This window comes from Haloarcula hispanica ATCC 33960 (genome assembly GCF_000223905.1).
GTDB lineage: Archaea > Halobacteriota > Halobacteria > Halobacteriales > Haloarculaceae > Haloarcula > Haloarcula hispanica.
This window is the reverse complement of the sequence record NC_015948.1, coordinates 1,673,685-1,728,150: the sequence shown is the minus strand read 5'-3', so window position 1 is coordinate 1,728,150 and position 54,466 is coordinate 1,673,685. Positions and strand designations below refer to the sequence as shown.

At 64.1% G+C, this 54,466-nt stretch carries 60 protein-coding genes (2 of these 60 only partly in view); 36 read left to right on the top strand and 24 right to left on the bottom strand.

Annotated elements, in window-relative coordinates:
- A protein-coding gene (locus tag HAH_RS08655) for a hypothetical protein (RefSeq protein WP_014040585.1) crosses the window boundary here: on the top strand, positions 1 to 103 show its final stretch. 722 nt of this gene lie to the left of the window's left edge; only the last 103 of its 825 coding nucleotides appear in the window; its start codon lies off the left edge, out of view; its stop codon occupies positions 101 to 103.
- A 19-nt stretch (positions 104 to 122) separates the two neighbouring features.
- Here HAH_RS08655 and HAH_RS08650 read toward each other — a convergent pair whose 3' ends face one another.
- Entirely contained in the window at positions 123 to 692 is a 570-nt protein-coding gene (locus tag HAH_RS08650; RefSeq protein ID WP_044951872.1) for an NUDIX hydrolase, read from the bottom strand.
- Positions 693 to 1,335: 643 nt separating this feature from the next.
- Here HAH_RS08650 and HAH_RS08645 point away from each other — a divergent pair.
- The 4 genes from HAH_RS08645 (at position 1,336) to HAH_RS20295 (ending at position 2,987) form a co-directional block, all read left to right on the top strand.
- The gene (locus HAH_RS08645) at positions 1,336 to 1,521 is read left to right on the top strand and encodes a hypothetical protein (RefSeq protein ID WP_004515500.1); all 186 of its coding nucleotides are present in this window, start codon (positions 1,336 to 1,338) and stop codon (positions 1,519 to 1,521) included.
- Between the two features lie 7 nt (positions 1,522 to 1,528).
- Entirely contained in the window at positions 1,529 to 1,954 is a 426-nt protein-coding gene (locus tag HAH_RS08640) for an RNA-binding protein (protein WP_014040583.1), read from the top strand.
- Positions 1,954 to 2,667 (top strand): RNase P subunit p30 family protein, encoded by a 714-nt coding sequence (locus tag HAH_RS08635; protein ID WP_014040582.1) that lies wholly within the window; start codon positions 1,954 to 1,956, stop codon positions 2,665 to 2,667. Before HAH_RS08640 ends, HAH_RS08635 begins: the two co-directional genes overlap by 1 nt.
- A gap of 194 nt (positions 2,668 to 2,861) precedes the next feature.
- Positions 2,862 to 2,987, top strand: coding sequence for a hypothetical protein (locus tag HAH_RS20295; protein WP_023843303.1), 126 nt, complete (start codon positions 2,862 to 2,864; stop codon positions 2,985 to 2,987).
- A 68-nt stretch (positions 2,988 to 3,055) separates the two neighbouring features.
- Here the strand turns inward: HAH_RS20295 and HAH_RS08630 are convergent, their stop codons facing one another.
- On the bottom strand, positions 3,056 to 3,418 hold the full coding sequence (locus tag HAH_RS08630; protein WP_144443758.1) for a hypothetical protein: 363 nt from the start codon (positions 3,416 to 3,418) through the stop codon (positions 3,056 to 3,058).
- A 275-nt stretch (positions 3,419 to 3,693) separates the two neighbouring features.
- Between HAH_RS08630 and HAH_RS08625 the strand changes: the two genes are divergently transcribed.
- From HAH_RS08625 to HAH_RS08615, 3 genes are all read left to right on the top strand, one after another.
- Positions 3,694 to 4,179: an Rpp14/Pop5 family protein gene (locus HAH_RS08625; protein WP_014040580.1), complete on the top strand. Its 486-nt coding sequence runs from the start codon at positions 3,694 to 3,696 to the stop codon at positions 4,177 to 4,179.
- Between the two features lie 2 nt (positions 4,180 to 4,181).
- Entirely contained in the window at positions 4,182 to 4,958 is a 777-nt protein-coding gene (gene psmA / locus HAH_RS08620) for an archaeal proteasome endopeptidase complex subunit alpha (RefSeq protein WP_014040579.1), read from the top strand.
- Between the two features lie 87 nt (positions 4,959 to 5,045).
- Positions 5,046 to 5,771, top strand: coding sequence for a ribosome assembly factor SBDS (locus HAH_RS08615; protein ID WP_014040578.1), 726 nt, complete (start codon positions 5,046 to 5,048; stop codon positions 5,769 to 5,771).
- Between the two features lie 15 nt (positions 5,772 to 5,786).
- On the opposite strand, the gene HAH_RS08610 is transcribed toward HAH_RS08615, so the two are convergent.
- Entirely contained in the window at positions 5,787 to 6,134 is a 348-nt protein-coding gene (locus HAH_RS08610) for an FUN14 domain-containing protein (RefSeq protein WP_008308823.1), read from the bottom strand.
- A 201-nt stretch (positions 6,135 to 6,335) separates the two neighbouring features.
- On the opposite strand from HAH_RS08610, the gene katG reads away from it, so the two are divergent.
- Positions 6,336 to 8,531 (top strand): catalase/peroxidase HPI, encoded by a 2,196-nt coding sequence (gene katG, locus HAH_RS08605; protein WP_014040576.1) that lies wholly within the window; start codon positions 6,336 to 6,338, stop codon positions 8,529 to 8,531.
- A gap of 190 nt (positions 8,532 to 8,721) precedes the next feature.
- Entirely contained in the window at positions 8,722 to 10,032 is a 1,311-nt protein-coding gene (gene hflX, locus HAH_RS08600; RefSeq protein WP_014040575.1) for a GTPase HflX, read from the top strand.
- 9 nt (positions 10,033 to 10,041) lie between these two features.
- Here hflX and HAH_RS08595 read toward each other — a convergent pair whose 3' ends face one another.
- Genes HAH_RS08595 through HAH_RS08585 form a run of 3 tightly spaced genes read right to left on the bottom strand, consistent with a single transcriptional unit; the run spans position 10,042 to position 12,768 of the window.
- Complete coding sequence (locus tag HAH_RS08595; protein ID WP_023843302.1) at positions 10,042 to 11,484, bottom strand: bifunctional ADP-dependent NAD(P)H-hydrate dehydratase/NAD(P)H-hydrate epimerase; 1,443 nt, start codon at positions 11,482 to 11,484, stop codon at positions 10,042 to 10,044.
- A 46-nt stretch (positions 11,485 to 11,530) separates the two neighbouring features.
- Positions 11,531 to 11,806, bottom strand: coding sequence for an acylphosphatase (locus HAH_RS08590; RefSeq protein WP_165353752.1), 276 nt, complete (start codon positions 11,804 to 11,806; stop codon positions 11,531 to 11,533).
- 53 nt (positions 11,807 to 11,859) lie between these two features.
- On the bottom strand, positions 11,860 to 12,768 hold the full coding sequence (locus HAH_RS08585; protein ID WP_014040572.1) for a DNA-3-methyladenine glycosylase family protein: 909 nt from the start codon (positions 12,766 to 12,768) through the stop codon (positions 11,860 to 11,862).
- 251 nt (positions 12,769 to 13,019) lie between these two features.
- On the opposite strand from HAH_RS08585, the gene HAH_RS08580 reads away from it, so the two are divergent.
- A complete protein-coding gene (locus HAH_RS08580; protein WP_014040571.1) occupies positions 13,020 to 13,493 on the top strand; it encodes a DUF555 domain-containing protein in 474 nt (157 codons plus the stop codon).
- 137 nt (positions 13,494 to 13,630) lie between these two features.
- On the opposite strand, the gene HAH_RS08575 is transcribed toward HAH_RS08580, so the two are convergent.
- Complete coding sequence (locus HAH_RS08575) at positions 13,631 to 13,867, bottom strand: UPF0058 family protein (protein WP_004592453.1); 237 nt, start codon at positions 13,865 to 13,867, stop codon at positions 13,631 to 13,633.
- Between the two features lie 285 nt (positions 13,868 to 14,152).
- Here HAH_RS08575 and HAH_RS08570 point away from each other — a divergent pair, with 285 nt between their 5' ends.
- From HAH_RS08570 to HAH_RS08530, 9 genes are all read left to right on the top strand, one after another.
- On the top strand, positions 14,153 to 14,986 hold the full coding sequence (locus tag HAH_RS08570) for a VOC family protein (protein WP_044952237.1): 834 nt from the start codon (positions 14,153 to 14,155) through the stop codon (positions 14,984 to 14,986).
- Positions 14,987 to 15,152: 166 nt separating this feature from the next.
- Positions 15,153 to 15,791 (top strand): alpha/beta hydrolase, encoded by a 639-nt coding sequence (locus tag HAH_RS08565; RefSeq protein ID WP_014040569.1) that lies wholly within the window; start codon positions 15,153 to 15,155, stop codon positions 15,789 to 15,791.
- A 108-nt stretch (positions 15,792 to 15,899) separates the two neighbouring features.
- Complete coding sequence (locus HAH_RS08560) at positions 15,900 to 17,015, top strand: DUF3179 domain-containing protein (protein WP_023843300.1); 1,116 nt, start codon at positions 15,900 to 15,902, stop codon at positions 17,013 to 17,015.
- A complete protein-coding gene (locus tag HAH_RS08555; protein WP_014040567.1) occupies positions 17,005 to 17,607 on the top strand; it encodes a hypothetical protein in 603 nt (200 codons plus the stop codon). The genes HAH_RS08560 and HAH_RS08555 overlap by 11 nt, the downstream gene beginning before the upstream one ends.
- Before the next feature lie 133 nt (positions 17,608 to 17,740).
- Positions 17,741 to 18,925, top strand: coding sequence for a vWA domain-containing protein (locus HAH_RS08550; protein ID WP_023843299.1), 1,185 nt, complete (start codon positions 17,741 to 17,743; stop codon positions 18,923 to 18,925).
- 56 nt (positions 18,926 to 18,981) lie between these two features.
- On the top strand, positions 18,982 to 20,220 hold the full coding sequence (locus tag HAH_RS08545) for a serine/threonine protein kinase (protein ID WP_014040565.1): 1,239 nt from the start codon (positions 18,982 to 18,984) through the stop codon (positions 20,218 to 20,220).
- On the top strand, positions 20,217 to 21,425 hold the full coding sequence (locus HAH_RS08540; protein WP_014040564.1) for a PP2C family protein-serine/threonine phosphatase: 1,209 nt from the start codon (positions 20,217 to 20,219) through the stop codon (positions 21,423 to 21,425). The genes HAH_RS08545 and HAH_RS08540 overlap by 4 nt, the downstream gene beginning before the upstream one ends.
- A 60-nt stretch (positions 21,426 to 21,485) precedes the next feature.
- A complete protein-coding gene (locus HAH_RS08535) occupies positions 21,486 to 22,628 on the top strand; it encodes a double zinc ribbon domain-containing protein (protein ID WP_023843298.1) in 1,143 nt (380 codons plus the stop codon).
- Between the two features lie 40 nt (positions 22,629 to 22,668).
- Positions 22,669 to 23,940 carry a hypothetical protein gene (locus tag HAH_RS08530; protein WP_014040562.1) on the top strand — a complete coding sequence of 424 codons (1,272 nt, stop codon included), beginning with the start codon at positions 22,669 to 22,671 and terminating at the stop codon, positions 23,938 to 23,940.
- 5 nt (positions 23,941 to 23,945) lie between these two features.
- Here HAH_RS08530 and HAH_RS08525 read toward each other — a convergent pair whose 3' ends face one another.
- Genes HAH_RS08525 through HAH_RS08510 form a run of 4 tightly spaced genes read right to left on the bottom strand, consistent with a single transcriptional unit; the run spans position 23,946 to position 28,012 of the window.
- Positions 23,946 to 24,494 (bottom strand): hypothetical protein, encoded by a 549-nt coding sequence (locus HAH_RS08525; RefSeq protein WP_014040561.1) that lies wholly within the window; start codon positions 24,492 to 24,494, stop codon positions 23,946 to 23,948.
- Between the two features lie 23 nt (positions 24,495 to 24,517).
- Complete coding sequence (locus HAH_RS08520) at positions 24,518 to 26,206, bottom strand: b(o/a)3-type cytochrome-c oxidase subunit 1 (protein WP_014040560.1); 1,689 nt, start codon at positions 26,204 to 26,206, stop codon at positions 24,518 to 24,520.
- Positions 26,206 to 26,775: a cytochrome c oxidase subunit II gene (locus tag HAH_RS08515; RefSeq protein ID WP_014040559.1), complete on the bottom strand. Its 570-nt coding sequence runs from the start codon at positions 26,773 to 26,775 to the stop codon at positions 26,206 to 26,208. Before HAH_RS08515 ends, HAH_RS08520 begins: the two co-directional genes overlap by 1 nt.
- 4 nt (positions 26,776 to 26,779) lie before the next feature.
- The gene (locus HAH_RS08510; protein WP_014040558.1) at positions 26,780 to 28,012 is read right to left on the bottom strand and encodes a halocyanin domain-containing protein; all 1,233 of its coding nucleotides are present in this window, start codon (positions 28,010 to 28,012) and stop codon (positions 26,780 to 26,782) included.
- 167 nt (positions 28,013 to 28,179) lie between these two features.
- Here HAH_RS08510 and HAH_RS19695 point away from each other — a divergent pair, with 167 nt between their 5' ends.
- The 5 genes from HAH_RS19695 (at position 28,180) to HAH_RS08490 (ending at position 33,193) form a co-directional block, all read left to right on the top strand.
- On the top strand, positions 28,180 to 28,356 hold the full coding sequence (locus tag HAH_RS19695) for a hypothetical protein (RefSeq protein WP_023843297.1): 177 nt from the start codon (positions 28,180 to 28,182) through the stop codon (positions 28,354 to 28,356).
- Between the two features lies 1 nt (position 28,357).
- Entirely contained in the window at positions 28,358 to 29,131 is a 774-nt protein-coding gene (locus HAH_RS08505; protein WP_014040556.1) for a sulfite exporter TauE/SafE family protein, read from the top strand.
- Positions 29,128 to 31,509: a heavy metal translocating P-type ATPase gene (locus tag HAH_RS08500; RefSeq protein ID WP_014040555.1), complete on the top strand. Its 2,382-nt coding sequence runs from the start codon at positions 29,128 to 29,130 to the stop codon at positions 31,507 to 31,509. The genes HAH_RS08505 and HAH_RS08500 overlap by 4 nt, the downstream gene beginning before the upstream one ends.
- A 645-nt stretch (positions 31,510 to 32,154) precedes the next feature.
- A complete protein-coding gene (locus tag HAH_RS08495) occupies positions 32,155 to 32,466 on the top strand; it encodes a hypothetical protein (RefSeq protein ID WP_014040554.1) in 312 nt (103 codons plus the stop codon).
- A 286-nt stretch (positions 32,467 to 32,752) separates the two neighbouring features.
- Positions 32,753 to 33,193, top strand: a complete 441-nt coding sequence (locus tag HAH_RS08490; RefSeq protein WP_014040553.1) for an SRPBCC family protein — start codon at positions 32,753 to 32,755, stop codon at positions 33,191 to 33,193.
- 29 nt (positions 33,194 to 33,222) lie between these two features.
- Here HAH_RS08490 and HAH_RS08485 read toward each other — a convergent pair whose 3' ends face one another.
- Together HAH_RS08485 and HAH_RS08480 are read right to left on the bottom strand one after the other, a co-directional pair.
- Complete coding sequence (locus tag HAH_RS08485) at positions 33,223 to 34,980, bottom strand: MutS-related protein (protein ID WP_014040552.1); 1,758 nt, start codon at positions 34,978 to 34,980, stop codon at positions 33,223 to 33,225.
- A gap of 35 nt (positions 34,981 to 35,015) precedes the next feature.
- The gene (locus tag HAH_RS08480) at positions 35,016 to 35,633 is read right to left on the bottom strand and encodes a zinc ribbon domain-containing protein (RefSeq protein ID WP_023843296.1); all 618 of its coding nucleotides are present in this window, start codon (positions 35,631 to 35,633) and stop codon (positions 35,016 to 35,018) included.
- A 194-nt stretch (positions 35,634 to 35,827) separates the two neighbouring features.
- Between HAH_RS08480 and HAH_RS08475 the strand changes: the two genes are divergently transcribed.
- Entirely contained in the window at positions 35,828 to 36,964 is a 1,137-nt protein-coding gene (locus HAH_RS08475) for a PAS domain-containing response regulator (RefSeq protein WP_044951868.1), read from the top strand.
- A gap of 176 nt (positions 36,965 to 37,140) precedes the next feature.
- Entirely contained in the window at positions 37,141 to 37,878 is a 738-nt protein-coding gene (locus HAH_RS08470; protein ID WP_014040549.1) for a sporulation protein, read from the top strand.
- A gap of 23 nt (positions 37,879 to 37,901) precedes the next feature.
- Here the strand turns inward: HAH_RS08470 and HAH_RS08465 are convergent, their stop codons facing one another.
- Complete coding sequence (locus tag HAH_RS08465; RefSeq protein ID WP_014040548.1) at positions 37,902 to 40,736, bottom strand: DEAD/DEAH box helicase; 2,835 nt, start codon at positions 40,734 to 40,736, stop codon at positions 37,902 to 37,904.
- Positions 40,737 to 40,912: 176 nt separating this feature from the next.
- Here HAH_RS08465 and HAH_RS08460 point away from each other — a divergent pair, with 176 nt between their 5' ends.
- Complete coding sequence (locus HAH_RS08460; RefSeq protein ID WP_014040547.1) at positions 40,913 to 41,761, top strand: class 1 fructose-bisphosphatase; 849 nt, start codon at positions 40,913 to 40,915, stop codon at positions 41,759 to 41,761.
- 19 nt (positions 41,762 to 41,780) lie between these two features.
- Here the strand turns inward: HAH_RS08460 and HAH_RS08455 are convergent, their stop codons facing one another.
- From HAH_RS08455 to HAH_RS08445, 3 genes are read right to left on the bottom strand one after another with little or no spacing between them, the layout of a single operon-like run.
- Complete coding sequence (locus HAH_RS08455) at positions 41,781 to 42,530, bottom strand: metallophosphoesterase (protein WP_014040546.1); 750 nt, start codon at positions 42,528 to 42,530, stop codon at positions 41,781 to 41,783.
- A 48-nt stretch (positions 42,531 to 42,578) separates the two neighbouring features.
- Positions 42,579 to 44,300, bottom strand: coding sequence for a hypothetical protein (locus HAH_RS08450; RefSeq protein WP_014040545.1), 1,722 nt, complete (start codon positions 44,298 to 44,300; stop codon positions 42,579 to 42,581).
- The gene (locus HAH_RS08445) at positions 44,297 to 45,577 is read right to left on the bottom strand and encodes a Single-stranded DNA binding protein (RefSeq protein ID WP_044951866.1); all 1,281 of its coding nucleotides are present in this window, start codon (positions 45,575 to 45,577) and stop codon (positions 44,297 to 44,299) included. Before HAH_RS08445 ends, HAH_RS08450 begins: the two co-directional genes overlap by 4 nt.
- Positions 45,578 to 45,820: 243 nt before the next feature.
- On the opposite strand from HAH_RS08445, the gene HAH_RS08440 reads away from it, so the two are divergent.
- A complete protein-coding gene (locus HAH_RS08440; RefSeq protein WP_023843295.1) occupies positions 45,821 to 46,279 on the top strand; it encodes a hypothetical protein in 459 nt (152 codons plus the stop codon).
- A 44-nt stretch (positions 46,280 to 46,323) separates the two neighbouring features.
- Positions 46,324 to 46,983 carry a 2,5-diamino-6-(ribosylamino)-4(3H)-pyrimidinone 5'-phosphate reductase gene (locus tag HAH_RS08435; protein WP_014040542.1) on the top strand — a complete coding sequence of 220 codons (660 nt, stop codon included), beginning with the start codon at positions 46,324 to 46,326 and terminating at the stop codon, positions 46,981 to 46,983.
- 17 nt (positions 46,984 to 47,000) lie between these two features.
- Here the strand turns inward: HAH_RS08435 and HAH_RS08430 are convergent, their stop codons facing one another.
- Entirely contained in the window at positions 47,001 to 47,288 is a 288-nt protein-coding gene (locus HAH_RS08430; RefSeq protein WP_014040541.1) for a DUF7545 family protein, read from the bottom strand.
- Between the two features lie 66 nt (positions 47,289 to 47,354).
- Positions 47,355 to 48,404, bottom strand: coding sequence for an NAD(P)/FAD-dependent oxidoreductase (locus HAH_RS08425; protein WP_014040540.1), 1,050 nt, complete (start codon positions 48,402 to 48,404; stop codon positions 47,355 to 47,357).
- A gap of 101 nt (positions 48,405 to 48,505) precedes the next feature.
- Here HAH_RS08425 and HAH_RS08420 point away from each other — a divergent pair, with 101 nt between their 5' ends.
- From HAH_RS08420 to HAH_RS08395, 6 genes are all read left to right on the top strand, one after another.
- Positions 48,506 to 48,790, top strand: a complete 285-nt coding sequence (locus HAH_RS08420; RefSeq protein ID WP_014040539.1) for a DUF357 domain-containing protein — start codon at positions 48,506 to 48,508, stop codon at positions 48,788 to 48,790.
- Positions 48,791 to 48,864: 74 nt separating this feature from the next.
- On the top strand, positions 48,865 to 49,359 hold the full coding sequence (locus HAH_RS08415; protein WP_023843294.1) for a fasciclin domain-containing protein: 495 nt from the start codon (positions 48,865 to 48,867) through the stop codon (positions 49,357 to 49,359).
- A gap of 179 nt (positions 49,360 to 49,538) precedes the next feature.
- Positions 49,539 to 49,814 (top strand): ArsR/SmtB family transcription factor, encoded by a 276-nt coding sequence (locus tag HAH_RS08410; protein ID WP_014040537.1) that lies wholly within the window; start codon positions 49,539 to 49,541, stop codon positions 49,812 to 49,814.
- A 55-nt stretch (positions 49,815 to 49,869) separates the two neighbouring features.
- Positions 49,870 to 50,172 (top strand): hypothetical protein, encoded by a 303-nt coding sequence (locus HAH_RS08405; RefSeq protein ID WP_023843293.1) that lies wholly within the window; start codon positions 49,870 to 49,872, stop codon positions 50,170 to 50,172.
- A 478-nt stretch (positions 50,173 to 50,650) separates the two neighbouring features.
- The gene (locus tag HAH_RS08400; RefSeq protein ID WP_014040535.1) at positions 50,651 to 51,619 is read left to right on the top strand and encodes a transcription initiation factor IIB; all 969 of its coding nucleotides are present in this window, start codon (positions 50,651 to 50,653) and stop codon (positions 51,617 to 51,619) included.
- 73 nt (positions 51,620 to 51,692) lie between these two features.
- Complete coding sequence (locus HAH_RS08395; RefSeq protein ID WP_004515550.1) at positions 51,693 to 51,872, top strand: DUF7836 family putative zinc-binding protein; 180 nt, start codon at positions 51,693 to 51,695, stop codon at positions 51,870 to 51,872.
- Here HAH_RS08395 and HAH_RS08390 read toward each other — a convergent pair whose 3' ends face one another.
- The 5 genes from HAH_RS08390 to HAH_RS08375 all read right to left on the bottom strand — a co-directional run.
- Positions 51,873 to 52,277: a translation initiation factor IF-2 subunit beta gene (locus HAH_RS08390; RefSeq protein WP_014040534.1), complete on the bottom strand. Its 405-nt coding sequence runs from the start codon at positions 52,275 to 52,277 to the stop codon at positions 51,873 to 51,875.
- Between the two features lie 134 nt (positions 52,278 to 52,411).
- Positions 52,412 to 52,585: a DUF7556 family protein gene (locus tag HAH_RS19690; RefSeq protein ID WP_155120743.1), complete on the bottom strand. Its 174-nt coding sequence runs from the start codon at positions 52,583 to 52,585 to the stop codon at positions 52,412 to 52,414.
- Positions 52,586 to 52,782: 197 nt separating this feature from the next.
- Positions 52,783 to 53,526 (bottom strand): FAD-dependent thymidylate synthase, encoded by a 744-nt coding sequence (gene thyX, locus HAH_RS08385; RefSeq protein ID WP_014040533.1) that lies wholly within the window; start codon positions 53,524 to 53,526, stop codon positions 52,783 to 52,785.
- A gap of 82 nt (positions 53,527 to 53,608) precedes the next feature.
- On the bottom strand, positions 53,609 to 54,268 hold the full coding sequence (locus HAH_RS08380) for an RAD55 family ATPase (protein WP_044951863.1): 660 nt from the start codon (positions 54,266 to 54,268) through the stop codon (positions 53,609 to 53,611).
- A gap of 10 nt (positions 54,269 to 54,278) precedes the next feature.
- Positions 54,279 to 54,466: the 3' end of a response regulator transcription factor gene (locus HAH_RS08375; protein WP_023843291.1), read on the bottom strand. Its footprint extends 397 nt past the window's final position; 188 of the gene's 585 nt are visible here — the last part of the coding sequence; its start codon lies off the right edge, out of view; it ends in the stop codon at positions 54,279 to 54,281.

The window sequence follows — 54,466 nt, the reverse complement described above, 5'->3', positions numbered from 1 at the left end:
CGCCGAAACCGTGCTGTTCGGCTACGACGCCAGCAACGCTCGCGCGACCATCCGGCGGATGAACGCCGACGCTCGCGAAGGCCAGTCGTTCGGCCCGGAGTAACCCGTGCAGTTTCAGCGGATTACGCCCCGCCGCCGAACCGCCGCCCGCGCCACTGCAGAATCTCTTCGCGGTCGCGCGTATCGGCCGGCAGTTCGTCGAACCACCGGGCTTCACTGATTTCATGATCTGGGTCATTGACTGCGATGTCGGTCGTCTCCGCTCGCGCCTCGTACACCGGCAGCACGCCCCAGGCCATGTTCCCGTCACAGTAGAACTCGACCCGTCCGAGCAGCCCCAGTCCCTCGATGGCCGCTTCGATGCCGCTTTCCTCGCCTAACTCCCGCAGTGCGGCCTCCTGCAGGGATTCACCGGCATCGAGTTCGCCGCCGGGCAGTACCCACATGTCGACGCCCTCGTGGCGGACGAGCAGGAGTTCACCGGTGGGCCGGTAGGCGAGCGTGTGCGCCCCGTACGGTGCGCCGTGGTCCCGAGCGACAGCGGCCACGTCCCGGAACCGATTCCGCGGGACGTTACGGTGGCGCGTGAACTCGATGTAGCCGCTGTACTGCTCCCGGAGCTGGTGATACGTCTGCTCGGCGGTCTGACACGCCCCGTCGGAGAGGTACCACAGGTCGTCGACGCTCGTCATCTGTGTCCTATCTGTGTCTGACACCTCGACGAAACAACCGTCTTGACGGGGGAGAGCGGTGGACTGATCATGTCGATGGTTAGTCGAGAGAGTCCCATAACAGTTGTTGTGACGTATCGGCTGCCGTGGCGTATCTCAGGGGGGTTTCGAAACCGAATCCGTTGTGCCACTGACACTGGTGGAGAGCTTGCAAACGCGGATACATGTCTGGTCCGGCTCATTCGAAGCGAAACACGGGAAGAGGCCCGAACAAGGATAGCCACGCTCCCGTGTAGCAGGAACTCATTGGCTGTTTCGACGACCTGACGGATTGTTCTACCCACTCGATCTGTACGCCTTTGCGTTCCGTGGTTGATGGAACGCATGTGACTGTAGAATGATCTGACACTTAATTCTATCTATCTAAGAAAATATTTAGACAAGTCTAATCATGGCCATGCCTTTCGCAACGGAAGCGACAGGGAACACCAAGATCGGTCAGCCCTGATCAGCGTACCCCTGGCTTTGGGCTGATCGAGGTTTGTCGCGGTCCTGATTGTCAGATCTGGGCCGTGTCACAGGGACATTTTCCCACCACGTCCGCGACTGGGCCGAGCAAACCTGAATCAGTCCCTTTTTGACGAGCCACCGAGTACCGCCCAGTATGGCATTCGAAGAGGACGACAGCGTTATTCTCCACGACGAGCACAGCGACTACGACGGCGAGGAAGGCACCATCACGCAGGTCGTCGAGACGATGTTCGGCGACGCCAACTACACGGTCTCCTTCGAGGACGGACAGGAGCAGGGCGTCCCCGAAGACAACCTCGAAGCCGCCGAGGACGAGTAGGGCTTCAATGTCGTCGGTTCCGTTCCACTACGTCGACCTCCGGACATTCTGTTATGCGACAGAGGACGACAAGCGTGTCGAGGGAGCGCTCCGAACGTTCCTGCCTGAGGACTACCCTATCGAGCGCGCACAAAGCGAGGGGCACTACGGCGACCGGATCGTCGTCCTCTCGGCTCGCGTCGAGAACGCCGACGACATCCGGCACGTACTCACGCAGGTCGCGTCAGCGCCGGATATCGACGCAGTGCGTGCGGAACTGGACGACCGGGTCGACGACAACTGCTCGTTTTTCCTCACCTTCGACAAACAGGCCGCGTTCGGCGGGAGCGTCGAACGCGGCGACGGTATCACGCTCCGGGCGAAAGTCGAGGCCTACCCCGCAAAGCGGGAGAAGGCCGTCGCTAACGCCCGCGAACTCCTTGAGGAGTTGTGATGTACGAGGCCGTCTACGCTCACCCCGACGGCGACAGCACCGTCGCCCGGCACGCGCTGACGGCCGCCGACTCGGGGTACGACGGCATCGTCGTCAGGAACCACGGCGACGCGCAGGCGGACTACGACGCCGACGCTATCAGCGATGCGTACGACATCGACGTCGCCGCCGGCGTCGAGGTCCGGGCGGACGACCCCTCGCGAGCGAGCGGTTTCGTCGGGAACTACCGGAGCGACCGGACGGTCGTCGTCGTCCACGGCGGCGACCGCCGCATCAACCGGTTCGCGGTCGAGCAACCGACCGTCGACGTGCTCGCCCACCCGATGCGCGAGGACGGCGATTTCAACCACGTTTTGGCGAACGCGGCGGCCGACAACGGCGTCCGCGTCGAGTTCGACTTCGGCCCGGTGCTCCGGGCCTCCGGCGGCACTCGCGTCCGAGCCATCAAAGAACTGCGGAAGCTCAAGGAACTGGTTGAGGACGCTGGCGCACCGTTCGTCGTCTCGGCGTCGCCGAGTAACCATCTCCAGATTCGCGCACCGCGGGATCTCATCGCGGTCGGGGAGACCATCGGCTTCGACGCTGATACCCTCCGAAAGGGCCTGGCAGAGTGGGAGCGGGTCGCGGAGCGCAACCGCGAGCGCCAGAGCGACGCCGTCATCGAACCGGGCGTCCGACTGGAAGACGGTGATCAACAGGGCGACGACGCGTAGCGGTGCTGTTGCGATCCACAGCAACCCAGCTCCCTTAGTTCTGTAGCGACCCGGACAGCTGCCAGACACATTGAGCCGACAAACCACTCCGATAGCCCCACCCCGGAACTGACGGGGGGACGTATCACCAAAGGCGTTTCCCGGAGTGTGTTTTTCGAGCGACATCGATCCCGCAGTAGCTGCGTGCCTATTGGGTGGACGCCGCGCTCCTGAATGCCGACACCTCGCCGGAGACGGCGATCCGCTGTTGCTCGTCGATGTCCAGCTGGAGCGTCAGCGTCGCCGACCGAACTGGCTCGGGCGTTTCGACGATGTCTTGATGTCGATACGTCCCTGCAGGGAGACACGCCTCGGCCGCGGCAGCCGTATAAATATCGTACTCTCCGGATCACTCGTCGTTTGGCGTCAGCTCCCGGTATTGTATCGAACTCTGGATCCCTTCTCTCCCGTCCGCTTGGTACCGCCAGCACCCTGCTGATGTCTGTACGGGGTCGGCTCGCAGTACGCCCCGACTCTTCGGATCAAACACGAGGGTGTCGGTCCGGGTCACGTCCTCACTTGGACCCGTATCGGTAAACAGCAGCGTCGGACCGTACCCGAGACGGACCGTTTCGCTCCCGACGTTTGTCAGCGTCGCTGCCACTCGTGCAGGGGCCGCGGCTGCTGCTTGGCGTTTAACCTCTCCGGTGAGTTCCAGTGCTGGCTGAGCCACAGTTTTCGGTGACTGCGTTGTGGGTGGCTCTGTACCCATTGACGAGCATCCCGTGACGAGTCCACCGAGTGTAACACCAGCCAGCCGAAGCACTGACCGTCGGAACAAATCCACAGTGAATTATGATTTCTGGTCGCTAAGTGTTTTGTGGATTGGTCAAAAGACGAATACAACGGCCCTGTGTGCGAGAAATACTACCGGGTAAGGACCCACACCGGTACAAAGAACGCCAGCGCGTGACTGACGAGTCGTACCTCCTTCAAAGTCAGTAGCTACACCACACTGCTCATTGTCCTCCGCCCCAACGCTGGCGTATGAAACACCTCCCGAAGCATCTCCGGCCCCGGTGGCGCTATCTGGCCGTCGGTATCGAGACGTGGCCGACAGCGTCGCTGGACCGTCGGGCGTTCCAGCGGGCGGTGTGGTACGCCGCCCAGAACCTGCTGGGCGACACCGGCAGCGCCGAGACGGACATGACCGTCCTCCAGTTCCACGACTACGACGGCACGGCCGAGGCCATCGTCCGGACCAGACGCGGCCAGACAGACCCAGCGCGGGCCGCACTGACCTGTCTGGACAGCGTCGACGGCGATGAGGTTCGGGTCCGTGTCCGGGGGATTAGCGGCACTGTGCGTGCCTGTGAAGAAAAGTATATACGCGGGCCGCCGGAAGCCACTGAACAGAGACACGTCGTGTTCGAGAACGCAGACCGGAGCGCTACTGTTCGGCCTCCGCGCTACGATGTCGAAGCGGCCTCCGGCGGCGCGTTCGTCGGCGCGACAGCACTCGATTTCCGATAACTATGCAGGGACAAAATCAACAGCAGGCCTACGACCGCGGGATTACTATCTTCTCGCCGGACGGACGCCTCTACCAGGTCGAGTACGCCCGCGAAGCGGTCAAACGCGGCACAGCAAGCATCGGCGTCAGAACGAGCGACGGCGTCGTTCTCGCCGTGGACAAGCGCATCCGGTCGCCGCTGATGGAGCGCTCCTCGGTCGAGAAGATCCACAAGGCCGACGACCACATCGGCATCGCCTCGGCCGGCCACGTCGCCGACGCCCGACAGCTCATCGACTTCGCCCGCCGCCAGGCGCAGGTGAACCAGCTGCGCTACGGCGAGCCGGTCGGCGTCGAGACCCTCACGAAGGAAATCACCGACTACATCCAGCAGTACACGCAGGTCGGCGGCGCGCGCCCGTTCGGCGTTGCGCTCATCATCGGTGGCATCGTCAACGGCGAGCCGCGTCTGTTCGAGACCGATCCCTCCGGGACGCCCTACGAATGGAAGGCCCTCGCTGTCGGAGCCGACCGCGGCGACATCCGGGATTACCTCGAAGAGCACTACGACGAGGGGATGGACCTCGACGAGGGCGTCGACCTCGCGCTGGCCGCTCTCGCGTCGGTCAACGAGGACGGGCTCACGCCGGAAGGCATCGGCGTCGCCACGGTCGACGTGGAGACGGAGACGTTCGGCCAGCTGACCGACGAGGAGAAGGAGACTCACCTCGCGGAGGCCGACCTCCTTGATACCGGTGAAGACGCGGACGACGAAGGCGAAGACGCCACCGAAGAATAACCCTTCCGACAGCCCTCGCGGGCGACTGGACTTTTTCTGTCCGACCACGCAGTAAGGCCTTTAACTGGCCCACTGCTACCGACGGGTATGATATCGCTTGACGAGGCGGTGACGGCGCGCCTCGAATCCCACGGCCAGCGGTTCGAGGTACTGGTGGATCCGGACGCGGCGCTAGCGATAAAACGTGATGACTTCGACGGCGACCTCGAGGACGTTATCGCCGCGGAGGACGTGTTCGAGGACGCCTCGCGGGGGGACCGACCGCCCGAGAATATGCTCGAAGAGGTGTTTGACACCACTGATCCGATGGCCATCATCCCCGAAGTCATCAAGCGGGGGGAGATACAGATCACGGCCGACCAGCGCCGCGAGATGCAGGAACAAAAGCACAAACAGCTCATCCAGCGGATCACGCGCAACGCGGTCAACCCACAGATGGACGACGCGCCGCACCCGCCGGAGCGCATCGAATCCGCGCTCGAAGAGACGGACTTCAGAGTCGACCCGATGGAACCCGTCGAGGCGCAGGTCGACGACGCCCTCGATGCGCTCCGGCCGGTCATCCCGATCCGGTTCGACGAGGTCACCGTCGCCGTGCAGGTCCCCGCGGACTACGCTGGGAGCGCCCAGGCACAGATCCGACAGTTCGGCGACCTCGAACGCGAGGAGTGGCAGTCCGACGGCTCGTGGGTCGGCGTCATGACGTTCCCGGCCGGCCTACAGAACGACTTCTACGACGTGGTGAACGAACACACCAGCGGCGAGGCAGAAACCCAGATAATCAAAGACGAAGACGACATCAGTACGCGCTAACGCCACGGCGTCGCGTTACCCTTTCTTGAAGCCGACCAAGAACCCGGCAGTGAAACCAGCGCTGACCGGCAGCGCCGAGAGCAGCGACGTGACCCAGGACGGCGGTTGCGCCGACGCCGCGTTCCCGGCGGTGCCGGTCGCGTTCTGTGCGGCCCCACCTATCGCGTCCCAGTTCACCTGGAGGATGCCACGCGTCTCGAGGAACTTGAACAGTGCCAGCTCGATGCCGATGATGACGGCAATGAGCTTTGCGACCTTCTTGGCGGCGAACCCGATGATCCCGCCGATAAGGCCGCCGCCACCGAATTCGAGGCCCATCTGCTGGAGGCCCAACCCATCTAGTTGGAGTACGAACTCACCCATACAGCGTACCTGACCGCCTGTTTTTAAATCCTTTGTGCTCCCTCTGGTGCTTTCCCTTTTACACAGCCTCCGCCACAGGAACGGGGGTCGTTGCTACCGGGGTGTCCCAAAGAATTCGGGGCGATATTTTTCACACGATGCCATTTCTTTACTCATATCCAAAGATTTGTATGCTACCGACGAATCTTACTTACTGTTAAGATGGCAGAAACACCGAATTCCGATATGAGCGGTGCCGCAGGTGGACATTCGAAGCGACCGAAATCTAATCAGGACTGGTGGCCAAACAAGCTGAATCTGGAGATCCTCGACCAGAACGCCCGTGATGTCGGTCCGATGGAGGACGACTTTGATTATGCGGAGGAGTTCCAGAAACTCGACCTCGAAGCGGTGAAGTCGGATCTCGAAGAGCTGATGACGTCGTCGCAGGACTGGTGGCCAGCCGACTACGGCCACTACGGCCCGCTGTTCATCCGGATGGCTTGGCACAGCGCCGGGACGTACCGGACCGCCGACGGCCGCGGTGGCGCGGCTGGCGGCCGACAGCGCTTTGCACCTATCAACAGCTGGCCGGACAACGCGAACCTCGACAAGGCGCGACGGCTGCTCCTGCCGATCAAGCAGAAGTACGGCAAAAAGATCTCATGGGCCGACCTGATGATCCTCGCAGGGAACGTCGCCATCGAGTCGATGGGATTCAAGACGTTCGGCTACGCCGGCGGCCGCGAGGACGCCTTTGAGGAGGACAAGGCTGTCAACTGGGGGCCGGAAGACGAGATGGAAACCCAGGAGCGCTTCGACGAGCCAGGCGAAATCGAAGAAGGGCTCGGTGCCTCCGTGATGGGCCTCATCTACGTGAATCCGGAAGGACCGGACGGCAACCCTGATCCGGAAGCGTCGGCGAAGAATATCCGGCAGACGTTCGACCGGATGGCGATGAACGACAAGGAGACGGCCGCGCTCATCGCCGGCGGACACACGTTCGGCAAAGTCCACGGCGCTGACGACCCCGAGGAGAACCTCGGTCCCGAGCCCGAAGCGGCCCCCATCGAGCAGCAGGGCCTCGGCTGGCAAAACGAGAACGGGAACAGCAAAGGCGGCGAGATGATCACGAGCGGTATCGAAGGGCCGTGGACCCAGTCGCCGACCGAGTGGGATATGGGATACATCAACAACCTGCTCGACTACGAGTGGGAGCCGGAGAAGGGTCCCGGCGGCGCGTGGCAGTGGGCACCCAAGAGCGAGGAGCTGAAAAACAGCGTGCCGGACGCACACGACCCGGACGAAAAGCAGACGCCGATGATGCTCACGACGGACATCGCCCTGAAGCGAGACCCGGACTACCGAGAGGTCATGGAAACCTTCCAGGAGAACCCGATGGAGTTCGGGATGAACTTCGCGAAGGCCTGGTACAAGCTGACCCACCGCGACATGGGGCCGCCTGAGCGGTTCCTCGGTCCGGAGGTTCCTGACGAAGAGATGATCTGGCAGGACCCGCTCCCGGACGCCGACTACGAACTGATCGGGGACGAGGAGGTCACCGAGCTCAAGGAAAAGATCCTCGATTCGGACCTCTCTGTCTCCCAGCTCGTCAAGACCGCGTGGGCGTCGGCATCGACCTACCGCGACAGCGACAAGCGCGGCGGCGCTAATGGCGCTCGTCTCCGACTCGAACCCCAGAAAAACTGGGAAGTCAACGAGCCCGAGCAGCTAGAGACGGTCCTGGGGACACTCGAAAACATCCAGACGGAGTTCAACGACTCGCGATCCGACGGGACGCAGGTCTCGCTTGCTGACCTGATCGTGCTGGGCGGCAACGCGGCCGTCGAGCAGGCGGCAGCGAACGCGGGCTACGACGTCGAGATTCCGTTCGAACCCGGCCGAGTGGATGCCGGGCCGGAACACACCGACGCCGCCTCCTTCGACGCTCTCAAGCCGAAGGTCGACGGGGCTCGAAACTACATCCAGGACGACATCACGCGACCGGCCGAGGAAGTGCTGGTCGACAACGCGGACCTGCTGAACCTGACAGCGTCGGAACTGACCGCCCTGATCGGCGGGATGCGCTCGATCGGTGCGAACTACGGGGACACCGACCTCGGCGTCTTCACCGACGAACCGGGGACGCTGACCAACGACTTCTTCGTGAACCTGCTCGACATGGGAACGGAGTGGGAGCCGGCGTCGGACTCAGAACACGTCTACAAAGGTCTCGACCGTGATACCGGCGAGGTCAAGTGGGAAGCCACACGCATCGACCTCGTCTTCGGCTCGAACGACCGGCTCCGGGCCATCTCGGAAGTCTACGGCTCTGCCGACGCGGAGGAGAAGCTCGTCCACGACTTCGTGGACACATGGAACAAGGTCATGAAGCTCGACCGCTTCGACCTCGAATAAGCCGGACTGACCGCTACCGCTTTGCTGGCTGCATTTCAGCCTTCGAGCGGGTATCGAAGTCGTTAGTTTCGCCAGCCGGCTGCAGGAATCGCTCAGTATCTGCCATTTTACCGTCCAACCGCCGACCCCCGGAAGAGTGTGAGTCCCCTCCCGGGGGGTTAAATAATCGGACGCCGTAGTTTTCCAACGAGTGACGGCGACACACACCACGAAACGAGCGGTTATCGCGAAGCGCGTCGACAGTGGCACCGCCGACACGACGGAAATCCGGGACCTTGCCCGGGCGGCCGGCTACGAGGTTGTCGACGAGATCACACAGACCAGAACGGAGGACCCGGCGTACCACCTCGGCGAGGGGAAGGTAACGCGATTGAGCAACGCGGTCGCTCGCGAAGGGGCCGCCGTCGTGATCTTCGACAATCAACTCGGCCCGTACCAGACGTACAACATCGGGAACGAACTCCCCGAGCGGGTGCGCGTCATCGACCGCTTCCGACTCATCCTCGAAATCTTCGGCCAGCGGGCCCAGACACGGAAAGCCCAGCTCCAGGTCGAACTCGCGGAACTGCGCTACGAACTCCCGCGCGCCGAGGCCAAGGCGAGCCTGGCCAAACGCGACGAGCGGCCGGGGTTCATGGGGCTCGGCGAGTACGACGAATCCCGCGAAGAAGACATCAAAAAGCAGATCGCCAACATCCGGGACGAACTGGAATCCATCGAGGAGACCGAGCGACACCGCCGGGAGCAGCGCCGCGAGTCCGGCTTCGACCTCGTCGCGCTGGCCGGCTACACCAACGCCGGGAAGTCGACGCTCCTGCGCCGCCTCGCCGACGACCTCGACGTCGATGAGAACGACGACTTGCATCCCGACCTCGATACCACGGCCGAGAGCGAGGACCGTCTGTTCACGACGCTTGGCACGACCACCCGCCGCGCGGCGGTCGGCAAGCGCGAGGTGCTGGTCACCGACACCGTCGGGTTCATTCAGGACCTCCCGCACTGGCTCGTCGAATCGTTCAAATCGACGCTCGGGTCGGTGTATCACGCCGATCTGGTCTTGCTCGTCGTCGATGTCTCCGAGTCGGTCGAGGAAATCCGGGAGAAACTGGTGACGAGCCACGACACGCTGTACGAGCGCAACGAAGCGCCCATCGTCACAGTCCTCAACAAGACCGACATGGTCGACGACGAGGAGGTCCGCCGCAAGAAAGACGCGCTCTCGTCGCTGGCTCCGAACCCCGTCGCCGTCAGCGCCAAGCAGGGGCTCAACATCGACGACCTGGCGGACCGCATCGACCACGAACTGCCGGACTACGAACGCGAGCGACTCGTGCTCCCGATGACCGACGACACGATGAGCCTCGTCTCGTGGATTCACGACCACGCCAGCGTGGAGACGGTCGACTACGGCGACCAGGTGGTTATCGAGTTCGAGGCGCGGCCCGCGATCATCGAGCAGTCCCGAGCGAAAGCCGGGGAGCTGGTCGGTGCGTCGGCCTGACTGCGGACGCTACGCTTCTGCTTCCCGCTGCCACAGTACGCTCGGTATCTCGTCTAGCAGGTCCGTTGCGACCAATCCGTAGCCGCGGTCGTCGACGACCTGGTCGCCGACCGTGCCGACGGTGTAGGCGGCGATGGCGGCCGCGTCGAGCGGCTCCTGAACGCAGGCGAGCGCCCCCGTCACGCCCGCGAGCACGTCGCCGGTGCCGCCGACCGTCATCCCCGGATTGCCCGTCCGGCCGACGCGGGTTCGCTCGCCGTCGGAGACGATGTCGTACGGGCCTTTGACCAGCAGTGTCTGGTCGACCTCCGATGCGAAGGACTCCACGAGGTCCACCCGCTCCCGCCAGTCCTCGGACGTCTCGCCGCCCATCCCGAGAAGCTCGCCCTGGTGGGGCGTACAGACGAGGTCCGCGTCCGTTTCGATGTCCGGAACCACGGAAAGAGCGTCGGCGTCGACGACAGCCGTCCCCTCGAATCCTGACAGCAGGTCCCCGACCGCTTCCAGCGTCGCGTCGGCGTTCCCGAGTCCCGGCCCGACGATCAGCGTGTCGTGCTCTGCCGCCAGTTCGGCGAGGTTGTCGACGTGGGGTGGCGCGAGGTGGTCCCCGTCGAACGGTCTGAGGATGAGGTTCTCGCTGTAGGACTGGATTTCCCGCGCGACGACGGCCGGGCAGGCGACTCGGACGAGGTCGGCCCCGCCTCTGAGGGCGGCCTGGGCCGTGAGCGCCGGCGCACCGGTGTACGGGCCGCCGCCGACGACCAGCACCTCGCCGTTGTCGCCCTTGTGGCTCGCTGGGTCCCGTTCGAGGCGGGTGAGATCACCGCGCTCGATGAACAACTCCGCGGCGTCGGGGATGCCGATGTCGGCGACTGTGACCGGGACGTCGAGGTCCGGCAGACCGGGTTTGGTGTCGTGAAACGTGACGACGTGGTCGGCGTCGACGGCGTTGTCGGCCAGCCGCCCCGTTTCGGCGTCGAGACCCGACGGGACGTCCACAGAGAGGACGGTCGCGTCGCTCTCGTTCATCGCCGTGGCGGCCGTTGCCGCCGGTTCCCGGAGGTCGCCGGCGATACCCGTTCCCAGCATCGCGTCGATGACGACATCAGGGGTCCCGAGGTCCAGTGCCGAGGAATCCCTGACCGTCTCTGTCGGATACTCGGCGTGCTGGAGGGCATCCCAGTTCTCCCTGGCAATCGTCGTCGAGATTGCGTCCGGGCGGCCCAACAAAAGGACGCGGAGGTCGTACTCGTCGAGAAAGCGGGCGGTGACGAGCGCGTCTCCGCCGTTGTTCCCTCGACCAGCGACGATGGTGACTTGGTCGCCGGGGTCAGCGAGGGTACGGACCGCCCGTGCGACGGCGTGCCCGGACGACTCCATCAGCTGTTTGCGCGGGACGCCGAGCGCCGCGGCGTTCTCATCGACGACACCCATTTCGGAGCCGGTGAGCATACCCGCGGGTTCGCCCGCCAGTGAAGTAACTCTACGGGACGGCGGCTTACCAGCGGACCTCGAAGCCGTTGATACCCTCCGGCTCCTCAAACTCGACTTCGACGTCGGTTACGTTCGCGCGTTCGCTCCCCTCGTGGCAGAACTCGACCATCGCTTCTACGTCGTCCTCGGGGCCCTCGAACACCGCTTCGACGCGCCCGTCGTCGAGGTTCCGGACCCACCCGTCGACCCCCTGGTCCTGTGCGCGCTCCCGCGTGGTCGCTCTGTAATAGACGCCCTGGACACGACCGGAGACGAATACATGTGCTCGCGTGCGAGCCATGTCCGAGGGTTTGCTTGTGGACTCCGTTATACTGTCGCCTTCCATCACCCGCGTCAGTTTTCGTCGCTGCCCGTCCGGAGATAATGGAACAAGTAGGTCTGCGTGTAGCCGGCGTACTCGCCGCCGAGCGCGGCCCGGATGGCCCGGGACGTGTCGGTGTAGTTCCCTCGCTCACACTCCGGGTAGTACTCCTCGATGGTCGACCGGATCCAGGTGTCTAGCGGGACCGCTTCGAGGTAGTCAAGCGAGAACAGCAACACGCAGTCCGCGACCTTGTCGCCGACGCCGACGAAGCGGGTGAGCGACTCCCTGGCGTCCTCGTAGTCGAGGCCGACGGCTTCCTCGGGGTCGGCCTCGCCGCCTGCGACCATCTCCGCGGTGCGCTGGACGTACGGCGCTCGATAGCCCAGCCCGAGGTCCCGGAGGCGTTCTTCGGTCGTTTCGGCCAGTGCGTCGGGCGTCGGATAGGCGTTGTACGTCCGTCCGTCGAACTCGACTGTCTCGCCGAACGCGTCGCGGAGCGCCTGTTGCATACTGTGTATCCGGGCCACGCGCATCTGGGCCGAGCAAATGAACGAGATGAGGGAGCCAAACGGTGGGTCCTGAACGAGACGCATCCCCCAGAACCTATCGTAGGCTGACTGGACCACGTCGTCGTCCGTTGCCGTCGTCCGAATCGCGGAGAGATCGTCCTCAAGCCGCAGGAGTCGCTTGAGGTCTGCCTCCGCGTCGATCGTGGACTCCCATTCGAGGACACCGTCCCGCTGCCGGACGCGGATGACTGCTGGTGACCCGTCTCGACGGACTGTCGTCCAGTACCACGCGTCGTCCCCGGTTCCCCCGTCGCGCTGGTACATTTCGCCGTCCTCCCGGTTCCAGAGGTAGGACTGCCCGCTCTCGACAGTTGCCTGGAGGTCGATACCGCCGGCCAGCGACCCGACGTCGATGACGCCCTGTTCCATTGTCTACGTGTACGGACCCGGAGGTAATGGCGTTACGAGTTCCGCTCGCACGGGTTGGGGATCTCTCTCGACTAGCGGACGTTCATATCCGTCTGATCTGTCACTGCTTTTCGCCGTCGTGATGTTTTATGTCGCTTGCGTCTGTGCGGCTCAACGGTGCTTTCTGCCCCTCTATACCACGATATATGGGGTGAGAGGTGATCCCCGTTTCAGGGCTAACCTTCATTATATTGGGAAACAAACATACTAGTATGAATTGCCGAGTTGTTGTCGAGGCCGCAGTCCCAGTGTACGATGTGGCATCTGCGGACGAGGCAGTTCGCATCGCCATCTCGAAGACGGGGGAAATGCTGAACCCCGACCTCAACTACGTCGAGATCAACATGGGGGACCGGCACTGCCCGCACTGCGGCGAGACACTGGAACCGGCTTTTCTCGCGGCCGATGAGAGTCTCGTCGCACTCGAACTGGAGATGACCGTGTTCAACGTCGAACGGGACGAACACGCCGCTCGAATCGCCCGCAAGGAGATTGGGCAACGACTCGAGAACATCCCGCTTGACGTGCTCGAAATCGAGGAGATTCCGGAGGAGGCCGACGAAACGACGGACGACGAGTCTTCGTCGACAGAGTCGACAGCAGAGGCCGATGACCAGTCGTCGGGCCAGTCCGAGGACGAATCGGACGACGTGTTACCCGAATTCGAGGAATTAATCGACGAGTAAGTCCGGTTACCGAGCAACAGGGTCTCTCTGTTCAACACCCTCGACGTATCGCGTCTCCAATATGATTCCGACAGCCGTTATACAGTCACTAATAGCATTGCTCGTCGGGAGAACTGCATAGAAACGACGGAGAACTGTTAGTCCGCGGCGGCAGAAACTGGCTCTTTGGTCTCGTCAGCCATCTCGGAGGCAATACCGTCAGCAATCGCAAAGACAGCGGCCTTGTGGTCTGTTTTCGACTTGTGAATCGATGTCGGCTTGACGCCCAGTTCCTCGTATTCGTCGTGGTCTACTTCTGTCCCGGATTCGGCTTCGTAGTGGTTCTGTACCTGTGCAAGCAGGCCGTGAAGGTGGATGAGCTCCTGCTTTTTCATAGTCAACCCAAGGTAACAACTCGAAGGTTATAGTACTACTCTGATGAAGGTTAACACACGGCTCTGCTAGTAATACGTAATAGTTCATGAATAATTCCTGGTGCGGAGTATATTTTGAGTTTTTTACACTGAATTTTACCATTTCTCCAAAGGCACTGTTGAGTGCTAGCAATGTACAACGCTTCGATGACGGACGGCCTCGACTCGAACACTGTCGACTCAAACTCGTTGCGGGAGTCTCCGGCTGGCACCCAGAGTTATGGGCTGCCTATACCTGCTATCGGTATGGACCAAGCCACTCTCCCATCAGAAACCGAGATCGGCCGGGTGGCCCTGACCGTTGCTGACTTACCACCGACTGTCGATTTCTACCGTGATGTTGTCGGCCTCCAAGTCCTAGACTCAGACGACGACCGGACGATACTCGGTGCGGGTGGACAGGAACTACTGATCCTGAACCGTCGGCCAGACGCACCAGCGAGAGGTTCTGCCGGGACCGGGCTGTACCACGTCGCGTTTCGCGTTCCGTCGCGAGCGGCGCTGGGTGATGCACTCAAGCGTATCGAATCGGAGTGGACACTTTCCGGCGCATCGGATCACGGTGTCAGCGAGGCGCTATATCTGTCGGACCCGGCCGGTAACGGCGTCGAGATCTATCGGGACTTTCCGCGGGCGCCGTGGCAGGAGACACCGTCGGGTCACGTCGAAATGGTGACAGAGCCCCTCGATACGCAGTCAGTCGCGGCTGCCGCGACCGGTGAACAGTCGATGCCCGCTAGGTCCGATATTGGACACGTACATCTGGAAGTTTCGTCAGTGGAGACGGCCCGGTCGTTCTACGCCAACGCACTCGGATTGCGTGTCAGAGCCGCGTACGACGGCGCGGTGTTTCTGGCGGCCGGTGACTACCACCACCACATCGGAGCCAACGTCTGGCAGGGGCGGTCAAGGCCCCACGCCGGACAGGGTCTGGCGTGGTTCGAGATTCGATTCCCCGACGAAGCAACCCTTGCTGCGACACGTAAGCGCCTCCGTCAGTCCGGCTACGCTGTCTCCGAAACCGATACCGGTCTCACAGTGCGTGACGGTGACGACATCGAACTCCGATTGCGAGCCTGAACACGGGATATCTCGACCGATTGACCGATGTGCCAAGTCAAGTGTCTTCGCGCGCTATCTGAGGTATGCACACGACACGGTGGCTGGCTACGGCAACCGGGCGAACGGGAACAGAAACGGACTGCACGGACGTGACAGGGCACAGCCGACGGCCGGGAGGAGCGCGATGAGCGGCCCCCATCAGGGCCAGCAACTCGTGACTGCTGGAGCCGCGCTATCGGAGGCGAGCGCGGCGGCGGTGCTGGTCCACGGTCGGGGTGCGACTGCCCGGAGTATCGTCCAGATGGGAACAGAGTTCCAGCAGGACGGGCTGGCTCTGCTCGCCCCCCAGGCCGCGCGGAACACCTGGTACCCTAACTCCTTCCTCTCGCCGGTCGAGCAGAACGAACCCGGGCGGACATCGGGACTGCAGGCTATCGAGGACGCCGTCACGGAGGCCGAGGAAGCCGGGATACCAACCGACTGTGTGCTCGTCCTGGGCTTCTCCCAGGGGGCCTGTCTCGCGAGCGAGTTCGTCGCCCGTAACCCGCAGCGCTACGGCGGGCTCGTGGCTCTCAGTGGTGGCCTCATCGGCGAGACCATCGACGAGAGCGAGTACGAGGGCGACATCGAGGAAACGCCGGTGTTCCTGGGCTGTAGCGACGTCGATCCGCACATTCCCGAAGAGCGCGTTCACGTCACGGCCTCGGTCTTCGAGCAACTGAACGGGGACGTGGAGGAACGCATCTACGAGGGGATGGGCCACGGCGTGAACGAGGACGAACTGGCGTACGTCTCGTCGCTGGCCGCCACCCTCGTCAATTAGGCCGTCCGAGCGTTGGTTCGTACACCGAGATAGCCTCGCTGAGCGTGCCAGCAGGGAGTTACCGGCCCCTCACCGCGAGACTTAGTGATTGGAAAGACTACACATGGCATGGACCTTTCCCGCCGACGGCTTCTCACGACGGTTGGTGCCGGTGTGACACTCGGCGGCGCAGGCTGCGCGGGAGATGACGGCTCGACTACTGGATCGCGTTCAGTGGCCGGGTCCGGCGGCGGAACCGGGACGCCATCGACGGCAACCGACCGAAGCGACGGGTCGAAGCCACCGACGGCTGATGGTCGCCTGCATCTAGACTACGAGATCGGGACGCTCGAAGAGAAGATCGTCAGCGGCGGCGTTCGTAAAGACGGTATTCCGTCCATCGACGACCCGACGTTTGCCGAGACGCCTCCAGAGATACTGGCTCCGGACGACCCGGTGTTCGGCGTGGTCCGCGACGGGGAGGCGAAAGCCTATCCGCAGTACATTCTCGTCCACCACGAAATCGTGAACGACACTGTCGGTGGTAATTCCGTCGCTGTGACGTACTGTCCGCTGACGGGCACCGCACAGGGATTCGAGCGCGGTCCAGTGGAGTTCGGCGTCTCAGGGCGGCTTGTGAACTCGAATTTGACGATGTACGACCGGGGCACCGATAGCTGGTGGCCACAGATGCTGGCGACAGCGATTACGGGCCCATTAACTGGCGAGTCGCTGCGGGAGTTCCGGATCACTTGGACGACGTGGGACCGCTGGTCCAGTACCTATCCGGAAACGACCGTTCTGACCGAGGATACCAGCTTCTCGCGGCGTTACGGCACTGATCCATACGGCCAGTACAACGCGAAACGCGGCTACTATTCGAGCACTCGGACGCTGTTTGAGCCGCTGCAGGGTGACAGCCGCGCGCACCCAAAGACCGTCGTCATCGGGACCCGGACGGAGACGGGGGCGGTGGCCTTCGATAAGGGAACACTGCTGAGTCAGCGCGTTCTGACAGGCAACATCGGCGACACGCCGTACGTCGCCGTCGCCGACACCGACCTCGAAACGGGCTACGTGTACGCGAATCCGGAGTCAGCGACGGTCGAAGCGGCGGACGACGGCTACACGCTCGAAGGGACCACACACGATGCCGATTCGCTCCCGCTGGACCGTTCACTGGCCTTCGACGCCATGTGGTTCGCCTGGGCCGGCTTCTATCCGGAGAGTGCGTATGTCGACTGATAGTGCAGCCGACGGGGCTGGTGTGGCCGCTCGCATCGAACGCTTGCTTCGGCACACTGCGGTTGCGGTCCGGGGAGCGCTCACCCGCCGCGACGGTCAGTTGCTTCTGGGTGTGTCTGGACTGGCGTACTTCCTGCTGTACCTCGCTGGTCTCAGACACCTCGGTTTCGGCCCAGCCGGCTACGAGGTTTCTGTCGTCAGTAACCCGCTTACCCGTGCGTTCCGGCAGGTCGGGCCGTTTCAGTGGGAACCGATTGCACTGGTCGTCGTCGGCCCAGTCGAACTGCTCGTCTCGCCGCTGAACGTGCTTCTCGGTGCCGTCTTGGCATCGCTGGTCGGACTCAACCTCGCCGTCTCCGCCGTCGCGTGGCGCGGCCCATCGGCCTGCCGTCTCGGCCCGGGGGCAGGGGCTGTGTCGGGGTTGCCGGGACTGCTCTCCGGATTCGCCTGCTGTGGGCCCACTATTTTGCTCGTTGTCGGTGTGCAGGCGAGCGCTGGACTTCTCTCGCTGTTCCAGTGGCTCCTTCCGCTCACTGTCGTGGCACTGCTCGGAACCCTTCTCTGGGTCGGCAGCCGAGTCGAGACAACGTGACAGGCGACGTAGACAGCACCTACTACTGGGAGATAGCTAGTAACTACAGGCTACCGACCCAGGTACCAGTTGGAACTTTTTTCCCTCGATTTGAGGGAAACATATAATTACTCCGTACGACCCATCTACCAGTATGACCGCTACTGTCGTGAGCGAGGTCAACCGACCCTACGTGCCGACGGGCGGGGCGAAACTGACCGCTGAAATCGAAGTCGAGCCCGGACGGTTGGAGGAGCCACCCACGCGACAGATTGCTCTCTGTATCGACGCGAGTGGATCGATGGCCGGCGAAGACATCGAACAGGCCCGCGCTGGCGCTGAATGGGTGTTCGGGCTACTCGACGAGGACGATTACATCTCGATCATCGCCTTCGACAACGAGGTCACGACGGTTCTTGCACCGACCCGGTGGGGGACTATTTCGCGTGAAACGGCAGTGGACGCGGTCGCTGACATCTCCGCTGGCGGGGGCACCGATATGTACAGCGGCCTGCTGGAAGCGAAGGCGTCCCTGCAGGATCTGCCGACAGACGACAACACGGCTCGGCGGGTCCTGCTCCTCTCTGATGGGAAGGACAACTCCCACGACCCGGAAGCGTTCGGGACGCTAGCACACGAAATCGACACCGAGGGCATCAGAATCAAGGCGGCCGGTATCGGGAGCGACTACCGCGAGGAGACGATCCGGACGCTCGGTACCGTTGCCCGCGGCGAATGGACACACCTGGACGCCGCCGGTGACATCGAGTCGTTCTTCGGCGACGCAGTCGAGGAGGCCGGGACCGTCGTCGCTCCCGACGCCCGTCTCGAACTTGACGTGGCTGACGGTGTCGAGGTGAGTGAAGTGTACCGCTCGCTGCCACAGACCCAGTCTGTAGACCCCAACTGGGAGGACAACGCGGCTGTCGTGCCGCTGCCCGACCTGCTAGAGCGGGAGACTCAGCGAGTCGTGCTGAAGATACACGCGCCGGCCAACGACCCGCAAGACGCCGTGTCCGTGGCGGATGTCACGCTGCACGCTGGCGGCGAGACGACGCGGGAATCGATCACCGTCGACTACACCGACGACGAGGCGAAACTGGCCGCGCACAACGAACAGGTCGACGTGGACCACCGACAGACCGTTATCAAGACGGAACTCGGCAAGGGCAACGTCGCCGAGGCACAGACCCAACTGGAGCGGATGACGCGCATCCACGGCGAGGACACCGAGGCCGTCCAGACCGCTGAGCGTGAGACGCGGATCGTGATGGAAGGCGGACGCAAGGAGCAGAACAAGGCGACGAAGATCGTCACTGACGAGGGCATCCAGAAGTGACTGCAACGACCTGCAGTGTCGGCAGGGCCGCTACTGGCCGGAGAAACTGGTGATCCATGAACTGGGAACCTGAGAGCGGTGATGTCATCGCCGGCCAGTACGAACTCGAGGAGTTCCTCGGCAAGGGAGGGTTCGCGAAGGCGTTCCGCGCCAGAGACACCGAGACGGGTGAGGCGGTCGCTGTGAAGTACCCCAACTACACCGAATCCCAGAACGACCCCGACATCATCGAGGAGTACTTCAAAAAGGAGGTCGGATCACTGGAACGCATCCGCCGGGCCGGCGGTCACGAGAACGTGATGGACTACTACGATCAGGTCACGGAGCGTGACGTTCCGTTTCTGGTCGTCCAGCTGATCGTCGACGGGATCGAACTCGACGAAGTCATCGACCAGCACGGCCCAATCGACGACAGCGAGCAGGTCCGACAGATCGGCATCGACCTCTGTGACGCGATGGGGTTTCTCCACGAGAACGAGATCGTCTACCGGGACCTGAAACCGGAGAACGTGATGCTCACGCCCGATATCACGCCCACGCTGATCGATTTCAATACGGCGACGGGGTTCGATGCCACCGAGGATCCGTCCTCCGGCAACACCGGGACGACGATTCTGGGGCCGTTCAAGCCCCGCGAAGTCGCCGAGGCCAGCCGAACCGACGTTCGGCAGGGGCCGTGGTCGGACGTGTATTCTATCGGGAAGATACTCCTATTCTTGCTCAAGGGGAGCGTCCCGAAGAAAGACGGGGTGAACCCGCAAGCGTTCGGGGCCGACTGCGACGATTATCTGGCCGAAATCGTCGAACGGGCCACGCAGTCACATTACCGCGACCGATACCGGAACGCGACGGTCCTCAAAGAGGTCCTCGAACGGCGCGATCCAACGCCGCCCGCGACGGCGTCAGTGACGTACATTCAAGCGGACAGGCAGTTCACCGTCGAACCGGGCGACACTATCGGGCGACAGGGCGCGAGCGGTCCCCCGGCATCGATAACAATCGAAGACCCGCAGGGGGAGTACATCTCCTCGGTGCAGGTACAGTTCGATATCGAGGACGGCGAGTGGTCCCTCCACGACCGGAGCCTCAACGGGACGTTCGTCCAGAAGGGGGCCGGTTGGCAGCGGGTCCTCTCCGAACCCGGACGCAACCGTCTGCGCTCCGAGGGCGAGGACCCGACCGACAGACACGGCAACGTTCCACCCGAGTCGGTGACACTCACCGACGGCGACCTGGTGTCGCTGGTCCATCCGACCTACGGGGTCACGTTCGAGTTCCATCCGGAGGAGTCATGAGATACAGCACGAACTACGACATCGGCGAGCGGAAGCGAGGACAGGGCATCAACGAGGACAGCGTCTCGCTGACGGTGTTCGAGGAGGGGCATCGGGACGGCTACCGCGGGCAAGACAGACCACAGTCGAAGGAGCCGGTCACAGCAGACGGCGACGAGACGGCGGATGTGACAGACGAGACAGCCGGTACTGAGACGGCGGCCGATACCGCTGACGACACGGACGCAGCGGACACTGATGAAGGGGCTTCAGCTGACACTGAGGGCAACGGGAGACCGATGAACCGTTCGGCCGGCGTGTTCGTGGTGGCCGACGGTGCCGGCGGACACGACGCCGGAGACATTGCGTCGTACATTACGACGACTATCGTGGCTGAACACCTCGCCCCCGTGGCGATTCGAACGGCCCGGAGTTATCCCGGCGGGTTCGACGTCGATGTCGCCCGCGATGTCCTCCCGGACCCGCCCGGCGAACAGGAACTCGAAACTGCCGTGGCGGAGGCGATTACGGCGGCCCACCGCGAGATCATCCGGTACGCAAACGAGACCGGGACCCAATCCTACACGACGGTCGTTGCAGGCATCTACGCCGACGGCAAACTCCACTACGGCTGGGTCGGTGATAGCCGGGCTTACGTCGTCAACAGCGCCCGTGAGACGATTTCACCGCTGACCAGAGACCACGCCGTCGTTCAGGAGTGGGTCGACAACGACGAAATCGACCCGGTCGAGGCACACGTCCACCCGAACGGCAACGAGATCACACGCGCGCTGGGCGGGTCCGGCTACGAGGACCCCGACGAGGCGACTGTCGGGGTGGACACGCGGACGGTCAGGCTGTACGCGGAGGACACGGTGTTGGCGACCAGCGACGGACTCATCGACGCACAGACCGACGCGCCGGAACTGTACGAGGAGTACGTCGATTCGGACCACGCCGATTCAGTGGCCGAGCGTATCCGCGAAGCGGCCGTCACCGACGACGAGATCCGTGACGTGGTCCTCGATGCAGCGTCCCTCGACGCGGCGAGTCGGGAGTTCGTGTCACTGGCAAACGACCGCGGGGGGAAGGACAACATCTCCGTGCTCCTGTTTGCCGACAGTGCGCTTCCGGAAACACCGGAAAGCGGCGGGATGCCAGTTCGAGATATCGACCCTGATCTCGACATTTCCGAACGGGATACCGTTATTATGACAGACGAATAGAGAGAAAGTTTCGTGGGACAAGTATTTTATTTCTCGACTCTATACTCTCTAACGAAACCCATGCCTGAATCCGACCGCACGGTAAAATGCCCCATATGCGACGAGGACTTTGATCCGACAGTCGCGGGCGGATGGTGCACAAACCCGGACTGTGGTGAGTGGCAACACACTGACGAAAGCGCTGCTGATTTTGACACCGACGATGCGGTGCCGGACGACGCCGACCTGATACCGGAAGGCACGGACGAGGCGGACCCGACGGATGGCCGGTCGATGGGGGCTAGCGACGAAGCCGACGCCCCGGATGGGCACACTGTCGACAATGACAGCGACGACGACGCATCGGTGGATGGAGCCTCGGATACTGGGGCAGCCGAGGCCGGAGACGAGACGGTGGGGACGGCGGAGACGGCGACGGAACACGAGCCTGAAGCCGACACCGATGCCGAAAACGAAACCGAGCCGAAGGCTGCGGAAGAACCCGACGAGAATGATGACACCTCGGACCAGTCCAGCAGTGACTCCGATGCGGACGCCGAGACATCCAACGACGCCTCGGAGACAGATGACGATGCGGCGACGATCGCCTGTCCGGACTGTGACCGCGAACTCGACGCCGACGCGAATTTCTGTGTCGCCTGCGGTGCCGACGTACAGGATATCACACCGGGCGACGACGGCTCGCTCGACGCGTGCCCGTCCTGTGACACCGCTGTCGACGACGATGCCAGCTTCTGTGTCAACTGTGGGGAGGACTTAGACGCACATCGCGGCGAGAGCGACACGCCGACGGCTGACTCGACAGGGTCGTCGACCGCCGATGAGACGGAGAGTGAGTCAGGAGCCACGGGCAACGCCGTCGACACACTCGCGTCACAGTCCACCGACGACGCGGCGGTACCGGACAAACTCGTCCTCTCGGTCGAGGGTCGTGACATCACCATCGAAGACGGTGACCGCATCGGCCGGGAGATTCGGGCGGCACTATTGGATGCCGGGCGACCGGAAGACGAAGCGGTTCGGATCCACCGCGAACACGTCCGGTTCGACCGCCAGCCGGAAGGGTACTATCTGGTCGACCTCGGGGACAACCCGACGCGGCTGAACGAGACCCAGTTGAAGAAAGGCGACCGGGAACCGATCCAACCGGGCGACGAACTCGAACTGTCGGGCGTCGCCACGATGACAATTCGGGCGGCGTGACCACCCACAGTTAAGCGGTCGGTCGGGAAACATCAGGCTGATGGAGCGTGGTCGACTGGGGTTGGAACTCCGCGAGTCCGCCGCACTACTGCGAACTGAAACCTGGCTGTTTGTGGGTGTGGGTCTGGCATGGCTCGTCTACGGTGGCTGGGTGCTCGCGACGGGGCTGCTGTTGGCGCAGTTCCCAGGGATCGAAGGTACTGTTCTTGTGACACTTGCTGGCCGGACTATCTCGCTACGCACTGTACTTGCCGCCAGTCTCTGGCTCCTCGGTCCGTCGCTGGCGACCGTTGTCCTCGTCAACCGACGGCTTCGGAACAGCTACGGCAACCTCGCCGACGCGTATCGGCTGGACCATCCGAGCCTGTTGCTCGCCCTCCCCGGCAGTGTGCTTCTGGGCTGCCTGTTGCTCAGTGTCACGCTCGGCCAGCAACGTCTGCTCACGGTAGTTGCACTGTTCGGGACGGTGCATCTCGTCGTCCGGACCGTCGCCTATGGACACCGCGTCTACACGCTTTCGGTTCCACGACTCCTGTCGCTGCTGGTGTTCGTAAGCGCCGCTGCTCTCGGGACTGGGTGGCTGACCCAGCCGGTCGTCGCACCCGGCGTGTCGTCGTCGCTGTCCCCGTGGCTGGCGCGGGCGGGCGTCGGTCCCGTGGCGGAGACGGCGCTGCAACTGACGGGCGTACAGCCATCGCAAGCCACACCTCTGTTCATCGCCGTCCCCGGTGTGCTGGCGAGCGCGTACCTCCTGTTCCAACTGCTCGCTGGAACCGTCGTTCGAATCCGTGCGCCGCTTTCGAACCCCCAGCGCCGTCCGGACCAGCGGTTCCCTATCATGCCACCGGTCGGCGGCTCACAAAGCAGCGACGAGAGTCCGACTGCTGAACGGACTGTGGACGCCGCACCGGACTCCCGGGAACAGACTGGAGCGGGGACCGACACCGCAGATGCTGACAGCGACGAGGAGCCACCGGGACACACCGGGACGCGAGTGTTTTCGCCCGACGAGGTCCCGGCGGCGGAACCGCCCGCTCACGGATCGGAACAGAACAACGCGCAGCCGTCGGACGCCGACGCGGAACCGGAAACGGCGGCCACCGACAGCGGTACAGAAACGGAATCGGAGACGGCCGGGACGGACAGTTCGAATGAGACTGCCTCGGCGACAGACGAGGCATGGATGGACGATACGTCCGTCTTCACGCCGGGCGGCCGCGACGCCGGCCAGTCGTACTGTGGCGAGTGCGGCGAGTCGCTCCCGCCCGATGCTACCGCCTGCCCGTCCTGTGGCGACCCCGTGGACGAGTGAGACGGTCAGCGGTTCGAAACGGGGATGTCACCGAGCGCAACGGTGTATTGCGTCGATTGTACCGAGCCCCCGTCCGGATACACTAGCACTGTTACGGAGACAGTGTCCGGTCGTTCGCCGGGGGGCAGTAGCCACGACTTGGTCACGTCGTCAGTCTGATTCACTGGTAGCTGTCCGGTGCTCGCGGATTCCGCAACCGTCTCGCCGCTGCGGGTGGTGACGCTGTCGAGACGAACTGCCGCGGGGTCTGTCCCGGTGTTCGTCACGTTCACCGTGAGCGTGAACCGCCACCCCTCGTCAGCGGTGACGACAGACGCCGCATCGATGCGGGCTGAGACGTTCGCGGATTCCAGAATCGGGTCGCCGACGCCGGCACCGGCCGGCTCCGCAGTCGGCGTTTCGGGGACCGCCTCACCTCCGGTGTCCCCGGTCAAATGATGCCCCATCATACTCCCGAAGGTAACGACCTCGATGAGGATCGGCAAGCCGATTCCAACGATGATGAGGAGTCGTAGCAGCGTTTTCTGCTCCGGACCGTCGACGTCGTCGAACATGATGAGAGAGTAGTGAAGTTGTGTTAGACCGGGATCGGCGGGCTACCGGGCGCGAACAGTCCATCAGCGACCATGCTGGCGAGCGGCGGCCCGTAGGCGATGGCGATGAGCAGCAGGGCAATCGCCGTCCAGAGCTTGTAGTTGTCCAGGATACGCGGGCTGTGGTCCGCGCCGGACAGCGGCTCCGGAATCGTCCCGTTGACCGACAGCGTCCCGCCGCGGCGAGCGAGCAAGGTGTCGGCCATGACGATGAGGAACATCGCCGCGCCGACGAACAGCAGGAAGCCGCCGATGGCGATCTGGATGCGCATTTCGCCGACCGTTCCGGCGACGCCCTCGAACGCGAACTCGTCGTACGTCGGTTCGGCAGTCCGTCGCGGAATGCCGGCGAGGCCGGCGCGGTGCATGGCGTTCGACATCACCGCCATGCCCACGAACCAGACGTACGGCTGGAGCGTGGCGATGGTGCGCTGTCGGAGTTTCTTCCCGGTGATCTGTGGGACCAGCCAGTAGCTGATCGCCATCGCCGTTAGCGCGAACGCAGTCCCGACGGTGAGATGGAAGTGGCCGGGCACCCAGATGGTGTTGTGGATGAGGTAGTTGATGTTCATCCCGGCGTTGATCATGCCGGAGAACCCTCCTGCGGCGAACATCAGGCCGGCGAGCATACAGCCGGCGAAGGCCGGCTTACCCCAGGGCAGATTCCGAAGCCAGGAGAGATAGCCCTTTGCACCCCGCTGGCGAGCGCCGTGTTCGACCGAGGCGACCACGGTGAACGCGGTCAGCAGCGAGGGCAACAGCAAGAACATCGTGTTCGTCATCGCGATGAACTTGTAGCCCGAGGGGATGCCGGGGTCGGTGTACTGGTGGTGGAAGCCGACCGGGGTCGAAAGCAGCAGGAAGGCGACGAACACGACGCGGGCCAGCGGGTCACTGAACAGCCGCCCACCGGCCAGCTTCGGTAGAATCGTGTACCAGACGAGATACGCCGGCATGAGCCAGAAGTACACGACCGGGTGGCCGAAGTACCAGAACAGCGTCCGCGTCAGCAGCGGGTCGACGTTCTGGATGAGTCCGAGCGACCACGGAATGAGGAAGGCGACGACCTCGACGGCGACGCCGATGGTGGAGACGTACCACATCAGCATCGTCGTCAGGACCATGAACGTCTGCAGGGGAATGCGTTCACCCGGGTTCTCAGAGCGCCACTCCCACAGGGACTTGAAGTACGCGAGGCCGGCGACCCACGAGCCGACGATGATGAGCGCGGCGCCGATGTAGAACGCCGGGTGCGCCTTCATCGGGGCGTAGAAGGTGAACAGCACGTCCGCTTCGAGGTCGTGACCCAGGATCGACGGCGAACCGACGATACCGCCGATGATAGACACGGCCGCAAGCACCGTCCCCGTGAGCATTATCCAGAAGGCCGACCAGGCGATACGCTGTGGCAACTCCCGTTCGAGACTGCTGGCGACAGCCCATGTGAACAGTCCTGCGATGAAGAACGTGGTAAACACGAGCGCCAGCAGGACGCCGTGGCCCGTCAGAATCGTGTAGTAGTCGGCTGAACTGACGAAGCCCCGGAACACGCCGGTCCGATGGAGCGCCTGGATGACGCCGAACAGCGCACCGATTCCGAGAGCGATGAACGAGACGAGGAACTCGCTACGGACGAGCTTCGACGTTTTCGGATAGGAGTCGACGAACACCATTACTGATCCGCCTCCTCCTGAGCCTGTGCGTCATCTGCGGACTGGTCGATGTTCTCTTGCTGCATATCGTACTCCTCCGGCGGGACGACCTCGACGGAGCCACCCATCGTGTGATGGGCCGCCCCGCAGTATTCGTGACAGATGAGCCCGTAGGTGCCGGGCTCGTTGAATCGGGCCGAGACTTCTGAGACCTGTCCCGGGATGACCATCGTGTTGATGTTGGTTTCGACCACTGAGAAGCCGTGCACCACGTCTGCACTGGTCACCTTGAACGTGACGTTCTCACCCGCGGGCACGCGGATCGGTGTGTCCCCAGTTCCGGGAGAGAACTGGAACTGCCGGGCGACGACGTACACGACGTACTGCCCGTCCTCTTTGACGACACCGGGGTCGTCGAACTGGGTCCCAGTGTTACCGTTCTGTACTTCTTCTGCGCTGATCTGTCCGCCCGTATCGTCGACCATCCCGACGCCGACACCAACCGACCCGTACGCGATGGTGGCGATGAAACCGACGATGAGCAGTATCGCTGCACCGAGCCAAACTTTTTCGAATCTATGAACCTGCATGGTATCACCCGATTATGGAGACGCGGCCGAGGAACTCGACGAAGTACATGAACACCCACAGCAGGGCAATCAACACGAAGTAGAAGGCGACCAACGCCGCCGTTCCCTTCGGGTCGTACTCGTCGTGGCCCAGCTCGACAGCCGGTTCAGTTTCAGCGGCCTCTTCAACAGGTTCCGGGCCGCTCGCCCGCCGTAGCTCGCCACCTTCACCCGTCTGTGGAGGCCGCCCGTTCTGGCGGCGTCGCATCGCGACCGCGAACAACAGCGGCGAGAAGAACGCCAGCAGGACCGAGCCTGAAAGGAGCCACTGCGGGCCGGAGAGTTCGATACCGCTCCCTTCCTGTCCGCTGCCGCCGTCACTGCCACCACCGCTGCCATCGAGCGGGCCACCGACAACGACAGCGCCCTTCATCCCGAGTGACTCGTGAGGGACACAGACGTATTTGTACACGCCCATTTCCTCGAAGGTATGGCTGTAGGTCGTGCCGGCTTCGCTGACCGCGCCCCCGGAGTCGAGTGGACCGTCACCGTCGGAGACGACGTTGTGGCCGCCGCCTTCGCCGGTCCACTTCCACGTCACTTCGGTGCCGGGTGTCACCCGAACCGCTGGCGGGTCGAAGGCGAACGCGCCGTTGTTGCCCTGTGCACCGACCGATATCTCGACGCTATCGGCGTCGGTTCTGTCGACTGTCGTTCCGTCGTAGTTCGAGACGTCGTCGAACCAGCCGCCGTAATCCGGGTTTGCCGGCGGTCCTTGTTGCTGACCGCCGCCATCGGAGTCGCCGCCCCCGCTGCCACCGGACCGGACGACGACTGCGCCTTTCATTCCGAGCGCTTCGTGGGGAACACAGACGTACTTGAACATCCCCTCAGACTCGAAGGTGTGGCTGTAGGTCGTGCCGGCTTCGCTGACCGCGCCCCCGGAGTCGAGCGGGCCGTCGCCGTCGGAGACGACGTTGTGACCGCCGCCTTCGCCGTTCCACTCCCAGACGACCTCTGTGCCCGGGCTGACCATCACTGCCGGCGGGTCGAAGGCGAACGCGCCGTTGTTGCCCTGCGCGCCGACGGTGATTGTAACAGTGTCTTGGCCTCGCTTGTCGGCGGTCCCGTCGTAGTTCGACACGTCGTCGAACCAGCCGCCGTAGTCCGGTTCTTCCTGTGCTGTCGCCGTGCCGGTCGCGGCCAGCGCCGCCGTCCCGGCTGCGGCACCGACGAACTGTCGCCGACTCAGCGCCATCGTCGCACCCCCACCGCGTCGTGCGAATCTGGCAGCTGGCTGCTTCTAGCTTCGTGCCGTACCATATCTGGGAAGATAGCAGATTACCTAAAAAAACCCCTGATGGTGTTTTCAGCCGGCAGGAACGACCCGTTTCTTTTTATAATCCCTCTAACGTACGGCCAGATATGTCTGCGTCAAGCCCTCGGCTCGTGACGTTGCTGGCGCTGCTCGGTCTCGCGCCGGTCGCGTACTACATGCAGGGAACCGGACGCTCCATCGTCGCGCTCTCGCTGGTCAGCGTCGTCATCATCGCCGGCAGCCTGTTCTGGATGACACAACCAACCGAGTCGAGTACCGTCTGATATGCAGTTCGGGACGGCGGGGCTGAGTTCCGGTGAGACGGCCGGCCTCGCGGCGTTCGTCGGGCTGGGACTCGTCGGGAGTGTCCACTGCCTCGGGATGTGCGGGCCGTTAGTCACCACCTACGCCGATAGACTTGACGACGGCGGGCCGGTATCAGGCCACGAAATACGTCAGCACGCGCTGTTCAACGCCGGACGGACGCTGAGCTACGCGCTCGTCGGAACGGTGCTTGGCGCTGCTGGCAGCGTTCTGTACGACGTGGCCGGCTTAGCACGCCTCGGGACCGCCGTCCGTGGAGCCGTCGGGGTTTTCGTCGGCCTCGCTATCATCACCGTGGGGCTGGGGTATCTCTCCCGTGGCCGCGCCGTCGATGTGGCCCGGTCGCTACCGCTGGTCGGGGACCTGTTCCAGCGACTCTCCGCGTCGCTCGTTGCCAGAGTCGACCGGTGGGTCGACGGCCCGGGGATGGTCGCGCTGGGTGCAATGCACGGGCTGCTCCCCTGTCCGCTGCTCTACCCGGCGTTCCTGTATGCGTTTGCGACGGGCTCCGCGCTCACTGGCGGGCTCTCGCTGGCCGCGCTCGGCCTCGGGACGTTCCCGCTGGTGTTTGCCTACGGGACCGCCTTCGGCACGCTGTCGCCGGGCCATCGCGCAACGCTGCACCGGGTGCTCGGCGTCGTCTTCATCGCACTCGCGCTCGTCCCGCTGTCGAACGGGCTGGCGGCGTTCGGTATCGCCATCCCGAAACCACCCCTGCCGATGCCCTGGACATGACCCACTGTACGCTCTGTGACCTGCCGGTCGATACGCCGGTCACCGACGACGCGGTCGAGGGGACGTTCTGCTGTCGCGGCTGTCTGGAGGTCGCCCGGACGCTCGACGACCCGGCGACGGAGACCCGCGACGCGGCCGACACAGGACCCGATCCGGACGACGCCGACGGCGAGACGGCCTTCCTCTCCGTCGAGGGGATGCACTGTGCGACCTGCGAGACGTTTCTGGAAGCGCGGGCCACAGACCACGACGGCGTCGCCGCCGCGGCCGCCAGCTACCCGACGGGGACGATGAAACTCACCTACGACGCCGACGCGCTCTCCGAGTCGGACCTCGCGGACGCGGTGGCCGGCACCGGCTACGACGCCAGCCTGCAGGCCACGGAGACCGACGACGAGTACGAACTGGAGGGGCGTCTCATCGTCGGCGGCTTCTTCGGAATGATGACGATGCTGTGGTACATCCTCTTTCTCTACCCGGCCTACCTCGGTGTCGACTCGTCGCTGTTGCTGTTCGACCCGGCGGGGCAGGCGGGGGACTACCTGCTGTGGAACATGGCCGTGATGACCGGCGTCGTAGTCGGGTACACTGGGTGGCCGTTGCTTCGCGGGGCCTACGTCAGTCTCCGGGCTGGCCGTCCGAACATGGACCTGCTGGTGGCGATGGCCGCCGTGACCGCTTTCCTGTACAGCGTTGTCGCCGTCATTTTGGGACATACAGAGGTGTACTTCGACGTGGCGACGGTCATCGTCATGGCCGTCTCGGTCGGCGACTACTACCAGGACCGGGTTCGGCGGCGCGCGCTGGACCGCCTCACGGAGTTCACGACACAGCGGGCCGATAGCGCCCGGCGACGCACCGACGGTGGTCACGAGGAGGTCGATGTAGGGGTGCTGTCGCCCGGCGACGAAGTCGTTGTCCGGTCCGGGGATCGCGTCCCGGTCGACGGCACCGTCGTGGAAGGGACCGCTGCCGTCGACGAGTCGCTCGTGACCGGCGAGTCGCTAGCCGTCCGGAAGACGGACGGCGACGAGGTCATCGGCGGGTCCCTGGTCACGCAGGGCGGCGTCGTCGTCCAGGTCGGGCCGGACGCCGAGAGCACCGTCGACCGGCTGACGAACCTGCTGTGGGAGGTCCAGAGCACGCGCGGCGGCGTCCAGCGGCTGGTTGACCGTATCGCCGCCGTCTTCGTCCCGCTGGTGGTTTTCCTGGCTGTTCTCGCTACCGGCGGGCACCTCGTCGCCGGAGCGACGCCGACGGACGCGATGCTGACCGGGCTGGCTGTACTCGTGGTCTCCTGTCCCTGCGCGCTGGGGCTGGCGACGCCGCTGGCGACCGCGGCCGGCATCCGCCGGGCGCTGGACGGCGGGACCGTCGTCACCGGCGATGCGGTGTTCGAGACGGAGACCGACGCGGACGTGGTCGCGTTCGACAAGACGGGCACGCTGACGACCGGCGAGATGGAACTGCTGGAGCGGGCCGACGACCGGGCGATGGCCCGAGCCGCCGCGGTCGAGCAGTTCGCGGACCATCCCGTCGCCGAAGCGGTGACGGACGCCGTGTCGGTCCCCGACGCGACTGTCTCCGAGTTCGAGCAACACCCGGGCCAGGGCGTCAGTGCGACAGTCGATGGGGAACAGGTCGTCGTCGGGACGCAAGCGCTGTTCGACGACCTCGGGTTCGACGTGCCCGCCGACCTCCGGACCCAGTGTGAGCGTGCGACTGAGAACGGGCGTGTCCCGGCGCTCGTCGGCTGGGACGGCGAAGCACAGGACGTGCTCGTCGCGGGGGACAGGCTCCGCGCGAACTGGGAGTCGGTCGTCTCGACGCTCGCCCGGGACCGCGATGTCGTCGTCATCACTGGCGACCGGCCCGAGGCCGCCGTCCCGTTCGAGCGCCACGACGGCGTCGACGAAGTGTTCGCCGGGGTGCCGCCGGAGGCGAAAGCCGAAGTCGTCGAGCGACTGCAGTCCCGCGGGACTGTCGCGATGGTCGGCGACGGGAGTAACGACGCCCCGGCCCTGGCTGCCGCCGACGTCGGCATCGCTATGGCGTCAGGCACGTCACTGGCCGCCGATGCGGCCGACGCGGTCGTCACAACAGACGACCTGCGCGCCGTTCCTGACATGTTCGCCGTGACGGCCGCAACTCGCACGCGGGTCCGACAGAACCTCGCGTGGGCGTTCTGTTACAACGCCGTGGCGCTCCCGCTCGCGTTGCTTGGCGTCCTGAACCCACTGTTTGCGGCGCTGGCGATGACGGCCAGCAGCCTGCTCGTCGTGGGGAACTCCACGCGGACGCTGGCGGGAACAGCCACACACAGCAAGGCAAGTGCCGAGGGACCGACTGCGACGCAGCAACCAGCAGCGGCCGACTGAAGCCGTACTGTCGTGCCAGCGAACGTTCCCGTTCTTGTCATTTGGTATCATGTCTGAAACAGATTTAATATATCACCGGTTCTGGTCGGATATACGTCGCTTTCACCGACGTGGTGACCCATGACTTACGCAATTCCCGTTCCCGCGCCAACGTCGTTCGCTCGCTGGCTGTACAGCGGGCGGTCGGCTATCGAACGTAGCCTTGACGCTACGGTCGAGTACGCATCCCTTATTGGGGAACGGGCCACTGCGGACACCCGCTCGGTGAAAATTCCGCCCGTGGCACCATAGACTGGTTCGCTGCCGTGGGACCGGCGTCCCACTCACGGACGCCGCACTGCGGTGGCGATTCGTTCGGGCTCACTGTCAAGCGGTGAAGCCCTGTCTCCCGCTCGGCCACTCCGTCTGATAGGCCTGCACCGCCCAGTGTGGCCTGTCGGCCTGTGCCACTCGCCCCCGAGTCTGTACTGTGTCGTGTAGCTATCTCGCTGTCCAGCCTTCGGGTTCCCCATCCTCCCGGTGTGGGAATCCTGTACCGGCCGTTCCGGGCCGGACGTACGCGCCCGCCACCCGCGCAGTCTCCGACCGACGCGACTCGACTGGTGAGTGCCCTCTCGGCCCGGTTCGACTCCGGCCGTCGGCGTTATGTCGCTGCAGGCGACTCCCCCGACCGAGGTATCGGCCGACGTATCACTGCGCGTTCCGCGTGGCGGGTCCGAGACCCTCGAAGCCGGTGTCGCCGGTGTCCTCGCGGCCGTCGACGGCGTCGAAGACGTGGCGGTCGACCGCGTGACCAGCGTGCGGCCGACCTGGACCGACATCCGGGTCGACGCCGACGTGTCGCTGACCCTGTGCGTTGACGCTGAACGGAACACCGCCGATGGCCGCACCGAACTCCTGCAGGAGGGGTTCGGCGTGATGGCGGTCAACCGCCTCAACGTGACCGGTAACGCGTAAGCGCAACCCTCTAACTCGCCCCGTCTCCTGCTTTCCCGAAATCAACAAGTGGGGCCGGGTTCCTGCCTGGCGCAGGTCCGATTCCGGCCGGGAAATCACCCATGATGCATAGAACCTACCTCGCCGCTGTCATCGGTAGGCGGCGACGCGACTCGAAGAGCCGAGCACAGTCACGCCGTACCCGTCGGCTGTAGCCGCCGGGACCGGTCGCAGTCGTCCGTATCCGGACTAGTCTGCTGGCCTGTGTGGCCGAGCGTGTAAGATACTGGAGTGCGAAGCAGGACACATGACGGTCCATACGTCCGACGACCGCTGGCTCGATGCACCAGTCGAGACAGTGTTCACGTTCATGGACGAGCCGTCGAACCAGGCGGCCGTCACGCCGAGCCTTACCCGCGCCGAACGCATCGAGCGGCTGCCAAACAGCGGAAACCGCGCTGCGTACGAGTACAAAATGTTCGGAATCACCTTCACCGGTGAGGTCCGTGCCTCGACGTACAAGCCGCCCGAGCGTATCGTTTACGAGATGAGCGGCGACCTGACGGGCCGGATAGCCTGGCGGTTCGAACCGGAGCGCGGGGGCACGCGGCTCACATACGCGGCCGAGTACGAGGTCCCCGGGCCACTCCCGGAGGTTCTCCTCGCGCCGCTCATCCGCTGGTACAACCGCCGGGAGGTACGGCGGCTGCTGGAAAACATCGCCGGGGCAGTCGAAGGGGAAGAGTGAGTCGTCGCCGGTTCGCTGTCGTAACTGCGCTACTCGTCAGTCCAGAGCGCGTCCGAGAGCGTCCGCTGGACCGCTTCCTCGCCGACAGCCGTGGCGAGCGTCTCGAACCCGTTGCGTTCGACGGGGTCCTTTGCGTTCGCAACGAGCCTGGAGACGATGAACTCCGGCGTGGACTTCCCGACAGTGCCAAACCGGGGCTGATAGTCGACCTGTAGTTCGAGGTCCTGATTCAGCCCTTCGGCGAAGATGCCATCGACACGGGCCTCGACAGGCAGCGGTTCGAGATCGTCCGCGAGGTGAGTGACGAACACGCCCAGCGCGTCGCGGTCGACGGTCAGCGTCACGAGTCCGTGGAGGAGATCGGCGGCGGAGCCGGGCTCGGTGATAGCCTCGAACTCGTCGACGAGCATCAGCGTCCGGTCGCTCTCGGTCAGCGGCGGCACGACCGAACGCAGCGTCGATTCGAGGACGCCGGCGTTGAACGACGCGTGCCGGCGGTGGAACACGACGGTGTCGACGATGCCCACCTCGGCGGCCTCGGCGGGGACGGGCAGTCCCATCTGGGCGAGCAGCTGGACCTGGCACAGCGTCTCCAACAGGGTCGTCTTCCCGCCGGAGTTCGCGCCGGTCAGGACGGCCACCCGGTCGCCGCTTGGCGGCTGGTTCGCCCGGTCTAGGTCCAGTGTGTGGTCGCCGATAGCGTAGGTGACCGGCTGGACGCTCTCCACGTCGGCGATGGTGAGGTTCCGGGCCCGCTTCACCGCGATGGTCTTGCGGTCCTCGACGAAGGCGGGCCGCGTCAGGTCGAACGCGATGGCGAAGCGGGCGAGCGACACTGAGAACGCGATGTCGTCCACCGCCTCGATGGCGGCGTCGATGTCCCCGCGGGCGTCCGCGAGGTCGTCTTCCAGCCGGTCGGCGACCGTCCCCTCGCGCTCCCGGACGTCGCTTCGGAGCGTGCTTCGGAGTTCCCGGAGCGCCACGTCGACGAAATCCCGCGCGTCGGTCGCCTCGCGGGGCATCGCGTCGCGGACTCTGGCAGCGTCGATACCTGTCTCGCCCGTGACGTGCCGGACGAGCGCGTCCTGGAACTCGTCGGGCCGCCGAGCGCCCTCCTGAACGGCCTCGACGACCTCCATTGATGCCGCTGCAAGATCCTCTATTTGCCCGAGCTGGTCGCGCAGGCGGTCGAGTTCCTCGTCGGCCCCTTCGCCGACGGACTCGCCGTCGCCCGCGAGGCCGGCGAGCGCCGCCCGGCCAGCCGTCAGTGACTCGCCGTCGAGGGCCGCTAACGGCTCGAACACGCCGCTCTCGATGCCAGTGTCCCGGAGTGCGAGCGCCACGTCGACTGCGGCTAGTTCACCCCCGTCAGCGTCGAACGCGTCGAACGCGTCGAGAACGGCCCGCTGGTCCGCCTCCGAGAGGTCGGCCCACGTATCCCGCGCTTCGAGCACGTCGTCCAGCCGCTCGTCCATCGCCTCGCGGGTCGGTAGCGGCGTCAGCACCCGGATGCTGTCGGCCGCATCTTCGGTGACCGCGTACTCCTCGGCGAGGTCGAGTAGTTCCTTGTACACGTCGCGGGTATCTCTGGTGGCGAGCAGGTCCATCGACTCGGCCCCGGTCGCCCGCCGGAGGATGCGCGTCGCTCGCCCCCGGGAGAGGCCGGCCGTGGTTAGCGCACGCGTATCCGCCGACTCGATGGCCTCGATAGCCCGCTCGACGCCCAGCTCCTCGGTGAGCAGTTCGGACGTCTTCGGGCCGATGCCCCAGTACTCCTCCAGTCGCATGCACGGGTGGACAACGGCGGCCCGCTTAGGCGTTTTCAGTTGTCGGGCTCGTCGTCGTCGATACCGAAGCGCTCGTGCAGCGGCCCCGGCTCCCCGCGGGCCTGCCGGTCAGCCCGCCGGGCCGCGCGGCGCGCGATGAGTGCTCCCAGCGTCGCCGGAATCGCAAGACCGAGCGACACGAGCGCGGTCTGTTCGGAGACGACTGACGGGCCATCCGACAGGAGGACCTCGTAGCCGACTGCGAGCACGACGACGGCCACGCCGGCGACGACGAGGTACAGCCCCCGGGCCAGCACCTCGCTGGGATTACGCAGCCGCGAGAGATACGCGGCTGGACCGAGCCAGCCGGCCAGCAAGACGCCGACGGCCACGGGAAGCGAGAGATCGCCGACGAGGATGACGACGGCGTACAGTACGAGCGGCGCAATGGCGATGCCGAGCGAGAGCCCCGTGAGCGTGACTGCCCACGTCGGCGCACCGGCGTCCATCGACTCGAGCGTCTCGGTCAGGCGTTCGTCAAGCATCTCCGTCTGTTCGTCGGTGAGTAACGACGCGTCACAGTGTGGGCAGGCCATCGCCGTCGGCTCCAGCGGCTCGCCACACTCCGGGCAGGCGGGGTCCGACGCATCGCGCCACTCGGTCATATCCCCCATTGCACGCCGAGCGCTTTGAGTAGTCCGGATAAACCATTGCTATTAGAATAGTATAAATTCGGACACACTTAGAGAAAGTACGGCTTAAGAGATCGTAGAGCGGTTGCGTTGCCTATCCACTTAGTTAAAATTTAAATGTCATGATTGGTGCGAACTATGCAAAGAGATAATCCATTCGGCTGCTATCATGATATATGGGGGAGGTTAGCATTCTTCTTGTGGACGACGACGAGGCCCTCGCTACAGTGACGGCTGAGCTACTTGAACGTGAAGACGAGCGGTTCACGGTCGAAACTGTCCCAAGTGCCACCGATGGGCTACAGGCTATGGATCGTTCTCTTCCTGACTGTGTCGTTTCAGACTTCGAGATGCCCGAGACAGACGGGCTTGAATTTTTGCAGGCGGTCCGTGAGCGACACCCGCAACTCCCGTTTATCATGTTCACCGGTCGAGGAAGCGAAGAGATTGCAAGCGATGCCATTTCTACCGGTGCGACTGATTACTTGCAGAAACAATCCGGAGCTGAGCAGTACGAGCTGCTAGCCAATCGAATAAGCAACGCTGTCACGCAGTATCAGTCGAGAAAGCAACTGGAGGAAACCACAGCAGAGTACGCCGCTGTTTTCGAGAACACGCGAAACGGACTCCTCCTCGTCGATGTTGAACAAGACGGGTTCCGATTCCGGCGATGCAACTCACGAGTGCTTGAGTTCACTGGCCTCGTAGAGTCAGAGCTTATCGGTAAGACTCCAGTTGAAGCACTTGGGGAGAAAAATAGTAGAAAGATCGCTGGTGCGTACCGGAAATGCGTCGCCACGCGCGAGACAATCGAATATACGCTGACACTGGACCACCCGGTCGGGGAAGTCATCCACGAAGTCAGCGCTACACCGATAATCTCTGACGGCGAGGTCGAACAACTGGTCGTTGCGTTTACTGACATCACCGAGCGTCACAACCGCGAACAGGAACTACTGGAGGAGCGTGCGGTCATCCAGCAAGCGCTCGATGCGCTGGAGGACCCACTGTTCGTCCTCAGTGCAGATGGGCACATCGAGCACTGCAACGAACGGGCGGGTGAGCTTACAGGCCACACCGGACAAGCAGCCGAAGGGCTGCCGATCACCGACCTGTTTCCAGAAGCCGAGCGGGAGGCGATTACCGACGCGGTCCATCGGTCTCTCGATCGCGGGCGAGCTACCGTTACGGCCGACCTACTCACCGACGGCGGGCACCGCCGTACGTATGAGTTCAGCGGCCGCTCTCTCACCGACTTGGACGGCAACACGGCCGGGGTCGTCATGATAGGTCAGCGTACATCAGACGACTGATCGGTTGCGTCCGCAGTGGAACCGACGGCTCCAAACGGCTATGTCAGGGTGAAACGGTCCCAACTGGCTCTCTCAGCCCGGAGCCGGACGTGCCCGGGCACTCTCGTAACCCCATTCTTTCGATAGCGTCGCTCCCTGAACTTTATACTCTGTGACGGTCGAATTTCACAACACGAATGAAAGACGTGCTCTCCAGAATCGGCATCGGCTCGGCCACAGTAGACACGATTCTGCCGACGGATACCGTCAGAGCCGGCGAATCCGTCCAGGCCGAGGTCCACGTCGAGGGCGGGTCGACGGATCAGGATGTCGACGCGGTCTACTTCGCGCTGGAAACCGAATATAAATCCGACGAGGGGTACAAGGACGCCATCATCGATCAGTGGCAACTTACCGAACCGTTCACTATCGAAGCGGGCGAGAAACGACGTTTCGAGACTACTATAGATATTCCCAGGGAGACGCCGGTGACTACGCGCTCGACGGCCGTCGAAATCGAGACCGGCCTCGATATCTCGATGGCGGTCGACCCCGGCGACGAGGATTACATCGAAGTCGAACCGACACACCGCACGCAAGCGGTGTTCGACGCGCTGGATTCGCTCGGTTTCTCGCTCCATGCCTCGGCCTGTGAGGCGACGGCCGGGAGCCTGTTCACTACCTCGGCGAACTTCGCTCAGGAGTTCGAGTTCCGGCCCCAGCGCGGCGAGTTCGCCGGCGCGGTCGACGAGGTCGAGATCGTCCCGGTGTTCGACGACGACGGACTTACGCTGTACGTCGAGGTCGACCGCAGCGCCGGACTGCTTTCGGAGGTGACTGATGCCGACGAGCGACACACGAAACTCACGATAGAAGCCCCTGACCCTGACGGTATCGAGCCACGACTTGCGGAAGCGATTCGGGAACTGAGTTAGCCTGCTGGCGTACTGTGCCGCTCTCAACCCCAGAACGACTGCGTCCGTGCGTACTCCCGCTCCTGTCGGAGGATGTCCCGGTAGAATTCGTCTTCGTCCTCCCGCAAGCGGTTGATGATTCGGGCGGCGTTGTGGGGCCCGACCCCGCGGGCGGCCAGCGCGACCACCGCCCGCTTCCCGTGGCTCTGGACCAGCGAGGCCGAGCGGTAGGCTCGTTCGGTCATCTTCTCCTGCTCCTCGTCCTTGTCGTCGGTCCGGACGGCCGAGACGACTTCCTCGGCCCACGGATTCAGCGCGGCGATGCGGGTCGAGCCACACTGCGGACACGACGGCTGATCCCGCACGCGCTTGACCTGCTGTTTGCGGTCCCACTCCTTGCAGTGCAGACATGCGAGGATGACGCGGTCACTCTGGATGCGCTCCTTGACGGTTTTGATGACGCTCGCGTCGGCGTTCTCCGGTGAGAGGAGTTCCCGCCCGGAGGAACTGCCGCCGGTCCCGATGGGCGTGTGCTCGCCCACTGTTTCGAGCGCCACGTCGCCGCGCTGGATATCCCGGAGGAGGTCGGCTGTCGCTTCGATAGCGAGGTCCTCGTGGCGAACCTCGCGCAGGGCTTCGTCATACATCGGCGTGTCCTCAAGCGCTGCCAGCAGGCGGTCACGGCCGAAGTCAGTCGACCCCCGGCCCCGCCAGCGCTTGAGCGAGCCGAACTTCGTCGCCACCTGCGCGAGCTTGAACTTCAGCGCGTCGGCGTTTTTCAGGCTGAGTTCGATGAGTGCTGGGAGGTGGTCAGGATCGGTGTCCTCAATGACTTCGATGACATCGCCGGCGGTGATCCGGCGCGGGACCTCCAGCGTAATCCGGTACGGGTCGACATCCATCGCGACCGACGACCCTGCCCGTTGACCGAGCAGCGCCGAGAGGACCCGGCCCAGCGTTTCGTTGATTTTGTGCCCGTAGCAAGCGTTGACGATGACCTCCCGGCCGTGGAACTCCACCAGAATAGTCGTGTCGTCCGGAATCGGCCCCTCGTGCTTCTCGACCTGCGAAAGTCCCTCGGCGACGGTCTCCGGGCCGGCGGCATAGCGAGTCGCCACGTCTCTGGCGACGGCCTCGGTGTCCGCGCCGTCCTGGAGTTGCCGACCAGCCACACGACGGAGTTCGCCGACTTCCGCGGCGACGGCTCTCGGAACCGGAATCTCCTGCCCCACCCACGACGGGACCTCACCGGCGGGGTCTTCGATGGGTGAGACGGTCACGACTTCCTCTTCCTCGTCGATGTTCGTGATGCGCCACATCTCCCCGCGCTGGACGAACACCTCGCCGGGCGTGGCGAAGTTGACGACGAACTTCTCATCGAGGGTCCCGACCTGCTGGCCTGAGGCCACGTCCTCCACGTCGTATGTGGCCTCGTCGGGAATCATCGAGAGGTTCTGGTAGAAGTACTGCCAGGTCCCGCGGCGTTTCTCCAGAGTGTCCCGGTCCTCGTCGAGCCAGATGACGTTGTTCGCTGCGAGTTCCTCGACGACCTGCTTGAACTGGGCCTCGTCGAGGTCCCGGAACGGGTACGCGCGGGTCAGTATCTCGTAGGCCCGAATCGCCCGAATTTCGCCGGTATCCATCACCAGTCCGGCGATCTGGTTGGCAACTGTGTCGAGGCTCCCGTCGTGGATTTCGGCGGGCTCGACATCGCCGGCTTCGGCCTGTCTCGCTATCGCCAGCGCCTCCAGCGTGTCGTCGGTGTCAGTCGTAACGACCGTGCCCGAGGAAACGAGGTCCCGGCGGTGGCCGGCGCGGCCGACCCGCTGGACGAGGCGGGACACCTGCCGGGGGCTGCCGTACTGGACGACGTGGTCGACGTGGCCCACGTCGATGCCCAACTCCATCGAGGACGTACACAGCAGGGCGTCGAGGTCGCCGGCCTTGAACCGGTCCTCCACGTCGATGCGAGCCTCCTTCGACAGCGAGCCGTGGTGGACCCCGAGGTCAGTTCCGAGCTCCTTGAACCGCGAGCCAAGCGCCTCCGCTGTTTGTCGGGTGTTCACGAACAGCAAGACCGATTCGTTTTCGTCGATGAGGTCTGCGATGAACCGGACGTGGCTGGCCGTTCCCGCGTCGGTGACGAGGGAACTCGACAGTTCCTCGTCCCGGTCAGTAATCTGGGGCCGGACCACCTCGATGTCCAGCCGGCTGCCGATGTCAACTTCCACGATGGCACACGTGCGGCCGCCGGTGAGAAACCGGCCGACCTCGTGTGGGTCGCCGACGGTCGCCGAGAGGCCGATCCGCTGGAACCGCCCGGACAGTTCCCGGAGCCGTTCGAGTCCGACCGTCAACTGCGCGCCTCGCTTGGCCGCAGCGAGCTCGTGGACCTCGTCGATGACGATATGTTCGACATCCTCCAGCGCAGTTCGGAGCTTCGACCCGGTGAGCATTGCCTGGAGCGTCTCGGGTGTGGTCACGAGCACGTCCGGCGGGTCGTTGGCCTGTTTCTGGCGCTGGTAGTCCGTCGTGTCGCCGTGGCGGACGTCTACTTCGAGACCGAGCGTCTCGCCCCACCAGTCGAGGCGCTGGCGCATGTCGCGGTTCAGCGCCCGGAGCGGCGTGATGTACAGCGCGCCGATGCCAAAGCGGTCCTCGGATTCGGCCAGCGCGTCGAAGACCGGCAACATCGCCGTTTCAGTTTTTCCGGTTCCGGTCGGGGCGACGACTAGCGCGTCTCGCCCGTCAGCCAGAGTTGGAATCGCCTTTCGCTGTGGGTCGGTCGGCGTCGTGAAACCGCGCTCGGAGAGCGCACTGCGGACGGCCGGCCCGAGCGCAGTGAAGGCGTCATCGCCGCGAGCGACCCCGTCAGTCATCGCCCCCCTCTAGCGACTACACCGGGTTAAACACGTTGTGTCATATTCTCTCGTCCCCCGTCGGTAACCAGGGCATTACGGGCGTTGCGGGGGAGAACGGGTACAGCCTTATGTCGTTGCCCTGGGATATGTGGAACCATGACTGACGCCTGTGCAACTGCGGCCGGTGATGGCCTGTGAACACGCTTGATGAGATCGAACGGGCGGTAAAGGACACGGCCCACTACGTTAGCGGGAACCTGGCGAACTACGCCAACAGAGCCGCTGGCGAGAACCCGAGTGGGGAGCAACAGGTCGGTGGCGACGTGTGGGCCGATGACCTGTTTTTCGACGCACTCGCGTACATCGACGGCATCGGCGCGTACGCGAGCGAGGAACGTAGCGACGTGGTCGATTGCGGTGAAGGCTACAGTATCGCTATCGACCCGCTCGATGGCTCCTCGAACCTCGCCTCGAACAACTCCGTGGGGACGATAATCGGGGTCTACGACGCTGAACTGCCCGCGGCGGGCCGGGAAATGGTCGCATCACTGATGGTGCTGTACGGCCCATACACGACACTGACAATCGCCCGGTCCGACCGCGATGTCGTTCAGGAGCACCTCCTCCGGGACGGGCACAGCGAGCGCTGGGGCCAGTTCGAACTGCCAGCAGAGGCGACGGTAGTCGGGTTAGCGGGCAAGACTGGCGAGCGAAGCGACGCGTTCAACGACATCGCCCAGTCCTTCGAGCGGGACCTGAAGCTCCGCTACGGCGGCGCGACCGTCGCCGACCTGGCACAGGTGCTCGAATACGGCGGGCTGTTCGGGTATCCGGTGACGTCGGGGTATCCAAACGGCAAGCTCCGGGTCCACTTCGAATCAGCGCCGCTCGCGTACCTCGTCGAGGCTGCCGGTGGGGCCTCAAGCGACGGCTCGAAGTCCCTACTTGACGTCGAACCGGACGGTATCCACGACCGGACGCCGACGTTCCTCGGCAACACCGAACTGGTCGACGAACTCGAAGCGGAACTTTCAGAGACCTAAACGGGTCCAGACCCCCCGCTCAGACCTGTCGGTAGGCCCCTAACCGCGTGCCATCAAGCAGGAACGCCTCGGTATCCGCCATGCCCTCGGGCAGGAACGGGGCGAGGAACTCCTGGCCGTCGACGTTGACCCACGTCCCGCCGGAGTGGTCGTTAAACGCCGGAAAGACGACGATGTCCGGCGCGTTCTCGACTGGTTGGTCGAACTGTTCGGCGAAGGGCTCACTCACCAGCGAGCCGCGGAGCCAGGCCCGCTCCTTCTGGGCCCCACCGACGCTGTCTTCGAGTCGGACGACGGGATGTTCGTGGCCGACACAGACGACATCCGCTTCGAGTACGTCCGGCGCAGGCCAGGTGTGGCCGTGGGCGAACCCGACAGCGCCGATGCGGGTGCCGTGTCCCGGCGTCACTTCGACGTCGGCGTCGAGGTCAGACAAGACTGGCTCCAGACCGCCGTCGTGATTCCCTTTCACCAGTGTCACGGGCACGTCAAGGGCGTCGAACAGCGTTTCGAGCTCCGCTCGCTCGTCTGCGAACGGGTCGCCGATGGCGTGGCCCAGGTCGCCGATGACGACCAGCCGGTCGGCCCGGGCGCGTCTCAGGCATGTCAGCAACCGCTCCCGGCGGGCCTCGGCGGCCGACTGGAGTTCGACCCCCTCGTATCTGAGCCCTGCTTCGATGCCGGCGTGATAATCGGCCACCGCCAGCAGTCGCTCCCCGTCAGTATCGACGGTGGCCGCCGGGACGTCGGGAAGCGGTTCGACACGCATCTGCGCTCGGTTGGGTCGCAGGGGAGAAAAGGACCGCGGCTCGGTGCGTCAGATGGGTGTGAGCTTGCCGTCCTCGGGCTCGTAGCAGCGTCCGCCCATCAACGCGTCTTGGATGGCGTCCTCGACGGCATCGGCGTCCGCGCCGTGGCGGCTCACGACCGTCGAGCGGAGTTCCTCGCGGTCGGCCCCACTGCCGTCGTCGAGGTCATCCATGACCGCCATGACGGCGTCTTCGAGGTCCACGTCCTCGGTAGGCGCGTCCTCGCTCGCCGACTCGTCTGGTGTGGTTTCGTCGGCTGCGGCGTCGGTCGCTGTTTCGGGCGTCTCGGCGGGTGCGTCGCTTGTGGCCGCGTCAGCGGTCGGCTCGGGGGACTCATCGCCGGCCGGTGCACCGGGCGAACCGGGTGCGGGCTCGGCGTCGGCGGCGTCTGCGGGCGCGCCCTCCTGGGCCGCGTCGGCCAGTTCTTCGTGGTCCGGCGTCTCGATGTCGGCCTCGCCGGGCTCATCCACTTCCGTCCCGCTCTGGAAGTCAGTGCCGTACTCCTGTTCGATTTCCTCGCGTTCGTCCTCGTCCAGTTCGAACTCGGTGTCGAAGTCGCCGAGGTCACCGCCGTTGTCGGGTTCGGACGACGACTCCGGTTCGTCCTGTCCCATCGCGTCGGCGTCGGTCACCGGCTCACTCGACACCGGTGGTTCGTCCACGGGCTCGCTCTGTTCAGGCGTCGAGGACACGTCCTCACCCACGGACTCACCCGGCGTGGTTTCGTCGGCTGCGGCGTCGGTCGCTGTCTCGGGCGTCTCGACGGGTGCGTCACTCGTGGCCGCGCCGGCGTCTGGCTCTGTCGACTCGTCGCCGACCGGTGCGCCGGGCGAACCGGGCGCGGGCTCGGCGTCGGCAGCGTCTGCGGGCGCACCTTTCTCGGCCGCGTCGGCCACCTCCTCGTCTGTCGTCGGCTCAGTAGCGCCGGACTCGGTTGCCGTCGCGTCTCCCTCTGCGTCCTCAGTCGCCGTCTCCGGGGTGGAAACGTCAGTATCGAGGTCGAGAGAGGCAAGGAGCGGAATCGGGTCGTCGGTCCCGTCGTCCGGTGACAACGACAGCCCTTGCGCCTCGTCCGTGTCGCCGGCGACGACGCGAGCGGCGTCGAGCGCCGTCGTCCGGAGCGCGTCGAGGTAGTCGCCGGTCGTGCCGTAATGATCCAGCGCGAGCGTGATGCCGGCCGCGGCACTCTCGTCGATGCCTTGGTCCAGCAGCGCGAGGCGGAGTTCGTCGCCGGCTAAACCGGCCTGTTTCGCGCTGGCCATCTGTCCGATGCGCGAGACGGTCTGCTCGGCGGCCTGGACGACCCAGCGGTCCCGCGTGTCCGCGTCGACCTCGCTGATACTCTCGGGTCGCACCGAGGTGAACACCCGGTCGCTGTCGTCGGGCTGGAAGGTGCGGGCCTTGCCCGTGACGGCGACGAACATCGGCGGGTCGGCCCCTTCCAGAAACGCCAGTTCGTCGGGCTGGTACTGGCCGGCGTAGATGACGAACGGGCCGGTCGGGTCCACGACCCGGGCGCGCAACACGTCGTCGTTGACCTGTTCGAGTTCGGTGAGGACGCCGACGAGGAACAGGCGGTTGACCCGCGCGCCGGTCGGCGTGACGACGTAGTTCGGCGCGCGCTCCTCGTCGGACTCCGAATACGAGAAGTCGGCGTCGTCGAACTCCGCGGCGAACAGCCGATGGGCGACCTCCCGGCGGCCGGGGCCGCTGTCGCCGGATTCGCTCATGCGTCTGCCTCCTGTAGGAGGGCCTGCGCACGCGTCGCCGGGTCGTCGTCGGCCTCGGTAAAGGTCGAGGCGGTGAGGTTCGCGCCGTACTCGTCGACCGACAGCGACCCGCGGACGACGTACTCGCGGCCCACGATGCGGTCGCTGATGCGCTCGGCGACGACCTCTTTGTCCATCGCGTCGCGGGCGTGTTCGCGGGCGTCGTCGAGGTCGCCACCGTACACCCGGGCGGTCAGTTCGTCGTCGAGCACCGCGGTGACGGTGTCGGTGCCGTCGTCGAGGATGGCCTTCGTCCGCAGGTCGTCCTCGCCCTCGACTGCGCCGTGGGAGCGACACTGGCCGTTCTGGATGACGCGGCCACACTCCGGACAACGCTCGATGAGGCCGGAGCCGTCCCGCACCTCGATGACGTTGCCGGCCAGTTCCACGTCGAACAGGCCGCCGCTCTCGACAGCCTCCCGGATGGACATCCGGGGCGCGTCTTCGGTGACCTCGACCGTGCGGTCCAGCGCGGTCACCGTCGAGAACTCCGAGACGTTTACCGACGGCGCACCGCGGAACTCGCGGACGAACGTCTCGTCGAGGCGCACGGACGCCCCCTCCTCGATTTCGTCGTGAGGCTCCCAGTCGGTGAACGGGAGCCGGCCGCTCTCGTCGCCGAGGACGCCGCTGAGAATCGTCGTCTCGCCGTCGCGGCCGTCGATGACCTTCTGCTCGCACTCCAGCACCTGCACCTCCACAGTGATGCCGCGGTCACCCGGTGCGAGGTCCTGCAGCGCGGCGCGGCCGCCGACCTCGTAGTCGATGTCGAGCGTCTCGTCGACGACTTCCGGGTCGGTGCTGTCGCCCAGATTGAGCTCCGGCTGGCCGTCCCACTCGCGGACGCCGGCGTTGCCGAGCCGGACGGTCTGGCCGGGCTGGAGGTCGCCCGAGAAGCCGTCCCAGGCCGTGTAGGATATCTTCCCCGTCTCGTCGGCGAGTTGGCCCTCGCGGATGACGTGCTGTTCCCCGTTGTACTGGATGGAGCGACGACCCGACGTGAGCACCACGGCGGTGACCGTCACGTTCGAGTCGTCGGTCGACACCTCGCTGATGGCCTTGCTCGACGGCGTGCCGTCGCCGCTCGAGCCGCCATCGCCGTACTTCCGTCTGAGGCTCTGCTTGGCCTCGTCCATCGGGACGGAGTAGTTCACGAGGTTTTCCAGGTCGCGTGTGACCTCCTCTTTGTCAACACCGAGGTCGGAGGCGAGCTCCTCGGCATGGTCTTCGAGAGACATCGACTGACGGTTCGACGGGAGCACTCAAAAGCGTTTTCGGCCGGCCGTGCAAGTCACGACCGTTCACACCTGTTCAAAATCGCCCACAATTCTTATTTGTGATACTGTAATCTCTCAGGATATGGGCGTTGACTGTGTTGGGACGTTTCAAATGGCTAAAAAGTACGTTATCGGAGATATTCGACTAGTCGGGATTCGTGATATCAGATCAAATAATAACGGCAGTCGCCCGGGGGCCTGACTATGGGTAGTATGTTCGGGTCGAAGCCGTCGGAGGCGCACGTCATCTGGCGGAGTGGCCGGAACAACGACGGCAAGAAGAAGTTCGATTTCGAGTATCTGGAGCTGTGGGCCGCCCACTTCGGCGTCGACTTCGAGCAGTGGACCCGCGTCGATCACGACCGCGGTGACGAACCCCGCGAGCAGTTCGCTTGCGTGTTCCGCTGGGCGAAAAGCGGCGGGCAGGAGCTGTCCGTCGGCGACGAGGAGTGGACGATGGGGTCCCAGCGCAAACCCCGCACGTTCCTCGAAATCGACGAGGAAGGGATGGTCAGGCTACGGGGCTGGAGCACGGAGACGACGCTCGACGTCGAAGAACTCGTACTGAAAAAGACGGTGCTGAAGCTGAAAACCGGCGACGGCACCGTGAAGAAACTCGACGTCCGGAAGCTGTCGAAGCGCCCCGAAACAACGTCCTCCTGACTGTAACCCAAAAGCCGTTTGACGTGTCGCCGGCACGAACGAGTATGCACGTCGTCGTCAACGCCGCCATGAGTGTCGATGGGAAACTCTCCTCCCGCCGCCGCGAACAGATCGCTATCTCCGGCCCGGACGACTTCGACCGCGTCGACCAGCTTCGAGCCGACAGTGATGCTGTGATGGTCGGCGTCGGTACGATTCTCGCTGACGACCCCTCACTGACCGTCGACGACGCCGACCGCCGCGCCGCCCGGGCCGACCGCGGCAAGCCGGAAAATCCCGCACGCGTCGTCGCCGACTCCCGCATCCGAACGCCGCCGGACGCCACAGTGCTGGACGGTCGCGCCCAGACTTACCTCCTCGTCAGCGAAGCCGCCCCGCCGGACTTCATCGAGGAGATGGAAGACGCCGGCGCGTACGTCATCGCCGCCGGGCAGGACCGGGTCGACCTGACGACGACGCTTGCGAAACTGGAGGGCGACGGTATCGACCAGCTCATGGTCGAGGGTGGCGGCGAACTCATCTTCGGCCTGCTAGAAGAGGCGCTGGTCGACGAGCTGTTCGTCTACATCGGGCCGAAGGTCATCGGCGGCCGGGACGCGCCGACGCTGGCCGACGGCGACGGCTTCATCGAGGACTTCCCGGAGCCGGAGCTGGCCGGCGTCGAACGGCTCGACGACGGCGTGGTGCTTCACTGGCAGTTCTGAGAACTGAGGCGGCAGAATTAGTGGTCGTGACCGGTCAGCTCGGCGAAGGACTGGCCGAAGCGCTCCTCGAACAGCTCGCTGGTCTCCTCTTCGAGCGCGACGATCTGCTCGTCTGGCTCGCCCTGCGCGTGGTGGACGGCGCTGTGAATCCGCTGGGTCATGCCGAACATCGCGATGTCGCCGACGACCTGCGGGTCCGTCTCCTCGGGCGACTCTCGGAGGATGTCTACGAGTTCGCTTGGGACGGTGAGTTCGTCGGTCTCTTCGCCGTCGTCGATAGTCAGCGTGACAGTATCGGTTGCCATGCCGCTCACTCCGGGGGCTATCCTAAAGGGTCTGTGGATGTGGGGACGAACGAAGAAACAACTGCGCTAGTCGTCGGCTTCCGCGGCGGCTTCGGACTCCGCCTCGGCGGCGGCCTCGGCCTGTGATTCGAGGTATTCGTCGGCGTCGATGGCGGCTTTACAGCCCATCCCGGCAGCGGTGACGGCCTGCTGGTAGTGGTAGTCGACCACGTCGCCGGCACCGAAGATCCCGTCCACGTCGGTGGCGGTCTGGTCGCCGCCGGTGCCGCCGTGGGTCTGGATGTACCCGGTATCGTCCAGCTCGACGCCGGTGTCTTCGAGGTAGTCGGTGTTAGGCGTGTGACCGATGGCAATAAAGACGGCACCAACGTCGAAGTCGAAGGTTTCGGTCCCGTCGGCGTCGAGCTTCTCGCTGGGATGGCCCGCGTCGTTCTGTGCGAGGGTGACGTGGTCGACCCCGTTCTCGGGTGAGCCGTGCATCTCCAGCAACTCGGTGTTTCGCATGATCTCGATTTCGCCCTCGTCGACCTTCTGCTGGACGCGGTCGATCCAGTAGTCCTCGGCGCGGAACTCCTCGCGGCGGTGTGCGATGTAGACGGTGTCGGCGAACTTCGTGAGGAAGTGGGCCTCCTCCATGGCCGCGTCGCCGCCGCCGACAACGAGCATGTCTTCGCCGCGGAAGAACGCGCCGTCACAGGTTGCACACGTCGAGACGCCGTAGCCCATCAGCTCGTCCTCGCCGGGGACGCCCAGCGTCCGGGCGCTGGCTCCGGAGGCGGCGATGAAGGCGTCGCAGGTGTACACGTCGCCGTTCGACAGTTCCACGCGGAACGGCCGTTCGCTGTCGTCGATGTCGGCGACGATGCCGTGTTTCAGCTCGGTCCCGAACCGCTCGGCCTGCTCTTTCATGTTGTTGATGAGGTCCGGACCGGAGAGCCCCTCGGGGAAGCCGGGGAAGTTCTCGACTTCGCTGGTCAGCGTGAGCTGCCCGCCCGGTTCGTCGCCTTCCAGAACGAGTGGGTCGTTGTTACTTCTGGCGGCGTAGATGGCCGCTGTCAGTCCCGCTGCGCCGGTGCCAGCGACGATGAGTCGTCGGTGTTCGACCGATTCTGTCATTAGCCAAGCTAGACTACCGGGCCGTATTTAGCTTGTGTTGTCGTGCGCCGAACTCGCACTGGGACGACACGCTTAGGCCACTGCCACCGTTCGCTGAGGGTATGGCCGCAGATCTCGAAGAGAAGACCGACCGCTACGAGGGACTGCTCGCCGAGGCGCTCGACGCGGCATCAGTCGCGCCACCTGAAGGGACGCCGATGCACGACGCCGCACTGGAGTGTGAAGAGATGGCGGCGGCGTATCTGGCGGACGGTCGCCACTTCAGGGACGACGACGACCCGGTCAACGCGCTGGCATCGTTCTCGTACGGGCATGCGTGGCTGGACGCGGGCGCACGTATCGGACTCTTCGACGTTCCGACCGAGGGTCACCTATTCACTGTCTGAAACTATGGTCTAATTTGGGTCCCAGTTCGGAAACCGGTTAAGTGTCAACAGTCCTCCGAATCGCCCGGGTTTCCATGAAACAGACCAGGCGCAGTGTGTTACGGAGTATCGGTGCCGGAACAGCAGTCGCAGTCGGTGGCGTCGGTGCCGCGAGTGCCGCGCCGCCGAGAGACGGCGATACGATCGTTGACGTGGCCATGGCGGCCGACGGCTTCGACGTGCTGGTGGCCGCAGTGCAGGAAGCCGGCCTCGTCGACACGCTCAGCGGGAACCGTCAGCTGACGGTGTTTGCGCCGACCGACGGTGCGTTTAACGCCGCGGGAATCACTGTCGACAACGTCGGCGATGTCGACGACGAGTTCCTCGTGGACGTCCTCACGTACCACGTCGCACCGGGCGAGCGAGACGCAAGCTCCGTCGTCGACTCGGAGAAAATCCCGACGCTGAACGGGGCGAAGATCGACGTAGACGGGACTGACCTCAACGGCGACCAGGCCGATATCGTCGACACGAACATCGAGGCCTCCAACGGCTTCATCCACGCCATCGACGGCGTGTTGCAGCCGTAACCCGGCGCACGACTATCTCGAGCCCGTGCGTGGCAGCCGGCCAGAATTGCCACCCCGCGACGACCGCTTCGGGTTCTTGATGCCCACCGCTGACAATTAGCTTCCGCCGTTACGCTCGTAGGCAGTTATCGCACAATCGGCCAGTGGATATACGTACGCCCGGAGAGTTGGGTCCGCTGATGGAGGGTGTCCTCTGGTACGTTCTCTCCGGGACCCGTGGGGGGCCAAACAGAGCCCGTATCCTCAAGGCCCTCAAGCGACGGCCCCGGAACGCTAACCAACTGGCGGAGGACCTTGACCTCGATTACAAGACCGTCCGGCACCACCTTGACGTGCTGTTGGACAACGGCGTCGTCGACAACACCGGCGGCGACTACGGCTCCGTCTACACGCTGACGGACAGGACCGAACAGTACTGGGACACCATCGAGGAAATCATCGCGGAGATCGAGTGACAATGGCTGAAATCGGGAAAGGAGTCTTACCACGAGCCGGCATAGGAGGGCACAGATGGCAGTCTGGATGACCGCGGCGAGTGTCGCGTCCGCGCTCAACGTCGTGGTCCTGCTCGTGCTACTGTCAGTCTGGGTCCGGAACTACCTGGCAGTGGGTTCGAAACACGCGCTCGGACTGACGGTCTTCGGGGTACTGTTGCTCGCCGAGAACTGCCTGTCCGTCTACTACTACGTCCTTGACCCGGAGGTCGCCGTGCTGTTGCGAAGCGCCGCCCCTGTCGCCGGTCGCGCGATGACATTCGTTGCGATACTGGAGCTCGGAGGGCTGCTGTTTCTGGCGTGGATCTCGCTCGATTGAGCGGTTGCCGCGACATCCCTCAAACGGGGCTGTCGTCGTGTGGATGTATGTATCTGGTATGCAACTGTAACCAAATCATGCCAGTTGGTAACATCGCTTTTTATATTTCATCACTCCCCCACGATGTGCGGAACCACACGGTGACTCCCGCTGACCCGGCAATTCCGGGACCCACTTGCCGCTCCCGACCGATCAGGAGCGGGCGTATCGAGGTGAGGACTGGTCGTTCGACGGAGCACAGATGGAGTCGCACGGCGGTGCAGCCCCCCATTTATGCGTTGTGCACGGACGGCGGCGATAACCACCAAGATTATATAGCCGTACGGCGGGCCATGTCATGCCGTATCACCCTGCTGTCCGGCGGTTCCTGCGGAAATCCGGCGAAAGATTTATATACTTTACGGACTAACTATAGGGTAAGACAGTTTCCCCAAACAGTCTTAAAATTTCTGCACCCGGCAGAACAGAACTCCCAATCATGAGTGAATCACCAACGCGGACGAGCACACGAGAACGAGACGAGCAAATATCCGAACCGACGGAGCAGGAGGCTGTAGAGGCCTGTCCCGAATGTAGTGGCAACGTCGTTACGGACTCCGAACACGGCGAAACAGTCTGTGAGGACTGTGGACTGGTCGTCGAAGAGGACGAGATCGACCACGGGCCGGAGTGGCGGGCGTTCAACTCCGCAGAGAAGGACCGCAAGTCCCGCGTCGGTGCGCCGACGACGAACATGATGCACGACAAGGGCCTCTCGACCAACATCGGCTGGCAGAACAAGGACGCCTACGGGCGTTCCCTCTCCAGCGAGCAGCGCCAGAAAATGCAGCGGCTCCGGACCTGGAACGAGCGGTTCCGTACCCGTGACTCCAAGGAGCGCAATCTCAAGCAGGCGCTGGGCGAAATCGACCGGATGGCCTCGGCGCTGGGACTCCCCCAGAACGTCCGCGAGACATCCAGCGTCATCTACCGGCGCGCGCTCGGTGACGACCTCCTTCCGGGCCGCTCCATTGAGGGCGTCGCCACGTCCGCGCTGTACGCGGCCGCTCGCATGGCCGGAAACCCCCGGTCGCTGGACGAGATGGCCCGCGTCTCCCGCGTCGAAAAGATGGAACTCACACGGACCTACCGGTACATCGTCCGGGAACTCAGCCTCGAAGTCCAGCCGGCGGACCCGGAACACTACCTCCCGCGGTTCATCTCCGACCTCGGACTCAGCGAGGAGACCCAGCGACAGGCACGGGACCTCATCGAAGGTGCTCGCCAGTCGGGGATGCTCTCCGGCAAATCGCCGGTCGGCATCGCCGCAGCGGCCGTCTACGCCGCCGCGTTGCTGACCAACGAGAAGGTCACACAGAGTCAGGTCAGCGACGTCGCCGACATCTCCGAAGTGACTATTCGAAACCGGTACAAGGAACTCCTCGAAGCCGAGGACCTTCCGGCCTGACGCCCGGGTGAAGGCAGACTAATGGGGAGACGCCAAGGCTTTTTATCGTTGGATATGTGTGTGAGTAACATACATGGAGGAAGCGTACGTTCGATTGCTCTGTCCTGAGTGTAAGAAAGACTGGGAGTCGACGCCAACGGACTTGCCGCGACACGACACGACGTTCCACTGCCCGAACTGTCACGCGAGCCATCGGCTCGCCGTTTTTACCCGCACGGAAAACGACTTGCAGACGCTGAAAGGTCTGCAGTAGCTACTCGCTCGTCGCCGAGCGGGCGCCACACGCCTCACAGCGGAGCAACAGCGCGCCCTGTTCCCGTTCCAGTTGCGTGTCCGGCAGCCCACACTCCGAGCAGAGCACGAACTCGTCGACGTACTCGTCGATGGACGCCTCGATACGGTCGGCATCGAACTCGCCGGTCAGGCGCGCTCGACCGCTCTCGTCGATGTGGCCGCTTGTCCCGAGGTCGTTCTGGAGGAACTTCATCACATGGTCGTCCTCGCGTCCGAGCCGGGAACACGTCGACTGGAAGTTCTCGTAGACGGTGACGTTCCCTTCCTGTCGGACGTCTGGATCGGGGACCTCGAACCGCTCGCTTGTGCCGTCAATCTCGGGCGTCTCCTCCATCGCCCGGTCGAGCATGTCGTCGTATTCCATACTCCTACGTCACAGAGCGGTCAACAAAAACTTTTCATACGGACTGTTTGAGCGATTTCCCGGTCTGTGTCGACCCCGAGGTCGGCACTGTCCGGAACTATCTACAAGAATCCGTCACAGCCGGTGGTGGCCCGCTATCGCCAGGCTGTAAGTGTGCAGGTCTCGTCCGCTACCATCGAAATCCAGATGTCATCGTGGGCAATATCGGCGATGACGAACCGCTGCTGGCCGTCGACATCGTCGACAGCACACATCACATCAGACGCAGTGCCCGACCGACGGGTGGGACGTTCAACCTCGTAAGACACAATTGTTTATCTAGGATGTGCGGTAATGAATGTGTCGTACTCGTTTCGTCTTTTGATACTCTGAAATCCGGTCGTTGACGCAACAAAACGGCTCGTGTCTCGCTATTGCCGTTGTGAGTATCAAGGTCGATCCAACAATTGTCGATGCCCACGACCGAAGACAGCTGTTCTGAACTGCCGCGAGAAGTGCGGCTCTGTCAGGGTGCGAGCCGGTTCTTGCGTCCCTTCATCTCCCGCTCGTAGTAGTCGAAGGTCTTGGGACACCAGTCGGCTGCCAGGTCGAGCATCTCCTCGGTCATCTCCCGGATCTCCCACTGTGCGTCCGCCGCGGCTCGCATGTCCGCGACGTGCATCAGCATCCGGGCGTTCATCGACATCACGATGTTCACCTTTGTTCCGATTGGCAGCACGAACCGAGCGTCTTCCGGTGGCATTCCCAGCTCAAGCAGTTCCTGGTACGATTCGACCGCCTGTTCGATGGTGTCTTTGAATATTTCCGTGCGCTCCTCGAACTCCTCGTCGGAGACGCTCGCTTTCTGCTGGTTCCGGCCGATCCAGTCCGGGTCCGTCGCGGACGGCGGCGTCACGACCAGTTCGCCTTCCCGGACGGCTTCGGGGTCCACGTCGTCGAAGGAGACGTACCGCATCGACTGCACGTCGAAGGAGACGTGGCGGTGGCGGGTGATCTGGGCCATACAGGAGCGGGAGACCCCCTCCACGGCGAAGGTCGCCTGCGCGTGCTCGAACGGACCGAAGTGGCCGTGGTCGAGCAGGTGGCCGATGAGCGTCTCCTTCTTGTCGTCAAGGGTGTCTCCGTCGACCTCAGCCATCGTCGCTTCGAACGACTGGCTGCCGACGGAGGTGTCGCTGTAGTCGTTACGTGCTGCCTTGCAGATGAGGTCCTCGGGGTCGTCTGTGGCTTCGAGCAGCTTTACGTCCATATCGGGTGGGTGAACCGGAGCGGCAAAATACTTCCTTCCCGGACCGACACGGGGTTCGGACCGCCTGTGGATGGCGACGTACTCAGATGTCCTGCCAGTCGGTCGGCTCGCCGGCGAGGCCGAGCACGCGGGCCTCGCGGCCGCCGCCCTCGGCGTCGCGCACGTCGATCATCCCGTCGAACGCCTGCTTGATGACCTGCAGTGTCTGGTCGTCGTGGGCTCCCGAGTCGATGGTGAACACGCCGATGTAGCCCGCGGAGTCCAGCCGCGAGGACAGCACATGACAGAACTTGAACACGGTCTTCTTGTCCGTGTAGGTCAGCATCGTCGACAGCGAGACGAGGGCCAGACGGCCCTGTTCGTTGCCGGCGTTGTGTAGTCCCTCCAGCGCCTTCGTGATGCCGATACCGATGCCGGTGAGATCACCGGGCGAAGAGACGTGGTGGGCGTGGGCGTTGCCGATTGCCTCCTCGTCCGTGCCACCTTCGCCCCGACAGTCGATGACACCGAGCTGGGAGTCGTCGAGGTCGGGCACGAGCGACCGGAACTCCTCGACGACGCTGCCCGCGCCGTCTCCGGTCGTCACGACCACTGCGCCGTCGTCCTTTCGCAGACCATCGGCGAGAATATCGTATGCGAGTCGTTCCTTCCCGCTCATTGCTGGGCCGGAGATCAGGATGCTGGACCCTGGCCGGACCTCACTGAGCGCATCGAACTCTAGTACTGAGGTGAGATCATACATTGTTTGTCGCTCAGTTGTCTTCATCGTCGCTCAGTCCGCGAAGCGTTGCGATGAAATCGGAGTCGTCTTCGATGCCACCGAGTGTCTCCGAGAGGTCGTCTCGCATCTCTGCGACTCTCTGGGTCAGTTCGTCGTACTGGTCGCTCTCCGCCAGCTCTGCGCTCGATTTCGTCGCTTCCAGCGTCGCCTGCTTCTCGA

Excerpts from the sequence above, each read along its gene's own strand:
- HAH_RS08390 (WP_014040534.1), bottom strand. The coding sequence starts at position 52,277 with ATGGAATACGACGACATGCTCGACCGGGCGATGGAGGAGACGCCCGAG.
- HAH_RS08650 (WP_044951872.1), bottom strand. The coding sequence starts at position 692 with ATGACGAGCGTCGACGACCTGTGGTACCTCTCCGACGGGGCGTGTCAG.
- HAH_RS08480 (WP_023843296.1), bottom strand. The coding sequence starts at position 35,633 with ATGGGGGATATGACCGAGTGGCGCGATGCGTCGGACCCCGCCTGCCCG.
- HAH_RS19695 (WP_023843297.1), top strand. The coding sequence starts at position 28,180 with ATGTCTGCGTCAAGCCCTCGGCTCGTGACGTTGCTGGCGCTGCTCGGT.
- HAH_RS08595 (WP_023843302.1), bottom strand. The coding sequence starts at position 11,484 with ATGCTCACCGGCTCCGAAATGGGTGTCGTCGATGAGAACGCCGCGGCG.
- psmA (WP_014040579.1), top strand. The coding sequence starts at position 4,182 with ATGCAGGGACAAAATCAACAGCAGGCCTACGACCGCGGGATTACTATC.
- HAH_RS08555 (WP_014040567.1), top strand. The coding sequence starts at position 17,005 with ATGTCGACTGATAGTGCAGCCGACGGGGCTGGTGTGGCCGCTCGCATC.
- HAH_RS08470 (WP_014040549.1), top strand. The coding sequence starts at position 37,141 with ATGAAAGACGTGCTCTCCAGAATCGGCATCGGCTCGGCCACAGTAGAC.
- katG (WP_014040576.1), top strand. The coding sequence starts at position 6,336 with ATGGCAGAAACACCGAATTCCGATATGAGCGGTGCCGCAGGTGGACAT.
- HAH_RS08545 (WP_014040565.1), top strand. The coding sequence starts at position 18,982 with ATGAACTGGGAACCTGAGAGCGGTGATGTCATCGCCGGCCAGTACGAA.
- HAH_RS08395 (WP_004515550.1), top strand. The coding sequence starts at position 51,693 with ATGGAGGAAGCGTACGTTCGATTGCTCTGTCCTGAGTGTAAGAAAGAC.
- HAH_RS08505 (WP_014040556.1), top strand. The coding sequence starts at position 28,358 with ATGCAGTTCGGGACGGCGGGGCTGAGTTCCGGTGAGACGGCCGGCCTC.
- HAH_RS08575 (WP_004592453.1), bottom strand. The coding sequence starts at position 13,867 with ATGAAAAAGCAGGAGCTCATCCACCTTCACGGCCTGCTTGCACAGGTA.
- HAH_RS08550 (WP_023843299.1), top strand. The coding sequence starts at position 17,741 with ATGACCGCTACTGTCGTGAGCGAGGTCAACCGACCCTACGTGCCGACG.
- HAH_RS08425 (WP_014040540.1), bottom strand. The coding sequence starts at position 48,404 with ATGACAGAATCGGTCGAACACCGACGACTCATCGTCGCTGGCACCGGC.
- HAH_RS08380 (WP_044951863.1), bottom strand. The coding sequence starts at position 54,268 with ATGTATGATCTCACCTCAGTACTAGAGTTCGATGCGCTCAGTGAGGTC.
- HAH_RS08640 (WP_014040583.1), top strand. The coding sequence starts at position 1,529 with ATGTCGTCGGTTCCGTTCCACTACGTCGACCTCCGGACATTCTGTTAT.
- HAH_RS08510 (WP_014040558.1), bottom strand. The coding sequence starts at position 28,012 with ATGGCGCTGAGTCGGCGACAGTTCGTCGGTGCCGCAGCCGGGACGGCG.
- HAH_RS08630 (WP_144443758.1), bottom strand. The coding sequence starts at position 3,418 with ATGGGTACAGAGCCACCCACAACGCAGTCACCGAAAACTGTGGCTCAG.
- HAH_RS08570 (WP_044952237.1), top strand. The coding sequence starts at position 14,153 with ATGGACCAAGCCACTCTCCCATCAGAAACCGAGATCGGCCGGGTGGCC.
- HAH_RS08585 (WP_014040572.1), bottom strand. The coding sequence starts at position 12,768 with ATGGAACAGGGCGTCATCGACGTCGGGTCGCTGGCCGGCGGTATCGAC.
- HAH_RS08520 (WP_014040560.1), bottom strand. The coding sequence starts at position 26,206 with ATGGTGTTCGTCGACTCCTATCCGAAAACGTCGAAGCTCGTCCGTAGC.
- HAH_RS08635 (WP_014040582.1), top strand. The coding sequence starts at position 1,954 with ATGTACGAGGCCGTCTACGCTCACCCCGACGGCGACAGCACCGTCGCC.
- HAH_RS08485 (WP_014040552.1), bottom strand. The coding sequence starts at position 34,980 with ATGCGACTGGAGGAGTACTGGGGCATCGGCCCGAAGACGTCCGAACTG.
- HAH_RS08610 (WP_008308823.1), bottom strand. The coding sequence starts at position 6,134 with ATGGGTGAGTTCGTACTCCAACTAGATGGGTTGGGCCTCCAGCAGATG.
- HAH_RS08405 (WP_023843293.1), top strand. The coding sequence starts at position 49,870 with ATGGCAGTCTGGATGACCGCGGCGAGTGTCGCGTCCGCGCTCAACGTC.
- HAH_RS08625 (WP_014040580.1), top strand. The coding sequence starts at position 3,694 with ATGAAACACCTCCCGAAGCATCTCCGGCCCCGGTGGCGCTATCTGGCC.
- HAH_RS08540 (WP_014040564.1), top strand. The coding sequence starts at position 20,217 with ATGAGATACAGCACGAACTACGACATCGGCGAGCGGAAGCGAGGACAG.
- HAH_RS08400 (WP_014040535.1), top strand. The coding sequence starts at position 50,651 with ATGAGTGAATCACCAACGCGGACGAGCACACGAGAACGAGACGAGCAA.
- HAH_RS08415 (WP_023843294.1), top strand. The coding sequence starts at position 48,865 with ATGAAACAGACCAGGCGCAGTGTGTTACGGAGTATCGGTGCCGGAACA.
- HAH_RS08430 (WP_014040541.1), bottom strand. The coding sequence starts at position 47,288 with ATGGCAACCGATACTGTCACGCTGACTATCGACGACGGCGAAGAGACC.
- HAH_RS08535 (WP_023843298.1), top strand. The coding sequence starts at position 21,486 with ATGCCTGAATCCGACCGCACGGTAAAATGCCCCATATGCGACGAGGAC.
- thyX (WP_014040533.1), bottom strand. The coding sequence starts at position 53,526 with ATGGACGTAAAGCTGCTCGAAGCCACAGACGACCCCGAGGACCTCATC.
- HAH_RS08450 (WP_014040545.1), bottom strand. The coding sequence starts at position 44,300 with ATGAGCGAATCCGGCGACAGCGGCCCCGGCCGCCGGGAGGTCGCCCAT.
- HAH_RS08560 (WP_023843300.1), top strand. The coding sequence starts at position 15,900 with ATGGACCTTTCCCGCCGACGGCTTCTCACGACGGTTGGTGCCGGTGTG.
- HAH_RS08420 (WP_014040539.1), top strand. The coding sequence starts at position 48,506 with ATGGCCGCAGATCTCGAAGAGAAGACCGACCGCTACGAGGGACTGCTC.
- HAH_RS08500 (WP_014040555.1), top strand. The coding sequence starts at position 29,128 with ATGACCCACTGTACGCTCTGTGACCTGCCGGTCGATACGCCGGTCACC.
- HAH_RS08530 (WP_014040562.1), top strand. The coding sequence starts at position 22,669 with ATGGAGCGTGGTCGACTGGGGTTGGAACTCCGCGAGTCCGCCGCACTA.
- HAH_RS08455 (WP_014040546.1), bottom strand. The coding sequence starts at position 42,530 with ATGCGTGTCGAACCGCTTCCCGACGTCCCGGCGGCCACCGTCGATACT.
- HAH_RS08525 (WP_014040561.1), bottom strand. The coding sequence starts at position 24,494 with ATGTTCGACGACGTCGACGGTCCGGAGCAGAAAACGCTGCTACGACTC.
- HAH_RS08465 (WP_014040548.1), bottom strand. The coding sequence starts at position 40,736 with ATGACTGACGGGGTCGCTCGCGGCGATGACGCCTTCACTGCGCTCGGG.
- HAH_RS08435 (WP_014040542.1), top strand. The coding sequence starts at position 46,324 with ATGCACGTCGTCGTCAACGCCGCCATGAGTGTCGATGGGAAACTCTCC.
- HAH_RS08490 (WP_014040553.1), top strand. The coding sequence starts at position 32,753 with ATGACGGTCCATACGTCCGACGACCGCTGGCTCGATGCACCAGTCGAG.
- HAH_RS08410 (WP_014040537.1), top strand. The coding sequence starts at position 49,539 with ATGGAGGGTGTCCTCTGGTACGTTCTCTCCGGGACCCGTGGGGGGCCA.
- HAH_RS08580 (WP_014040571.1), top strand. The coding sequence starts at position 13,020 with ATGAATTGCCGAGTTGTTGTCGAGGCCGCAGTCCCAGTGTACGATGTG.
- HAH_RS08565 (WP_014040569.1), top strand. The coding sequence starts at position 15,153 with ATGAGCGGCCCCCATCAGGGCCAGCAACTCGTGACTGCTGGAGCCGCG.
- HAH_RS08645 (WP_004515500.1), top strand. The coding sequence starts at position 1,336 with ATGGCATTCGAAGAGGACGACAGCGTTATTCTCCACGACGAGCACAGC.
- HAH_RS08445 (WP_044951866.1), bottom strand. The coding sequence starts at position 45,577 with ATGTCTCTCGAAGACCATGCCGAGGAGCTCGCCTCCGACCTCGGTGTT.
- HAH_RS08590 (WP_165353752.1), bottom strand. The coding sequence starts at position 11,806 with ATGGCTCGCACGCGAGCACATGTATTCGTCTCCGGTCGTGTCCAGGGC.
- HAH_RS08475 (WP_044951868.1), top strand. The coding sequence starts at position 35,828 with ATGGGGGAGGTTAGCATTCTTCTTGTGGACGACGACGAGGCCCTCGCT.
- HAH_RS08440 (WP_023843295.1), top strand. The coding sequence starts at position 45,821 with ATGGGTAGTATGTTCGGGTCGAAGCCGTCGGAGGCGCACGTCATCTGG.
- HAH_RS08615 (WP_014040578.1), top strand. The coding sequence starts at position 5,046 with ATGATATCGCTTGACGAGGCGGTGACGGCGCGCCTCGAATCCCACGGC.
- HAH_RS08515 (WP_014040559.1), bottom strand. The coding sequence starts at position 26,775 with ATGCAGGTTCATAGATTCGAAAAAGTTTGGCTCGGTGCAGCGATACTG.
- HAH_RS08495 (WP_014040554.1), top strand. The coding sequence starts at position 32,155 with ATGTCGCTGCAGGCGACTCCCCCGACCGAGGTATCGGCCGACGTATCA.